Source organism: Demequina phytophila (assembly GCF_000971135.1).
GTDB classification, from domain to species: Bacteria; Actinomycetota; Actinomycetes; order Actinomycetales; family Demequinaceae; genus Demequina; species Demequina phytophila.
Genome location: NZ_BBLW01000002.1, coordinates 1 through 54,795 on the forward strand (window position 1 = coordinate 1; position 54,795 = coordinate 54,795).

The 54,795-nt window shown below is 71.5% G+C and carries 55 protein-coding genes and 2 tRNA genes; 32 read left to right on the plus strand and 25 right to left on the minus strand.

All coding sequences use genetic code 11. The features are described 5' to 3' along the window. The first annotated feature begins 179 nt into the window (after window positions 1-179). From AOM01_RS02695 to AOM01_RS02710, 4 genes are all read left to right on the plus strand, one after another. A complete protein-coding gene (locus tag AOM01_RS02695; RefSeq protein WP_169746500.1) occupies window positions 180-1,877 on the plus strand; it encodes an AfsR/SARP family transcriptional regulator in 1,698 nt (565 codons plus the stop codon). A 129-nt stretch (window positions 1,878-2,006) separates the two neighbouring features. Beyond that, complete coding sequence (locus tag AOM01_RS02700; RefSeq protein WP_062288658.1) at window positions 2,007-2,249, plus strand: hypothetical protein; 243 nt, start codon at window positions 2,007-2,009, stop codon at window positions 2,247-2,249. 59 nt (window positions 2,250-2,308) lie between these two features. Next, window positions 2,309-2,548 carry a hypothetical protein gene (locus tag AOM01_RS02705; RefSeq protein WP_062288661.1) on the plus strand — a complete coding sequence of 80 codons (240 nt, stop codon included), beginning with the start codon at window positions 2,309-2,311 and terminating at the stop codon, window positions 2,546-2,548. A 50-nt stretch (window positions 2,549-2,598) separates the two neighbouring features. Further along, complete coding sequence (locus tag AOM01_RS02710) at window positions 2,599-2,838, plus strand: hypothetical protein (protein WP_082109931.1); 240 nt, start codon at window positions 2,599-2,601, stop codon at window positions 2,836-2,838. A 169-nt stretch (window positions 2,839-3,007) separates the two neighbouring features. Here the strand turns inward: AOM01_RS02710 and AOM01_RS02715 are convergent, their stop codons facing one another. Then, the gene (locus AOM01_RS02715; protein ID WP_062288666.1) at window positions 3,008-3,925 is read right to left on the minus strand and encodes a dioxygenase family protein; all 918 of its coding nucleotides are present in this window, start codon (window positions 3,923-3,925) and stop codon (window positions 3,008-3,010) included. 188 nt (window positions 3,926-4,113) lie between these two features. Here AOM01_RS02715 and cimA point away from each other — a divergent pair, with 188 nt between their 5' ends. Then, window positions 4,114-5,715, plus strand: a complete 1,602-nt coding sequence (cimA, locus tag AOM01_RS02720) for a citramalate synthase (RefSeq protein WP_062288669.1) — start codon at window positions 4,114-4,116, stop codon at window positions 5,713-5,715. A gap of 59 nt (window positions 5,716-5,774) precedes the next feature. Further along, entirely contained in the window at window positions 5,775-6,827 is a 1,053-nt protein-coding gene (lplAB, locus tag AOM01_RS02725) for a lipoate-protein ligase LplAB (RefSeq protein WP_062288671.1), read from the plus strand. A gap of 15 nt (window positions 6,828-6,842) precedes the next feature. On the opposite strand, the gene AOM01_RS02730 is transcribed toward lplAB, so the two are convergent. From AOM01_RS02730 to ybaK, 4 genes are all read right to left on the minus strand, one after another. Next, on the minus strand, window positions 6,843-7,562 hold the full coding sequence (locus tag AOM01_RS02730; protein ID WP_062288674.1) for a VIT1/CCC1 transporter family protein: 720 nt from the start codon (window positions 7,560-7,562) through the stop codon (window positions 6,843-6,845). Between the two features lie 105 nt (window positions 7,563-7,667). After that, on the minus strand, window positions 7,668-8,009 hold the full coding sequence (locus AOM01_RS02735) for a YciI family protein (protein WP_062288676.1): 342 nt from the start codon (window positions 8,007-8,009) through the stop codon (window positions 7,668-7,670). 107 nt (window positions 8,010-8,116) lie between these two features. Beyond that, complete coding sequence (locus tag AOM01_RS02740; RefSeq protein WP_062288679.1) at window positions 8,117-8,863, minus strand: YggS family pyridoxal phosphate-dependent enzyme; 747 nt, start codon at window positions 8,861-8,863, stop codon at window positions 8,117-8,119. After that, on the minus strand, window positions 8,863-9,363 hold the full coding sequence (gene ybaK / locus AOM01_RS02745) for a Cys-tRNA(Pro) deacylase (RefSeq protein WP_062288681.1): 501 nt from the start codon (window positions 9,361-9,363) through the stop codon (window positions 8,863-8,865). Before ybaK ends, AOM01_RS02740 begins: the two co-directional genes overlap by 1 nt. 64 nt (window positions 9,364-9,427) lie before the next feature. Between ybaK and rnhA the strand changes: the two genes are divergently transcribed. The 5 genes from rnhA (at window position 9,428) to AOM01_RS02770 (ending at window position 13,613) form a co-directional block, all read left to right on the plus strand. Continuing rightward, a complete protein-coding gene (gene rnhA / locus AOM01_RS02750) occupies window positions 9,428-9,874 on the plus strand; it encodes a ribonuclease HI (protein ID WP_439645091.1) in 447 nt (148 codons plus the stop codon). 189 nt (window positions 9,875-10,063) lie between these two features. Next, the gene (gene sqr, locus AOM01_RS02755) at window positions 10,064-11,296 is read left to right on the plus strand and encodes a type III sulfide quinone reductase, selenoprotein subtype (protein WP_062288684.1); all 1,233 of its coding nucleotides are present in this window, start codon (window positions 10,064-10,066) and stop codon (window positions 11,294-11,296) included. An 8-nt stretch (window positions 11,297-11,304) separates the two neighbouring features. Further along, complete coding sequence (locus tag AOM01_RS02760) at window positions 11,305-11,619, plus strand: TusE/DsrC/DsvC family sulfur relay protein (RefSeq protein WP_062288687.1); 315 nt, start codon at window positions 11,305-11,307, stop codon at window positions 11,617-11,619. 10 nt (window positions 11,620-11,629) lie between these two features. Next, entirely contained in the window at window positions 11,630-12,157 is a 528-nt protein-coding gene (locus tag AOM01_RS02765; protein ID WP_062288691.1) for a DsrE/DsrF/DrsH-like family protein, read from the plus strand. A 55-nt stretch (window positions 12,158-12,212) separates the two neighbouring features. Further along, window positions 12,213-13,613 (plus strand): aldehyde dehydrogenase family protein, encoded by a 1,401-nt coding sequence (locus tag AOM01_RS02770; RefSeq protein ID WP_062288694.1) that lies wholly within the window; start codon window positions 12,213-12,215, stop codon window positions 13,611-13,613. On the opposite strand, the gene AOM01_RS02775 is transcribed toward AOM01_RS02770, so the two are convergent. Beyond that, the gene (locus AOM01_RS02775) at window positions 13,610-14,374 is read right to left on the minus strand and encodes a glycoside hydrolase family 16 protein (protein ID WP_062288696.1); all 765 of its coding nucleotides are present in this window, start codon (window positions 14,372-14,374) and stop codon (window positions 13,610-13,612) included. The two genes, AOM01_RS02770 and AOM01_RS02775, sit on opposite strands and share 4 nt — an antisense overlap. 134 nt (window positions 14,375-14,508) lie before the next feature. Between AOM01_RS02775 and AOM01_RS02780 the strand changes: the two genes are divergently transcribed. After that, the gene (locus AOM01_RS02780; RefSeq protein WP_062288698.1) at window positions 14,509-15,423 is read left to right on the plus strand and encodes a VOC family protein; all 915 of its coding nucleotides are present in this window, start codon (window positions 14,509-14,511) and stop codon (window positions 15,421-15,423) included. After that, the gene (locus tag AOM01_RS02785) at window positions 15,420-16,064 is read left to right on the plus strand and encodes an alpha/beta hydrolase (RefSeq protein WP_062288700.1); all 645 of its coding nucleotides are present in this window, start codon (window positions 15,420-15,422) and stop codon (window positions 16,062-16,064) included. Before AOM01_RS02780 ends, AOM01_RS02785 begins: the two co-directional genes overlap by 4 nt. A gap of 10 nt (window positions 16,065-16,074) precedes the next feature. Here the strand turns inward: AOM01_RS02785 and AOM01_RS02790 are convergent, their stop codons facing one another. The 3 genes from AOM01_RS02790 to AOM01_RS02800 all read right to left on the minus strand — a co-directional run bounded on the left by AOM01_RS02790 (window position 16,075) and on the right by AOM01_RS02800 (window position 18,209). Next, the gene (locus AOM01_RS02790; RefSeq protein WP_062288702.1) at window positions 16,075-16,953 is read right to left on the minus strand and encodes a hypothetical protein; all 879 of its coding nucleotides are present in this window, start codon (window positions 16,951-16,953) and stop codon (window positions 16,075-16,077) included. Between the two features lie 39 nt (window positions 16,954-16,992). Further along, window positions 16,993-17,718 (minus strand): NYN domain-containing protein, encoded by a 726-nt coding sequence (locus AOM01_RS02795; protein WP_062288704.1) that lies wholly within the window; start codon window positions 17,716-17,718, stop codon window positions 16,993-16,995. Between the two features lie 137 nt (window positions 17,719-17,855). Further along, window positions 17,856-18,209 carry a DUF4288 domain-containing protein gene (locus tag AOM01_RS02800; protein ID WP_062288707.1) on the minus strand — a complete coding sequence of 118 codons (354 nt, stop codon included), beginning with the start codon at window positions 18,207-18,209 and terminating at the stop codon, window positions 17,856-17,858. A 99-nt stretch (window positions 18,210-18,308) separates the two neighbouring features. Between AOM01_RS02800 and AOM01_RS02805 the strand changes: the two genes are divergently transcribed. After that, window positions 18,309-19,205, plus strand: coding sequence for an EamA family transporter (locus tag AOM01_RS02805; protein WP_062288710.1), 897 nt, complete (start codon window positions 18,309-18,311; stop codon window positions 19,203-19,205). A gap of 16 nt (window positions 19,206-19,221) precedes the next feature. Here the strand turns inward: AOM01_RS02805 and AOM01_RS02810 are convergent, their stop codons facing one another. From AOM01_RS02810 to AOM01_RS02820, 3 genes are read right to left on the minus strand one after another with little or no spacing between them, the layout of a single operon-like run. Then, window positions 19,222-20,163 (minus strand): prenyltransferase/squalene oxidase repeat-containing protein, encoded by a 942-nt coding sequence (locus AOM01_RS02810; protein ID WP_082109934.1) that lies wholly within the window; start codon window positions 20,161-20,163, stop codon window positions 19,222-19,224. Continuing rightward, window positions 20,160-21,200, minus strand: a complete 1,041-nt coding sequence (locus AOM01_RS02815; RefSeq protein ID WP_062288713.1) for a heparan-alpha-glucosaminide N-acetyltransferase domain-containing protein — start codon at window positions 21,198-21,200, stop codon at window positions 20,160-20,162. Before AOM01_RS02815 ends, AOM01_RS02810 begins: the two co-directional genes overlap by 4 nt. Further along, complete coding sequence (locus tag AOM01_RS02820) at window positions 21,197-21,682, minus strand: ClbS/DfsB family four-helix bundle protein (protein ID WP_062288716.1); 486 nt, start codon at window positions 21,680-21,682, stop codon at window positions 21,197-21,199. The genes AOM01_RS02815 and AOM01_RS02820 overlap by 4 nt, the downstream gene beginning before the upstream one ends. A 64-nt stretch (window positions 21,683-21,746) precedes the next feature. Here AOM01_RS02820 and AOM01_RS02825 point away from each other — a divergent pair, with 64 nt between their 5' ends. From AOM01_RS02825 to AOM01_RS02845, 5 genes are all read left to right on the plus strand, one after another. Continuing rightward, window positions 21,747-22,529, plus strand: a complete 783-nt coding sequence (locus AOM01_RS02825) for a fumarylacetoacetate hydrolase family protein (protein WP_062288719.1) — start codon at window positions 21,747-21,749, stop codon at window positions 22,527-22,529. Window positions 22,530-22,580: 51 nt separating this feature from the next. Then, a complete protein-coding gene (gene gltX / locus AOM01_RS02830; protein WP_062288723.1) occupies window positions 22,581-24,062 on the plus strand; it encodes a glutamate--tRNA ligase in 1,482 nt (493 codons plus the stop codon). A gap of 10 nt (window positions 24,063-24,072) precedes the next feature. After that, window positions 24,073-24,798, plus strand: a complete 726-nt coding sequence (locus AOM01_RS02835) for an HAD family hydrolase (protein WP_062288727.1) — start codon at window positions 24,073-24,075, stop codon at window positions 24,796-24,798. A 27-nt stretch (window positions 24,799-24,825) separates the two neighbouring features. Then, a complete protein-coding gene (locus AOM01_RS02840; protein WP_062288730.1) occupies window positions 24,826-25,260 on the plus strand; it encodes a hypothetical protein in 435 nt (144 codons plus the stop codon). A 64-nt stretch (window positions 25,261-25,324) separates the two neighbouring features. Further along, window positions 25,325-25,396 (plus strand) — tRNA-Gln (locus tag AOM01_RS02845). Between the two features lie 257 nt (window positions 25,397-25,653). On the opposite strand, the gene AOM01_RS02850 is transcribed toward AOM01_RS02845, so the two are convergent. Continuing rightward, entirely contained in the window at window positions 25,654-27,807 is a 2,154-nt protein-coding gene (locus AOM01_RS02850) for an ATP-dependent Clp protease ATP-binding subunit (RefSeq protein WP_062288733.1), read from the minus strand. A gap of 393 nt (window positions 27,808-28,200) precedes the next feature. Here AOM01_RS02850 and AOM01_RS02855 point away from each other — a divergent pair. Then, window positions 28,201-28,276: transfer RNA gene (locus AOM01_RS02855), tRNA-Glu, on the plus strand. Between the two features lie 56 nt (window positions 28,277-28,332). Here AOM01_RS02855 and AOM01_RS02860 read toward each other — a convergent pair. The 3 genes from AOM01_RS02860 to AOM01_RS02870 all read right to left on the minus strand — a co-directional run bounded on the left by AOM01_RS02860 (window position 28,333) and on the right by AOM01_RS02870 (window position 30,141). Then, complete coding sequence (locus tag AOM01_RS02860; RefSeq protein WP_062288737.1) at window positions 28,333-28,788, minus strand: thiol-disulfide oxidoreductase DCC family protein; 456 nt, start codon at window positions 28,786-28,788, stop codon at window positions 28,333-28,335. Between the two features lie 16 nt (window positions 28,789-28,804). Beyond that, entirely contained in the window at window positions 28,805-29,332 is a 528-nt protein-coding gene (locus AOM01_RS02865; protein WP_062288739.1) for a flavodoxin domain-containing protein, read from the minus strand. Between the two features lie 86 nt (window positions 29,333-29,418). Further along, complete coding sequence (locus AOM01_RS02870) at window positions 29,419-30,141, minus strand: IclR family transcriptional regulator (RefSeq protein WP_062288742.1); 723 nt, start codon at window positions 30,139-30,141, stop codon at window positions 29,419-29,421. 54 nt (window positions 30,142-30,195) lie between these two features. Between AOM01_RS02870 and leuC the strand changes: the two genes are divergently transcribed. The 4 genes from leuC (at window position 30,196) to AOM01_RS02890 (ending at window position 33,831) form a co-directional block, all read left to right on the plus strand. Then, window positions 30,196-31,620 carry a 3-isopropylmalate dehydratase large subunit gene (gene leuC / locus AOM01_RS02875; RefSeq protein ID WP_062288745.1) on the plus strand — a complete coding sequence of 475 codons (1,425 nt, stop codon included), beginning with the start codon at window positions 30,196-30,198 and terminating at the stop codon, window positions 31,618-31,620. A gap of 12 nt (window positions 31,621-31,632) precedes the next feature. Continuing rightward, on the plus strand, window positions 31,633-32,274 hold the full coding sequence (gene leuD / locus AOM01_RS02880) for a 3-isopropylmalate dehydratase small subunit (protein WP_062288748.1): 642 nt from the start codon (window positions 31,633-31,635) through the stop codon (window positions 32,272-32,274). 142 nt (window positions 32,275-32,416) lie between these two features. Then, complete coding sequence (locus AOM01_RS02885; RefSeq protein ID WP_062288752.1) at window positions 32,417-33,238, plus strand: type II CAAX endopeptidase family protein; 822 nt, start codon at window positions 32,417-32,419, stop codon at window positions 33,236-33,238. After that, entirely contained in the window at window positions 33,235-33,831 is a 597-nt protein-coding gene (locus tag AOM01_RS02890; RefSeq protein WP_062288755.1) for a nucleoside/nucleotide kinase family protein, read from the plus strand. Before AOM01_RS02885 ends, AOM01_RS02890 begins: the two co-directional genes overlap by 4 nt. A gap of 4 nt (window positions 33,832-33,835) precedes the next feature. Here AOM01_RS02890 and AOM01_RS02895 read toward each other — a convergent pair whose 3' ends face one another. Then, the gene (locus AOM01_RS02895) at window positions 33,836-34,708 is read right to left on the minus strand and encodes a PfkB family carbohydrate kinase (RefSeq protein ID WP_062289853.1); all 873 of its coding nucleotides are present in this window, start codon (window positions 34,706-34,708) and stop codon (window positions 33,836-33,838) included. 64 nt (window positions 34,709-34,772) lie between these two features. Here AOM01_RS02895 and murA point away from each other — a divergent pair, with 64 nt between their 5' ends. From murA to AOM01_RS02920, 5 genes are all read left to right on the plus strand, one after another. Then, window positions 34,773-36,083 carry a UDP-N-acetylglucosamine 1-carboxyvinyltransferase gene (murA, locus tag AOM01_RS02900; protein WP_062288759.1) on the plus strand — a complete coding sequence of 437 codons (1,311 nt, stop codon included), beginning with the start codon at window positions 34,773-34,775 and terminating at the stop codon, window positions 36,081-36,083. A gap of 2 nt (window positions 36,084-36,085) precedes the next feature. Next, window positions 36,086-36,811, plus strand: a complete 726-nt coding sequence (locus AOM01_RS02905; protein WP_228374196.1) for a lysophospholipid acyltransferase family protein — start codon at window positions 36,086-36,088, stop codon at window positions 36,809-36,811. Further along, complete coding sequence (locus AOM01_RS02910) at window positions 36,808-37,809, plus strand: NAD(P)H-dependent glycerol-3-phosphate dehydrogenase (protein ID WP_062288761.1); 1,002 nt, start codon at window positions 36,808-36,810, stop codon at window positions 37,807-37,809. The genes AOM01_RS02905 and AOM01_RS02910 overlap by 4 nt, the downstream gene beginning before the upstream one ends. After that, complete coding sequence (locus AOM01_RS02915; protein ID WP_062288763.1) at window positions 37,809-38,897, plus strand: D-alanine--D-alanine ligase family protein; 1,089 nt, start codon at window positions 37,809-37,811, stop codon at window positions 38,895-38,897. Before AOM01_RS02910 ends, AOM01_RS02915 begins: the two co-directional genes overlap by 1 nt. A gap of 197 nt (window positions 38,898-39,094) precedes the next feature. Then, window positions 39,095-40,285, plus strand: a complete 1,191-nt coding sequence (locus tag AOM01_RS02920; RefSeq protein ID WP_062288766.1) for an ROK family transcriptional regulator — start codon at window positions 39,095-39,097, stop codon at window positions 40,283-40,285. 50 nt (window positions 40,286-40,335) lie between these two features. Here the strand turns inward: AOM01_RS02920 and AOM01_RS02925 are convergent, their stop codons facing one another. The 3 genes from AOM01_RS02925 to AOM01_RS02935 form a co-directional block, all read right to left on the minus strand. After that, complete coding sequence (locus AOM01_RS02925; protein ID WP_062288769.1) at window positions 40,336-41,343, minus strand: sugar phosphate isomerase/epimerase family protein; 1,008 nt, start codon at window positions 41,341-41,343, stop codon at window positions 40,336-40,338. Between the two features lie 11 nt (window positions 41,344-41,354). Then, window positions 41,355-42,530: a Gfo/Idh/MocA family protein gene (locus AOM01_RS02930; RefSeq protein WP_156155803.1), complete on the minus strand. Its 1,176-nt coding sequence runs from the start codon at window positions 42,528-42,530 to the stop codon at window positions 41,355-41,357. Window positions 42,531-42,608: 78 nt separating this feature from the next. Next, entirely contained in the window at window positions 42,609-43,664 is a 1,056-nt protein-coding gene (locus tag AOM01_RS02935) for a substrate-binding domain-containing protein (protein ID WP_062288771.1), read from the minus strand. A gap of 325 nt (window positions 43,665-43,989) precedes the next feature. Between AOM01_RS02935 and AOM01_RS02940 the strand changes: the two genes are divergently transcribed. Together AOM01_RS02940 and AOM01_RS02945 are read left to right on the plus strand one after the other, a co-directional pair. Then, window positions 43,990-45,465 (plus strand): sugar ABC transporter ATP-binding protein, encoded by a 1,476-nt coding sequence (locus tag AOM01_RS02940; RefSeq protein ID WP_062289861.1) that lies wholly within the window; start codon window positions 43,990-43,992, stop codon window positions 45,463-45,465. Then, the gene (locus AOM01_RS02945; RefSeq protein WP_062288774.1) at window positions 45,462-46,520 is read left to right on the plus strand and encodes an ABC transporter permease; all 1,059 of its coding nucleotides are present in this window, start codon (window positions 45,462-45,464) and stop codon (window positions 46,518-46,520) included. The genes AOM01_RS02940 and AOM01_RS02945 overlap by 4 nt, the downstream gene beginning before the upstream one ends. Before the next feature lie 377 nt (window positions 46,521-46,897). Here the strand turns inward: AOM01_RS02945 and AOM01_RS02950 are convergent, their stop codons facing one another. From AOM01_RS02950 to AOM01_RS02960, 3 genes are all read right to left on the minus strand, one after another. Beyond that, the gene (locus AOM01_RS02950) at window positions 46,898-47,845 is read right to left on the minus strand and encodes a sugar phosphate isomerase/epimerase family protein (RefSeq protein WP_062288777.1); all 948 of its coding nucleotides are present in this window, start codon (window positions 47,843-47,845) and stop codon (window positions 46,898-46,900) included. Window positions 47,846-47,962: 117 nt separating this feature from the next. Continuing rightward, the gene (locus tag AOM01_RS02955; protein ID WP_062288779.1) at window positions 47,963-51,286 is read right to left on the minus strand and encodes a PQQ-dependent sugar dehydrogenase; all 3,324 of its coding nucleotides are present in this window, start codon (window positions 51,284-51,286) and stop codon (window positions 47,963-47,965) included. A gap of 565 nt (window positions 51,287-51,851) precedes the next feature. Then, entirely contained in the window at window positions 51,852-52,313 is a 462-nt protein-coding gene (locus AOM01_RS02960) for a DUF3515 family protein (RefSeq protein WP_062288781.1), read from the minus strand. Between the two features lie 92 nt (window positions 52,314-52,405). On the opposite strand from AOM01_RS02960, the gene AOM01_RS02965 reads away from it, so the two are divergent. Continuing rightward, complete coding sequence (locus AOM01_RS02965) at window positions 52,406-53,758, plus strand: MATE family efflux transporter (RefSeq protein WP_062288783.1); 1,353 nt, start codon at window positions 52,406-52,408, stop codon at window positions 53,756-53,758. Window positions 53,759-53,803: 45 nt separating this feature from the next. On the opposite strand, the gene AOM01_RS02970 is transcribed toward AOM01_RS02965, so the two are convergent. Together AOM01_RS02970 and AOM01_RS02975 are read right to left on the minus strand one after the other, a co-directional pair. Beyond that, entirely contained in the window at window positions 53,804-54,280 is a 477-nt protein-coding gene (locus tag AOM01_RS02970; RefSeq protein ID WP_062288784.1) for a hypothetical protein, read from the minus strand. A 164-nt stretch (window positions 54,281-54,444) separates the two neighbouring features. Continuing rightward, window positions 54,445-54,771: a TfoX/Sxy family protein gene (locus AOM01_RS02975; RefSeq protein WP_062288786.1), complete on the minus strand. Its 327-nt coding sequence runs from the start codon at window positions 54,769-54,771 to the stop codon at window positions 54,445-54,447. Window positions 54,772-54,795 lie beyond the last annotated feature (24 nt).

Here is a 54,795-nt window from a genome sequence, read left to right on the forward strand (position 1 = left end):
TTTCTCGACACCCTGACAGCAGCAGCGGACTGCGACGCGCCGCACCACAGGGACTCGATTCGTTGCCAGCGTCAGCGCGAACGAGCCTTCCGAATCGGACATTGCGGACGTACGCTGATTGCCGTGCGTGCATTGCGAGACCGATGCTCTCGATACGTCTGATCGGTCAACCCCGGTTCGTGCGCGACGGCCTTACCCTGCCCGGCCCGCGTGGCGCTAAGTGCTGGGCGCTTCTGGCCAGGATCGTGCGCTCGGCGGACCCTGTCTCGCGGCAGCAGCTGGTCAACGAGCTGTTCTCCGAGGCCGACGACCCCATGGGAGCGCTCCGCTGGTCCCTGGCCGAGCTGCGCCGTCGTATGAGCATGCCCGAGGCGCTGCTGGGGAACCCCGTGGTCGCCGGATTCGGCAGCGACGTGGAGATCGACGTCGACGTGGTGGGTGCCGGCATCCTTCCCGACCCGCCGCCGCGCGGTGAGCTCCTCGAAGGGATCGACGTCCAGGCGTCCCCCGCGTTCGACACGTGGCTCCTGGTCGAGCGGCAGCGCGTTGCCGGCGAGGTCGTCGGAGTGCTCCGCAAGGAGACGCTGCGTGCGATGTCCGCGCACGACTACCCCCGCGCGCTGAGCCTCGCCTCCGCGATGGTCGACACCGCACCCCTTGAGGAGGGGCCGCACGTCATGCTGATCAAGGCCTTCATGGCCTCCGGCGATCGCGTCTCGGCGCACCGCCACGTCGCGGCGACCGAGGCGGCCTTCGAGCGAGAGCTCGGCGTGCCACCCAGCCCCGCGCTGAGCGCGGCCGCCCGACCCGCCGTCACCCCCAACACCGCGGGCGTCTCCTCGATCGCCACCGCGGAGTCCCTGCTCACCGCAGGGCAGGCCGCGGTGGTCGCGGGTGCGAGCGGGAGCGGGATCGCCACCCTGCGGGGCGCCGTGGCTGCCGCGGAAGGCGCCGGCGACGGTCGGCTCGAGGCCGCATGCCTGTTCGAGCTGGGCAGCTCCCTGGTCCACGCCGCGCGCGGCTACGACGACGAGGGCGCGATCGTGCTGGACGCCGCACGTGAGGCGGCGACCCGCGCGGGGGAGCAGGAGATCGCCGCGAAGGCGCTCGCCGAGCTCGCATATGTCGACGTGCTCGCCGCCCGGCGGGAATGCGCGGTCGAGGGCTTGGCTCTCGCCTGGGAGGTCGCGGAGCCGTTCCCGCGTGTGCGTGCCGCGGTCGCGTCCTACGACGCTGTGCACCTGTCCGACTGGGGTCGCCTTGACGAGTCGCTGGAACGCTTCGACGAGGCGATCGACCTCTGCCGCGAGACCGGCAGCGTACGCCGCGGCATCTGGGCCATGTCCCATGCCTCGCGCACCGCCTACCTCGCCGGATGGCTCGCCGCAGCCGAACGCTGGGCCAAGGAGGCGCAGCGTCAGGCGCAGAGCGAACGATGGACCGCGATCCGCCCGTGGCCGGAGGCGTGGCATGCGCACGCGCGGCTCGCGAAGGGGGAGAGCCCTGCCGCCGTGCGCTCCGATCTCGAGTCGACCTACGCGCTGGCGCGTCAGCTCGAGGACCCCTGCTGGGAGGGTGTGGCCGCCAAGGCCATGGGCCTCACCTATGTCGCGGAGGGCGACCCGATGGCCGCGCTGCCGTGGCTCGATCACGCGCGCACCGCGTGCCGACGCATCAACGACTCGTACAAGTGGCTTGAGGCGGAGGTCCAGGTGACCGACGCCGAGGTGGCGCTCGGGGTGGGCGACCGCGACCGTGCGCACGCGCACGCGGCGCTCGCTCTTCAGGTGGCCGCTCGGGGCGACATGCCGCTCCTGCTGGTCCGCGCCGAGGGCGTGCTCGACCAGCTCCGTGGCGCCGTCGCCCAGCCCGCCTAGATGCGAAGTGGCTGGTAGACAGCCAATCGCGAAGAACTTCTGAGATGTGGCCCGCGTCACACGACCCTTCACACGCGCCCCGAGCACTCTGGCATCGACACCGAACGAACGCAGAGGAAGGAGGGTGTCATGTCCATCCAGATCACCGCAGACCTCGGCCCCACGCTTGTCGAGGAGGGCACCGTGGCGCGCCGGCAGGAGCTCGAGCAGATCGCCGAGGCCGTCCGCCAGCAGGCACCCGGGACCGCCGCCGCGCTCGTCGACTGGTCCGGCACCGAGATCTCACGCCTCCGGGCATGGGCCGTCGCCCGGTCGATCCTCGTGGAGCGCGTCTCCGCCGCCGACCGCGAGGCCTTCCGCCTGGTCGCCTAGCCGTCCCAGCCGTCGGCACCACCACCCGTTGAGAAGTTGAAGCAGAGAAGGAAACTCAGATGTCCGCCACCACCATCCGTCGCTACGGCGCCGACGGGGTCATCGCCCCGGCCCCGTCCGACCTGGTCGACCGCGCGAGCGACTCGCTGCGCGCCGTCTCCGACAGGTTCGCCGCCGCCGCGTCACGCCGACGTGCTCGTCGCGCCGAGCGCCGCGCCAGCCGCCTCCCTGCGGCCGACGCGGTCATGCAGACCATCGGCGACTCGTTCGCGCTCGGTGCCTTCGGTCGCCTCCAATGAGCGCGACCCTCACCCTCACCCTCGTTCCAGTCCCCGGAGAGGAGGACATCGTGACCACTGCCAGCCCCGGATTCGGGCTCGCCGCCCCGCGTGACGCGTCTCACCCGCACCTGCTGGACCGGCTCCTCCGGCACCGCGTCACCGACCGCCAGGAGCGCCACCGTGCGCGCGTCGAGCACCGCCGTCAACTGCACGACCTGCACGAGCGCGAGCTCCAGCATGACCCGAGGGCGTTGCGCGCGCTGCACGCCCTCGACGCGGGCGGCATGAGGCCGTTCATCGTCACCTGACCTGCTCCGCCGACCTCGCCGAGAGGCGACGTCCGCGCGGGAGCATCCGAGGTGGGGGCGCGAAGGCCAGATCTCGCCGGGAGGCGACATCGCCCCCTTCCGCCCCAGCGCCGTTCGAAGGGACGATGCGCCGGTCACCCGACCGGCGCATCGTCCCTTGCGCTGTCCGTCAGGACGGGCGGTCGCCGCCCGGACCCCCGGGGACGCCACCGGCGGTCGGTGCGGTGGCGGTGTCGATCGGCACCGTGAGCGTCGCCACGTACCCGTCCGTGCCCCCCTTGAAGGTGCCGATCTGGTGAACGCCGCCGTCGTCGCCGAACACGTTGTCGGTCGCGAGGGAGAGCTGGGCCAGGTTCGCCGCGGAGCCGTCGTAGTCGGCGAGCGCGTACGTCGCGTCGAGGACGTTCTGAGGGAACGCCATCTGCGACGTGGCGATCGCCTTGGACGAGTCCTCGACGTCGTCGACGGTGGGATAGACCTCGAAGTGGATGTGAGTCCAGCGCCCCGCGTAGCACCCGGGCATGACCGAGGTGAAGGTGACCGCGCCGTCGTCGTCGGTCACCTGGACGCCGCGGAGCCACGTCTCCTCCGTGACGCCGTCGGAGTACATCGAGTACAGGCCGGCCGCGCTGCAGTGCCACGCGTAGACCGCCGCGCCCACCATCGGCACCCCGCCGTTCGCCATGTCGAGCACGGTGAACGTGAAGTCGAGCGGGACACCCGGCACGGGGTCGCCACCCGCCACGGAGGCGCGGATGTCGCGTCGGACTATGCCGGACTCCTCGAGCACGTCGGGACCGTTCGAGCCGTCGCCCGGGTAGGGTCCCGCGGTCTCGTCGGGGATCTCGGTGAGGTTGCCCGATGCGGTGGCCGATGCGGTGGTCGTCTCGGTGCCCGGCGTGCAGGCCGCGAGCACGGCGGCTCCGGTGCCGAGACCCAGGAGCGACAGGGCGTTCCTCCTGCTGACCAGCGTGCGGAGGTCGAAGGCGATGCCCTGATCGACCACCTCCTCGTCGGGGCGGTCGAGGAGGCGGCCCTCGTAGGCGGGGCCGGCGGACGTGGACTCGGGAGCGGGGATGCGTGCCATGCCGCCAGTCTGGCCTCGGAACCTCCAGGTGCGCTGGGAGTTCGCGCTGTGCCACAATGGCCCCGATGCGTACCGCGATCATCATTCTGTAGCGCGTCGGGCCGAGCCCCGACGCGCAGCCTCCCGCACCCCTGGGAGGCTTTTTTGTTGGGGACGCGGGCCACGCCGAACTCGAGGAGCTGACCACGATGACGGATCTCACGGTCGAGATCTACGACACGACCCTGCGCGACGGCGCCCAGCAGGAGGGCATGAACCTGTCCGTCGCGGACAAGATGGCGATCGCGCCGCTGCTCGACGAGCTCGGCGTGGGCGTGATCGAGGGCGGCTGGCCCGGCGCGGTGCCCAAGGACACCGAGTTCTTCGGTCTGGTCGCGAAGGAGCTGAGCTTCACCAACGCCCAGTTCGCGGCCTTCGGCATGACGCGCCGCGCGGGCACCACGGCCGCGTCCGACCCCCAGGTGCGCGCGCTGCTCGACTCCGAGGCGCCCATCATCACGCTGGTGGCGAAGTCCGACATCCGCCACGCCGAACGCGCGCTGCGGGTCTCCGGCGACGAGAACCTCGCGATGATCGAGGAGACCGTCGCCTTCCTCGTGGACGAGGGCCGGCGTGTGGTGCTCGACGCCGAGCACTTCTTCGACGGCTACCGCCACGACCCCGACTATGCGATCAAGGCGCTTCTTGCGGCGGAGCGTGCCGGGGCATCGTCCCTGGTGCTGTGCGACACGAACGGCGGGATGCTGCCCGACGACGTGACCCGGATCGTCACCGAGGTGCGCGCCCGCACCGCCGCCCAGCTGGGCATGCACGCCCACAACGACTCCGGCTGCGCGGTCGCGAACTCGATGGCGGCGGTCGCGGCTGGCGCGACCCACGTGCAGGGCTGCGTCAATGGCTACGGCGAGCGCACCGGCAACGCGGATCTCATCGCGGTCGCCGCGAACCTCGAGCTCAAGCGCGGCGTGGTCGCGCTCAAGGGCGACGGGCTCGTGGAGTCGACACGCATCGCGCACACCATCTCCGAGATCACCAACATCGCGCCGTTCGCGCGGCAGCCCTACGTGGGCGCCTCCGCATTCGCGCACAAGGCGGGCCTGCATGCGTCGGCGATCAAGGTCGACCCCGACCTGTATCAGCACACGCAGCCCGAGTACCTCGGCAACGACATGCGCATGCTCGTGTCCGAGATGGCGGGCCGCGCGTCCGTCGAGCTCAAGGGCAAGGAGCTGGGCTTCGACCTCGCGGATAAGCCGGAGGTGCTCGGCCGGGTGACCGACCGCGTCAAGCACGCGGAGGCGATGGGCTACACGTTCGACGCCGCGGATGCGTCCTTCGAGCTGCTGCTCCGGTGGGAGCTGGGCGAGGCCCCCAAGTACTGGGAGACCGAGACGTGGCGCGTGCGCGTGTCCTCGGCGCCCGGCAACCCGCGGGACGCCGACGCGGAGGCGGTCATCAAGCTCCGGGCCGGTGGCGGGCAGCGGTTCGTCACCGTCGGCGAGGGCAACGGCCCCGTCAACGCGCTCGACCACGCGCTGCGCACCGCGCTCGCGGGCGCCTACCCCGACATCGAGCGCTTCGACCTCACCGACTTCAAGGTCCGCATCATGGACGCGGCGCACGGCACGGACGCCGTCACACGCGTGCTCATCACCACGGTCGACACGGAGACCGGCACCCAGTGGCGCACCGTGGGCGTGGGGCCGAACGTCATCGAGGCCTCGTGGGAGGCGCTCACCGACTCGCTGTTCTACGGCCTGCTCAAGGCCGGGGTCACGCCGAACCCGTAGGCGACCGCGGCATCGTCCCGCGTCCTGGGCATCCGCCCGGACGCGGGACAATGGATGCCATGCACGGCGAGTACAAGGTTCCTGGCGGCAAGCTCGTGGTCGCGGATGTCGAGCTCGACTCCGCGGGCGAGGTCATCGATCGGGTGGTCATCTCGGGGGACTTCTTCCTCGAGCCCGCCGAGGCGATCCTGGGCATCACACGCGCGCTGAACGGGCTGTCCGCCACCGCGACGGTGTCGCAGATGGCGGCCGCGGTCACGCGCGCCGCGGAGGGCGCGCAGTTCATCGGGTTCAGCCCGGAGTCCGTGGGCATCGCGGTGCGTCGCGCGCTCGGGCACGCGACCAGCTGGCACGACCACACGTTCGACGTCATCCACGACGTCCCCCGCGACCCCTACATGCAGATGTCGCTCGACGAGATCCTCTCCGAGGAGGTCGCGGCCGGGCGCCGCGGCCCCACGCTGCGCGTGTGGGAGTGGGGCTCGAACGCCGTGATCATCGGATCGTTCCAGTCGTGGCGCAACGAGATCGACGACGAGGGTGCGGCCAAGCACGGCATGACCGTGGTGCGACGCGTCTCGGGCGGCGGCGCGATGTTCGTCCAGCCGGGCAACACCATCACCTACTCGCTCCACGTCCCCACCTCGCTGGTCGAAGGGCTGAGCTTCGAGCAGTCCTACGCGTTCCTCGACGACTGGGTGCTGGGCGCCCTGCGCGGGCTCGGCATCGAGGCGACCTACGTGCCCATCAACGACATCGCGTCGCCGGCGGGCAAGATCGCGGGTGCCGCGCAGAAGCGCTACGCCGCGGGCGCGGTGCTGCACCACGTCACCATGGCGTACGACATCGACGCGGACGCCATGCTCGAGGTGCTGCGCATCGGCCGCGAGAAGCTCTCCGACAAGGGCACCAAGAGCGCCAACAAGCGCGTCGACCCGCTGCGCAGCCAGACCGGCATGGAGCGGACGGACGTCATCGACGCGTTCCTCGACCACTTCCGCTCGCGCTACGCGACCCGGCAGGGCGCGGTGACGCCCGAGGAGATCGCGCTCGCTCAGGAGCGCGTCGAGTCGAAGTTCGCGACGGAGGAGTGGCTCAAACTGGTGCCGTGAGGCACGGCCGCACCCCTACAGCGCGGTGCCCGCGAACGTGCCGATGCCGTAGGTGATCGCCATCGCGAGCGATCCGCCGAGCACGTTGCGCACGATCGCGCGCAGGCGCGGCGCATGCCCCAGCCGCGCCGAGACCGTGCCCGACACCGCGAGGGCGACGATCACCACGGCGAACGTGAGCGGCACCTTGAAGGCGTCGGGCGCCAGCACGGCCGTCAGCAGCGGGAAGATGCCGCCCAGCGTGAACGCTCCGAGCGACGCGAACGCCGCGTGCCAGGGGTTGACCAGCTCCTCCGGGTCGATGCCCAGGTGGGCCCGCGCGTGCGCAGCGAGGGGATCGAAGGCCGTCTGCTCGATGGCCGCCGCGCGCGCCGTCGCCTCCGACATGCCCGTCTCCATGTGGAGGCGCGCGAGCTGGTCGAGCTCCCACTCGGGACGGTGGTCGTGCCACATCTTCTCGCGCTCGAGCTGCGCCTTCTCCGCGTCGCGCTGGCTCGAGACGGACACGTACTCGCCCACGCCCATCGACAGCGCACCCGCCGCGATGCCGGCGAGCGCGGTGGTGAGGATGACGCCGGCGTCGTCGGTCGCGGCGACCACGCCGACGAGCAGCGCGGCGATCGACACGATGCCGTCGTTCGCGCCGAGCACCCCCGCGCGCAGGGCGTTGAGGCGTCCGGAGACGGCCTCCTCGTCGGGGAACGATGCGGTGGGGTGGGCTTCCGACTGAGTCACCCGACAAGCGTAGGAACGTCCGGCCTGGTTCCGCCAGCGAGTGAAACCTTCCCTAACTTTTGGGAACGGGCCGCAACCCGGGCATCGTCCCTGGTGGGCCGCCCGTCAGTCCTCGCGCACCTCGCGCACCTCGACCGGGATGCGCAGCGCGCGGCTCGCGCGCTCCGCCCACACGATCGCGTCGCCCATCGTGGGCGCGTCGATCAGCCAGAAGCCGCCCTGCTGCACCTCGCCGGACAGGTACGTGCCCACGGTCGTCTCCGCACCGTGATCGTCGGACGCCACCACGCGTGCCTCGGTCGCGGGGCCGAACCCCGCGGCCGTGACCCACGCCCCGTTGTCGCGCATCTCCTCGTTGAGCGTCTCGACCTCGGCCATGATCTGGGGGAGGTCGTCGGGCGGCGGTGCCGTGGTGTCGAAGAACATCGCGAGGTGGAAGCGGGGCATGGACCCTCCTTGAGCTCGCCCCCCTCGGCGGCACTCTGCCTGGCGTTCCCGCCAGTCTCACACCGTTCGCGGGCGGGCGCGACCCGGGTGCAGGGTCGCGCACCGCCTCAGCCTGCGGGCGCGGCGGCCGGGCGCGGCCCCATGATCGCGGTGCCCACCCTCACGATGGTGGCGCCCTCCGCGATCGCCCACTCGAGGTCCTGGGACATGCCCATCGAGAGGTGCCACGCGGACCCGAGCCCCACCGAGCCGCGCTCGGAGCGGATGAGCGCCTGATCGCGGAGCTCCCGCAGCCGCGCGTAGCCGGCGCGGACCTCGTCCTCGTCGCGGGAGTTGAGGCCGATGGTCATGAAGCCGGTGACGGTGAGCGCGGGTAGGGCCTGCACGGCGGACGCGATCGCAAGCGCCTCGTCGGGGTGGACGCCCGCCTTGGACTCCTCGCCCGAGACGTTGACCTGGATCATCACGTCCATCTCGCGCTCGGCCTCGAGGCACAGTCGGGACAGGCGCTCGGCGAGTCGCGCGTGGTCCACGGTCTGCACGCACTCCGCGAAGCGGACCGCGGTGGCGGCCTTGTTGCGCTGCAGCTGCCCGATGACGTGCACGTGCGCGCCCGCCGCTGCGAGCGCCTCGCCCTTCACGTCGAGCTCCTGCATGCGCGACTCGCCCACGAGGATCCCGCCGGCGCGCACCACCCCCGCCGCGGCATCGGCATCCCAGGTCTTGGTCGCGACCAGCACGCGCACGCCGGAGCCCGCACGCCCGGCGTGCGCCTCCGCGATGTGGACGCGGGCCTTGACCTGCTCGAGGGCGGCCGCGTAGTCCCAGCCGGCGGGGGTGGGGGAGAGGTCCATCAGGCGTCCTTCGCGATCGGGGCCGCAACCGCGCGGGTCACGGCGATGAGGTCCGCGGGCGCGAGGCCGATGTCGAGGCCCCTCCTCCCACCGGAGACGTAGACGGTGTCCCACAGCTCGACGGTCTCGTCGACCGCGGTGGGGTGGGTGCGGCGCTGCCCGAGGGGCGAGATGCCTCCCACCACGTAGCCGGTCGCGCGCTCGGCGTCCGCAGGCGGTGCCATCTCCGCCTTCTTGCCGCCCAGCGCGTGGGCCAGCGCCTTGAGGTCGAGCATGCCGCTCACCGGCACGATCCCCACGGACAGCCGCCCGTCGACGTACGCGCACAGCGTCTTGAACACCTGGTCGGCGTCGACGCCGAGCGCCGCAGCGGCCTCGAGACCGTAGCTGAGGTCGGAGGCCGGGTCGTGCTCGTACGGGTGCAGCGTGTGCGGCACTTGCGCCTCGATGAGGGCGTGCACGGCGGGCGTGGCGCCTCCGGCGGCGTGCTTGCGGGACATGGGTTCATTGTGGACGATGCGGCGGCTGGCGTCCGCGAGGGCCGCGCCCGGGTACGGTCTACGGGTGACCGAGACCCTCACCGATGTGCACATGTGGACCGACGGCGCCTGCAAGGGCAACCCTGGCCTGGGCGGCTGGGGCGTGTGGATGAAGGCCGGCGGCTACGAGCGCGAGCTCTTCGGCGGCGAGAAGGTCACCACCAACAACCGGATGGAGCTCACCGCCGTCATCGAGGGCCTCAAGGCGCTCAACCGGCCCTGCAAGGTCACGCTGCACGTCGACTCGCAGTACGTGAAGAACGGCGCCCAGACCTGGATGAAGGGCTGGAAGCGCAACGGCTGGAAGACGGCCGACAAGAAGCCGGTGAAGAACGTCGAGCTGTGGCAGGCGCTCGACGAGCAGCTGCAGCGTCACGACATCACCTGGGTGTGGGTCAAGGGCCACGCCGGCGACCCCGGCAACGAGAAGGCCGACGAGCTCGCCAACAAGGGCGCCGCGGCCGCGCGCTGACGTCGCTGGCTTCCCCGCAGGAGTCGCGGATCTCCGCGGACCGTCGCTGAGTTCCCCATAGCAGGCAGGGCGACGCGGGGGCGCGGCCGCGGGACGATGGTCCCTGTCGACGCCACCGGAGCGTGCCTAGCGTCGTGAGTATCGGGGTCGCCTCCCGGACGTCCCCGGACCCAATGGAGGGGGCGCGCGATGCGCAGGCTGCTCATCCTCGGAGCCGGCACGGCGGGCACCATCGCGGCCAACAAGCTGCGGCGGATGCTGGACGCGGACGACTGGCAGATCACCATCGTCGACCAGCGGGGCACGCACTTCTATCAGCCTGCCTTCCTCTTCATCCCGTTCGGCCGCTACCGGCCGGACAAGGCGCGGCGGAAGGCGTCGCGCCTCATCCCGAGCGGCGTCACGCGCGTCGAGGGCGAGATCGACCGCGTCGACCCCGACGCGCGGCGGGTGGCGCTCGCGGACGGCACGGTCCTCCCGTACGACTACCTCATCATCGCGACGGGCACCTCACCGCACCCTGAGGAGACGCCAGGCATGGAGGACGACTGGCACGGCGCCGTCCACTCCTTCTACACGTTCGACGATGCGGTGGCCCTGCGGGGCGCGCTCGCCGACTTCACCGGCGGTCGCCTGGTGGTGCACATCTCCGAGATGCCCATCAAGTGCCCGGTGGCGCCGCTCGAGTTCACGCTCCTGGCCGATGCCCACTTCCGTGAGCGGGGCATCCGCGACCAGGTCGACATCACGTTCGTCACCCCGCTGTCGGGGGCGTTCACCAAGCCCGTCGCGTCCGAGGCGTTCGGAGGGATGCTCGACGACCGCGGCATCGCCGTCGAGCCGGACTTCATGGTCGAGAGCATCGATGCCCAGGCGCACCGCCTGGTGTCCTACGACGAGCGCGAGGTGCCGTACGACCTGCTGGTCACGGTGCCGGTCAACAAGGGCGCCGCGTTCGTGGGCCGGTCGGGGCTGGGGGGCGAGCTCGACTTCGTCCCCGTCGACCCGCACACGCTCCGCCACGGCGCCCACCCGGAGATCTTCGCCGTGGGCGACGCCGCCGCGGTGCCCACCTCGAAGGCGGGCGCCGTCGCGCACTTCGAGCTCGACGTGTTCCCCGAGAACTTCGTCCGCATCGTCGCGGGCGAGGAGCCGGTCGAGAGCTTCGACGGCCACGCCACCTGCTTCATCGAGTCGGGGGCGGGCAAGGCCATGCTCATCGACTTCAACTACGACACCGAGCCGCTGCCCGGCATGTTCCCTGTGCCTGCGCTTGGCCCGCTGCCGCTGCTCAAGGAGTCCCGGTTCAACCACTGGGGCAAGCTCGCCTTCGAGCCCATCTACTGGTCGATGCTGCTACCCGGCCGGCCGCTTCCGCTCCCCGCGCACATGTCGATGCGGGGCAAGCGCGTTCCTTCGTAGGAGGAGTCATGAGCACCACCACCCTCGCGGGCCGCGAGATCCACGTCGACGCGGAGGGCTTCCTCACGGAGTACGACGAGTGGGACGAGGCCCTCGCCGCGCAGCTCGCGGATCAGATCGGCGTCGAGCTGACGCCCGAGCACTGGGACGTCATCCGGTTCCTCCGCGCCGACTTCGCGGAGACGGGGCAGACCGCCACCACGCGGCGTGTGCAGGCTGTCGGCGGGTTCCCGGTGAAGCAGCAGTTCGTGCTGTTCCCCAAGAAGCCGGGCAAGAAGATGTCCTACATCGCGGGCCTTCCCAAGCCCGCCGGATGCGTCTAGGAGGCGCGCCATGACCGAGACCCAGCCGCGCATCGTCCCCGACTTCGGCGACGACACGGACACGGACCGCAAGCTGGTCCTCATCTGCTCGAAGGGCAACCTCGACATGGCCTACCCGGGCCTGGTGCTCGCGAACGCGGCGCTGGGCGAGGGCATCGCGGTCGACATGTTCTTCACCTTCTGGGGATTCGACATGATCACCAAGGACCGCCAGCAGAGGCTGAGGTTCAGCCCGGTGGGCAACACCGCGATGCACCTGCCCGTGGGCGGTCGGATGCCGCAGTGGCTGTCGCCGTTCCCCGGGATGACCTGGGTGGCCACGAAGATGATGAAGAAGCAGATCGACGACCTCGGCGTGCCGCCGGTCGACGAGTTCCTCGATCAGATCGTCGCGTCGGGAGGCCGCCTGTGGGCGTGCAAGATGAGCGCCGACATGCAGGGTCTCACCATGGAGGACCTGCGCGACGACGTCGAGGGCATCATCACCGCCGCCGACTTCATGGACCTGTCCGAGGGCGCGCAGACGCTGTTCATCTGAGTCCCGCGGAGGCCGCCTCCCGATCGATGGGGAGCAGGGGCGATACATTGCGGGCGTGAGCCTCGACATCGTCAGTCCGGCCGACGGACGCCTCCTTGCCACCGTGCCCGTCCACGGCGCGGAGGACGTCGCGCGCCACACCGCGGACGCGCAGCGCGTGTTCGACTCCGGTGTCTGGTCCGGGCTCGCGCCCCGCGAGCGCGCCGCCGCCCTCCTGCGTCTCGCGGACCTCCTGGAGCGCGACGCCGAGACCCTCGCGTGGCTCGACATGGAGGATGCGGGCAAGCCCATCGCCGAATGCCGCGCGAACGATGTCCCGGGCGCGATCGAGTCGATCCGTTGGTTCGCCGAGGCGACGGACAAGCTCGCGGGCGCCGTGCCCGCGACCGCGCCGGACATCCTCGCCTTCACCGAGCGCGAGCCCTTCGGGGTGGTCGCGGCGATCCTGCCGTGGAACTACCCGCTCGCGATGGCGGCGTGGAAGGTGGGACCCGCGCTCGCGGCCGGCAACTGCCTCATCCTCAAGCCGGCGGATGCCACGCCACGGTCGGCGCTGCACCTGGCCGGGCTCGCGCTCGAGGCCGGGATCCCCGAGGGGGTGGTCCGGGTGCTCACGGGTGACGGCCCCACCACCGGCGCCGCGCTCGCGGCGGATCCCCGCATCGGCGCACTCTCCTTCACCGGGTCGACCGCCACCGGGCGTGCGATCCTCGAGACCGCCGCCCGCACCAACCTCAAGCGCGTGAGCCTCGAGATGGGCGGCAAGAGCCCCCAGATCCTGCTCGCCGACGCGCTCGACTTCGGCGACGCGCTCATCGACGGGTTGATCGAGGCGGCGTTCCTCACGGCGGGGCAGAACTGCACCGCCGGCTCACGGATCCTGGTCCACGAGTCCATCGCCGCCGAGGTGGTCGGGCGCCTCGCCGGCGCGGCGCGCGCCCTCGTGGTCGGTCGCCCCGACGATCCGGCCACGCAGATCGGGCCGGTGATCAACGCGGCCGCGGCGGACCGCATCCTCGCGGCGATCGACGGCGCCGTCGCGCGCGGGGCCACCGCGGTCGCCGGGGGCGGCGAGGTCGAGGTGCTCGCCGGCGGGCGCTACATCGCGCCCACGGTGCTCGTGGACGTCGACCCGGCGGATCCGATCCTCCGCACCGAGGTTTTCGGACCGGTGGTGACGGTGCAGGCCTTCGCCACCCGCGACGAGGCGATCGCGCTCGCCAACGACGTCGAGTACGGGCTCGCGGCGTCCGTGTGGACCAAGAGCCTCGACGACGCGATCGTCGTCGCGCGCGGCGTCCGGGCGGGCATCGTGTCGGTGGGCGCGTACAGCGAGGGGGACATGACGGTGCCCTTCGGTGGCTGGCAGCAGTCCGGCTTCGGCGGCGCGGAGAAGTCCCTTGCCGCCTTCCACCAGTGGACGCGCGAGAAGACCGTCTGGATCCAGCTGGGCTAGTCGTCGGTGCGCAGCCGCACCTCGTGGAGCGTCGCGCGCTTGGGGTACGCGGTCGCCTCCCGCGGCGCGTGGGGGAACTCCCACAGGTCGAGCATGAGCTGCAGCGGGTAGCCCATCACCTGGGTGGTCGCGTAGATCTCGACGCCGTCGACCTCGACGCGCATGCCCTCCGCGTCCCACGCCGCCCCGTAGGCGTGCGGCTCCGTCGCGTCGATCGCCAGGGCCACGTCGTGGACGTCCGTGGTGAGCCGGGGGTCATGGTGCGCCTTGATGCCCGTCCTGACGATGGACGATGCGACGGTCACCTTGTCACCGAAGAGCTCGGCCACGCAGATCTCGCCCGAGTCGTCAGGACCTGTCGATTCGTGGCCGACGAGCCAGATGCCGAGCATGCAGGTCGGGTCCGGGCTCGCGGACGCGACCACCTCCACCGCCCCGGACCTCGGCGGCGCCCAGAGGCGGCGCATCGTGCGCTCTGTCACGACGCGAAGGTCACGGCCGATCCGATGCTGGCCCTGTCGCGACCCGAGCGGGCCCGCGAACTCGCCGGTCTGCAGGTGCGAGACGCGGAAGTCGCCGTCGAGCGGTCGCCAGGCGTGCTGGTCCTGCTCGATGAGGAGCTCGAGACCGGCCGGCGTGAAGCGGTACCGCGCACCCGAGCGTTCGGGGGTGGTCCAGTGGGGGAGGTAGTCGGGGATCCACAGGGACGTGTCGAGCGGCTCGCCGTCGAACGTCTCGATGCGATCCCAGCGCGGCTCCATGGCGCCTCCCGTGTCATCTCGAGCCTACGCGCGGGCCCACCCGTCCAGAAACTTGTAGATACAACTAAACTGACGTAGGCTGGTGCTCAAGACGTCCGCACCGGGCGCCGTAGCGACCCGAAGGACGAGGACCCATGACCGTGCAGCCCGTCGACCAGATCTTGAGCGCCGACACCGCGATGGGTGCGGTCACGCTCCGCGTGGGCGACCTCGAGCAGATGTCCGGCTACTACTCGCAGGCCTTCGCGATGGAGCCGCTCGAGGAGGCGACGCGTGGCCGCGAGATCCATCGGGTGCTCGGGCGCGGCGAGACTCCGCTCGTGCGACTGATCCACACCCCGGACCTGCCCGGCGTCGACCCCCGGCAGGCGGGCCTGTTCCACACCGCCTTCCTGTTCGACACACCCGCGAGCCTCGCCGCGACCGTCTACCGCGCCGCCCAGGACCCTCGGAGCCGTTTCGCCGGGTCGAGCGACCACCTGGTGAGCGAGGCCTTCTACTTCACCGATCCCGAGGGCAACGGCGTCGAGCTCTACACGGATCGTCCGCGGAGCACCTGGCGCCGTCGCGGGAACGTCATCGAGATGGACACCATCTACCTCGACCCGAACCACTACCTGCAGACGCATCTCACCGAGGAGTCCGTGGCCGCGGGCCCGGCGCTCGCGGGCGCGGTGGGGCACGTCCACCTCCAGGTGGGCGACGTCGCGACCGCGCGCGAGTTCTACGTCGACGCGCTCGGCTTCGCGACCACGCAGGCCGACTACCCGGGCGCGCTGTTCGCCTCGGCGGGCGGATACCACCACCACATCGCCATGAACGTGTGGAACAGCAGGGGAGCGGGCCCGCGCGCCGCGAGCCTGGGGCTCGGCGACGTGTCGATCACGCTGCCCGGCCGCGAGGACCTCGACGCGCTGACGGCGCGCCTGCGTGGGCGCGGGATCCCGTTCGACGCCGACGGTCGCTCGGTCACCGTCACCGATCCGTGGGGCACCCAGGTCACTCTCGCGCTGCCCGACCTGTCCACCGACGAGCTCCTCGCACGATGACCGACATCACGCACGCGGTGCGTTCCGCGCCGGACCCGGCCGGCGCATCGTCCCCCGTGCTTCTCCTATTGCACGGCTTCGGCTCGCACGAACGGGACCTGGTGGGCCTGGTGCCGCACCTGGACGCGCGCCTGCCGTGGGCGTCGCTGCGCGCGCCCCTGCCCGCGGGGGCGGGAGCGGCGTGGTTCCCGATCGTGAAGCCCGGCAGCCCCGACGAGGCTCCCGTGGCGGAGGCGACGGACGCGATCTGGGCGTGGATCGACGCCGAGCTGGGCGCCGACGCGGAGGTGGTCCCGCTGGGCTTCTCCCAGGGCGGGCTCATGGCCAGCCAGCTGCTGCGGACGCGTCCCGCGCGCGTGCCCGCGGCGGTGGTGCTGGGCGGGTTCGTGTTGGGCGCTCCCCAGCCCGGCGACGCGACGCTGGGTGAGACTCGGCCGCCGGTGTTCTGGGGGCGCGGCGCCGAGGACCTGGTGATCGCGCCGCACGCGATCGAGCGGACCGCCGTGTTCCTGCCCGAGCATGCGGCGCTCGACGAGCGCGTGTACCCCGGGCTCGCACACGGGATCGATGCCGCCGAGCTCGCCGACGTCCGATCCTTCCTCGCTCGCACCGCGGTCGCCGCGCGGTCGGCGAGCGCCTGAGCGGGCCCCGTCAGGTCGCTGCGACCTGACGCACGCTCTCGATGGACGCGAGGAGCCGCGCGCGCAGAGCGGCGCCCCTGGCCGCGAAGTCGCGCTGACGGCTCGCGTACTCGCGCTTGCCCTCCGGCGTCTCGACCGCGATCGCGTCGAGGCCGAAGGCGCTGACGTCGTACGGCGAGGCCTGCATGTCGACGCGGCGCACGTCGAGCGCGAGCGCGAACGCCTCGAGCTGCAGGCTCGACGGGACCGCGGGCGCGAGCTTGGTCGCCCACTTGTAGAGGTCCATGGTCGCGTGGAGGCAGCCGGGCTGCTCGAGCGCCACCTGGGTCTCGCGGGTGGGCTGAAGCGCGTTGAGCGGGATCGCGGCGGGGGTGAAGAAGCGGAACGCGTCGAAGTGCGAGCAGGCGATGGGGTTCGCGTCGACCACGGCGTCCGTGCCCGCCTGGCCCAGGCGCAGCGGGAGCGGGTGACGGATGTCCTCGCCGGCGCGGTAGGCCATGGCCCACTCGTGCATCCCGAAGCAGCCGAAGCGCGCGGGGCGGTCCGCGGTGGCGCGCAGCAGACGCTCGATCTGGTCGAGCCCGGCGCCACGCTGGTCGAGGAAGGCCGCGACGTCCATCTGTGTGCGGCCGTCCGCGGTGCGGTAGAAGCGCCATCCGGCGTGCTCAGGAGCGTCCTCGAGGACCACGCCGGGGCCGGGGTGCCAGCGGCGCAGGTGCGCGGGGCGCGTCGTGTAGTACTCGAACAGGAAGTCCTCCACCGCGTGCTTCTCTCCGCGGTCGCGGCGCTCGCGATGCCCGGAGGTCAGCGCGTCCGCCGCGGCGGCGTGGGCGGCGGCGAGCGGCTCCCACTCGGCGCGCGCGAGCGTGGGGGAGCCGAGGATGGTCATGCGATCCATTGTGACCCCGCGATCGGGGTGGGTGGACCGCTACTTGTGGCGCACGTACGCGTTCGGGGTCTTGCCCTCGCCCATCTCACGCTGCTGCACCTCGTAGAGCCGGTGCGCCCGCATGAGGTCGGTGAGCTTGGCGAAGCCCCACGTGCGCGAGTCGAAGTCGGAGGCGAGGCGGGACAGGTTCTGGCCCACCGAGCCGAGGTTCGCCCAGCCGTCGTCGCCCGCCGCGGCGGCAACCGCCTCGGCCAAGAGGCGGTCGAGCTGCGGGTCCCGCGCGAGCGTCGGCGTGCTCGCCGGGGCCTGCTCCGCGTCGGAGGGCTTGAGGTTCTCGACATAGATGAACGTGTCGCAGGCGGCGACGAACGGCTTGGGCGTCTTGCGCGCGCCGAAGCCGTAGACCGTCAGTCCTTCCTCGCGGATGCGCGCGGCCAGGCGCGTGAAGTCGCTGTCGCTCGAGACCAGGCAGAAGCCGTCGAGGTTGCCGGCGTGGAGCAGGTCCATCGCGTCGATGATGAGCGCGCTGTCGGTCGCGTTCTTGCCCTTGGTGTACCCGAACTGCTGGATCGGCTGCACCGAGTGCTCGAGCAGCTGGTCCTTCCACGAGTTGAGCTGGTTCGAGGTCCAGTCGCCGTAGGCGCGCCTGACGCCGGCGGTGCCGTACTTCGCGATCTCGGCGAGCAGCCGCTCGAGGTCCTTGGCGCTCGCGTTGTCCGCGTCGATCAGGACCGCGAGACGCGCGCCGTCAGTCATCCGAGCCATGTCTCTCCCTTGATGGAACCTGCCGCCAGCCTGCCGCACCAGGGTGGCGACCGCTGAGAGCACATGCTGTCACCATCGTCGATAGTGGTGCCGCGAAGTGTGGTGACCATTGTCGTCCGCACGCCGCTCGAGCGAGATCAGTCGTCTGCTCCCGGGTCCAGGTCAGAGATGTCGAAAAGTCGCTCATCGCCCGTCGCGAGAAACCAGTCGATGTAGTCGCTGGGGTCAAGCGTGCTGTCGCGCATGATCGAGAACACCTCGGCGCCGTGGCCGACCTCGTCGGCGAGTCGATAGGACTGCGCAAGTCCGAGGTACTCGGGATGGCTGTCTTCGCTGTCCAGACGGTCGACGTAGTCGCGCGCCTCGTCGTCGGCGAGATCGATCGCCTGCTCCGCCGTCTCCGCCCTCCACAGCGTGATTCGCTCCTCGTAGATGTGCCTGCCCTCAATATCAGGGAAGCGAAAGACGCAGCGAACCGAGTACCACTCCATGCCGCGAGAATAGGCGTTCCGCGCCGCGCGCAGTGGGCGCGGATTGTCACCGCACCGCGCATGTCGTGACCGGCCCGATCCACCTGCCACTCTTGTCCCGTGGCCACCGACTCCCGCCTCGCGACCGCTGCGCCCTTCCTGGTCCTCGTGGGGCTCCTGTGCCAGGAGGCCGGCGCCGCCGTCGCGGTGATGGTGTTCCCGGAGGTGGGTCCCGTCGGCATGGTCGCGCTACGGCTGGTGTTCTCCGCGCTGGTGCTGGTCGCCGTCGCGCGCCGGGCACTGCGCGGCGCCGCACGCGGGCACTGGCGGCTGGTGCTCGGGTACGGGCTGTCGCTCGCGGCGATGAACGTCCTGTTCTACCTCGCGATCGCGCGCATCCCGCTCGGCATCGCGGTCACCATCGAGGTGCTGGGTCCGCTCACCCTGAGCGTGATCGCGAGCCGCAGCCTCCGCGGCCTGCTGTGGGCCGGCATGGCGGCTGCGGGCGTGTTACTGCTCGGCGGCACGGCGCACGACCTCGACCTCCTGGGCATGGCCTTCGCCGCCGGCGCCGCCGCGCTGTGGGCCGTCTACATCCTCATGGCGCGCGCCACCGGCGCGGCGATGCCCGGCCTGACCGGCATCGCGCTCGCGATGAGCGTCGGCGCCGCCGCCACGCTCCCCGCCGCTCTGGTGACCGTGGGCACCGCCTTGCTCGACCCCGCGATCCTGGCGCTGGGCCTCGCGGTCGCGATCCTGTCCTCCGCGATCCCGTACGGGATCGAGATCACGGCCCTGCGTCACATGCGCGCCGAGACGTTCGGCATCCTCATGGCGCTCGCGCCCGCGCTCGCGGCGCTCACCGGGCTGGTGCTGCTGAGCCAGGCGCTCACCGTGACCGTCGCGCTCGGCATCCTCCTGGTGACCGCGGCGGGAGTGGGCGCGGTGCGCACCGCGCCGGGTCCCGGCCGCATCGAGGACCCCGAGGACGCCTCGATGCCGCCGTCGCCCGCCTGAGTACCATGCCGAGGGCTCAGCCCCGCTCCTCCCACCACCGCAGCACCCTGAGGGCTCGCAGCGTGTTCCACCGCGACGGCCTGCCGTCACCGTCCTCCATGACGAACGGCACCTTGCCGCGGTGCGTGTTCTCCAGCGGCCACGTGCCCGACGAGGAGCGTCGCGCTCGCAGCATGTCGATCGCCTCGCCCGCACGCTCGTCGGGCTCCGCTCCCGACTCGCGCAGGTGCTCGAGCGCCCGCAGCACGTCGTAGTGCCAGTAGGTGGGGAAGGAGAAGCGCTGGTACGCGGGATCCACCACGTCGCCGGTGGTGCGCCGGCGCATGAGGCGCCGCTCGAGCAGGTACTCCTGCCCGTCCTCGAGCGACTCCGCGGCGGCCGGGCGTAGCGCCCCGAGGGCACGGCGGTGGGCCACCAGCGCCTCGAGCGCCCCGATGGTCGAGTGGAAGCTCGACCGGTTCGACCGCCACGAGGGCTCGCAGTTCCAGCCCCCGTCCCCGCGCCGGTCCGCCACCATCCGAGCGACGGGCTCGCTCATGTCCTGCCCGAAGTAGGCGCCGATGCTGATCGCGGTCGACAGCGAGCACGCCTCGCTCTCGCCCTCGAGGAACGGCTGGTCGCCGTCCTCCCACCTCACGGACGCGAACGCGCGTGCCGCCGCCTCGCGCACGTCGTGGGCGTCGGGGTCGACGCCCAGGTGGGTGAGGAGCAGCATCACGTGCGCGGTGGACGACCACGGCTGGCCGTCGGCGGCGTCGCGCCTGCCGGAGGGCCACCACGCGCCGTGGTCCCAGCTGCCGTCCTCGAGCTGCAGCGCGAGCAGACGCGCGCCCCAACCCTCGCGCGCGACGCGGGCGCGCTCGTCGACCACGTCGATCGGGTCCGCGTCGAGCAGGTCCCGCATGGTCTGCCAGCGGATCGCGGGGTCGCCCGCCATCAACCAGTCGGCGACGCTCACGCGACCGCCTCCTCGGGATCGCGCGGCCGCGGCAGGTCCCGCACCGCACGCGTGCCCGCCGCGTTCGACGCGACGGTGAGCACCCGCTCGAGCGGCCCCTGCCCAGACCATCTCCGCCAGACCCATGCGCTCACCAGCAGCACCGCCTCGAGCGCGACCAGCGCGACGTTGGACGGCTCGTAGACCATCTCCGGACCCACGAACGCGATGATGAGGATCTGCAGCACGTACGCGGACAGCGCCATCGAGCCCACCGCCTCCACGGGGCTCAGCACCGTGCGGGCGCGCGGTGCGACCCAGCAGCACGCACCTATCACCGCGACCGCGACGCCCGCGTTGTGGACCATCTCGACCGGCGTGTACGAGTGCGCGACCATCCCCGTGACCGGGCCGTCGCCCGCGACCAGCCGCACCAGCACCGCACCCGCGGCCGCCATCACGCCGAGCCCCACCAGCAGGCCCTGGACACGTGCGGACCTCAGCGTGAGCCGCCCGACCACGACCCCGAGCAGCACGTACCCGATCCACGCGAGCGCGGGGTAGTGGTAACTCCACAGCTTGCCGATCACGGGCGCGTGCTCCCACCAGCCGCCGGGCAGGATCGCCGCGACCACCGCGCGCCCGAAGGCGAACGCGAGCCCGGCGATGGACAGCAGCGCCCACGAGGGCAGCCGCAGCAGCGGGATCGCCATGAGCATCATCAGGCCCAGGTTCACCAGGATGATGTCCACGCCCGTCGACAGCTGGGCGAGGAACCCTCCGAGCAGCACCAGGAGCCCTGCCCTCGCGGCGACCCGACCGCGCGTGTGGCGCACGGCCCACGCGTCGCCGCGCCCGCCCGCGCCGGCGAGCATGAGCGAGATGGTCACCCCGGTGAGCACCGCGAACAGCGCGGACGGCCGCCCGTGGGAGGCCACGAGCCACGGCCACGGCTCGCCGTCGCCGCGCGAGCCGTCCGCTCCGACATGCGCCGCCACCATGCCGAGCACGGCCAGGCCGCGCGCGACGTCGAGCCCGACGATCCGCCCGCCCGTCACGCGGGCACCCCTGCCGCGTCGAGCACCCGCTCGCCCCACGCGTAGTGGGCGCCCAGGCATTCGTGCGCGACCGCGCCCAGGCTGTCGCCCCCGAGCCACGGGACGGCGTCGGGAGAGGCGAGCGCGGCATCGTCCACCGCCGCGACCAGGGTGAGGACCCGCCCGTGCGACGCGGCCAGCGCCTCGCGTGCCTGGCCGTAGGCGAGGGGACGATGCGCGGCGTACAGGGCGTCGTTGAGGTCACCGAGCGTGGCCCATGAGTAGCCGGCGGCGGGATAGGCGGGCACGCGTCCGGCCGCGTGCTCGGCCAGCCAGCCCTCGAGCAGCAGGTGCCAGGCGTGCAGGTGCGTGAGGACGTCCGCGACGCGTCGTCCCTTGTAGGCCTGGGAGAGGTCGGCGTCAGGGTGCGCGTCCGCGCGGGCCAGCAGGCGTGCGAGGCCCTCGTCCGCGGACGCGACGATGCGCTCGGCCACCTCTCCCATGGCGCCATCGTAGGCATGCGGTCCCCGCCCGGCGGGGCGGCGGCGAACGACTACGCTGGAGCCCATGCGTATCGCCCGTTTCACCACCGGAGCCGAGCCCCAGTACGCGATCGTCGACGGAGACCCGGGCGCGGAGGAGCTCGTGGTCCTGTCCGGCGACCCGATGTACACGCCGGGCGCCATGACCGGAGAGCGGATCAAGCTCACCGACGACGTCCGCCTGCTCGCGCCCGTGATCCCGCGTTCCAAGATCGTCTGCCTCGGCAAGAACTACGTCGAGCACGCCAAGGAGATGGGCGGCGACGTCCCCGAGATGCCGCTGCTGTTCCTCAAGCCCAACACCGCCGTGGTGGGCCCGGACGACCCGGTGGTGCTGCCGCACTACGCCGAGGACGTCCAGCTCGAGGCCGAGCTCGCGATCGTGATCTCGCGCGTGTGCAAGGACGTCAGCCCCGAGAACGCCGAGCAGTACATCTACGGTTTCACGTGCGCCAACGACGTCACCGCCCGCGACGTGCAGCGCCAGGAGAACCAGTGGTTCCGCGGCAAGGCGTTCGACACGTCGCTGCCGCTGGGCCCCTGGATCGAGACCGAGCTCGCGCACGACGACGTCCACATTTACGGCCGCATCAACGGCGAGACCGTCCAGCAGGGCCACACGGCCGACATGGTGACGGACGTCGCGACCGTGGTGTCGCTGGTGTCCGAGGTCACCACGCTGCTGCCCGGCGACGTCATCCTCACCGGCACGCCCGCCGGCGTCACCACCCTCCACCACGGCGACGTGGTCGAGGTCGAGATCGAGGACCTCGGCGTCCTGCGCAACCCGGTGATCCGCCGCAGCTGAACCCGCCTGACCCAGGCAACCCCCGCATCGTCCCGTCGCAAGGAAGTATCAATGAGCAAGGTCCGTGTCCGCTTCTCCCCGTCGCCCACCGGCCTGCCCCACGTGGGCATGGTCCGCACCGCGCTGTTCAACTGGGCGTACGCGCGCCACACCGGCGGCGACATGGTGTTCCGCATCGAGGACACCGACGCCGAGCGCGACTCGCAGGAGAGCTACGAGATGCTGCTCGACGCGATGAGCTGGATGGGCATCGACTACGACGAGGGGCCCGAGATCGGCGGCCCGTACGGCCCGTACCGCCAGTCCGAGCGCCACGACCTGCACGCGCAGGTGGTCGCGAAGCTGGTCGAGGGCGGCTACGCGTACGAGTCCTTCTCCACGCCCGAGGAGATCGAGGCGCGCCACGTCGCGGCCGGCCGCAACCCGAAGCTCGGCTACGACGGCTTCGACCGCGACCTCACCGAGGAGCAGAAGGCCGCCTTCCGCGCCGAGGGCCGTGAGCCCGTGCTGCGCATGCGGATGCCCGACGAGGACATCACCATCCAGGACCTCATCCGCGGCGAGGTGACCTTCCCCGCCGGGACGGTGCCGGACTACGCGATCGTGCGCGCGAACGGTGTCCCGCTCTACACGCTGGTCAACCCGGTCGACGACGCGCTCATGAAGATCACGCACGTGCTGCGCGGCGAGGACCTGCTGTCGTCCACGCCGCGCCAGGTGGTGCTGTGGCGCGCCATGGTGGAGCTCGGCATCGCCGACGCCGTACCGGCGTACGCGCACATGCCGATGGTGCTGGGCGAGGGCACCAAGAAGCTGTCCAAGCGCGACCCCGAGTCGAACCTGTTCCACCACCGCGAGCGCGGCTTCCTGCCCGAGGGGCTCTTGAACTACCTCGCGCTCCTGGGCTGGTCGATCGCCCCCGACCGCGACGTGTTCACGGTGCAGGAGCTGATCGAGGCGTTCGACATCGCGGACGTCAACCCCAACCCCGCGCGCTTCGACCTCAAGAAGGCCGAGGCGATCAACGCCGAGCACATGCGCATGCTGCCGACCGGCGAGTTCGCGGCGCGCGTGGTGCCCTACCTGCACGCGGCCGGACTGCTGTCCACCGCCGATGTGCAGAACCTCACGCCGCATGAGGAGCAGACCCTCGCCGAGGCGATCCCGCTGGTCCAGACCCGCATGACGCTGCTAGGCGAGGCGCCGGGGATGCTCGGCTTCCTGCTCATCGGGGACGACGAGGTCGTGGTCGAGGACGCCGCGCGTGCCAAGCTGCCGGAGAACGCCGCGGAGATCCTGGATGCGTCCATCTCCGTGCTCGAGGCGCTGGAGGACTTCTCGCCGGAGGCGCAGCAGGACGCCCTGCGTGAGAAGCTGGTCGACGAGATGGGCATCAAGCCGCGCTTCGCGTTCGGCCCGCTGCGCGTCGCCGTCACCGGTCGCCTCGTGTCGCCGCCGCTGTTCGAGTCCATGGAGATCCTGGGCAAGGACCACTCGCTCACGCGCCTGCGCAACCTCCGCGCGTCGCTCTGAGGTCGAGCGCATGATCCGGGGCGTCCTGTTCGACGTCGACGACACGCTCGTCGACACGCGCGGGGCGTTCCGCCATGCGCTCGCGGCCGTCGCGTCCGAGTACCTGGGCGACGTCTCTCACGAGGACCTGCTGCGCGTGTGGCGCGAGGACGCGGGCGGCTTCTACCGGGCTCACACCAGGGGAGAGATCTCCTACCGTGAGCAGCGCCACCGCCGTGCGAACGGCCTCCACGCGGAGTTCGGCGGCCCCGAGCTCGACGACGAGGGCTATGACGCCTGGAACGCGGGCTTCGAGCGCGCGTTCCGCGCGGGCTGGGCCGCGCACGACGATGCGGCGGCTGCCCTGGACGCGTTGGACGCCGCGGGACTGCCGTTCGGCGCGCTGTCGAACGCCGCGCACGCCTATCAGGTGGAGAAGCTCGCCGCCGCGGGGCTGTCGCGCGTGCCCATGCTCGTCGGGGTGGACACCCTCGGCTTCGGCAAGCCCGATCCTCGCGTGTACGCGCTCGCCTGCGAGCGGTTGGGGCTCGCGCCGTCCGAGGTCGCGTACGTGGGCGACGAGTTCGACGTGGACGCTCAGGCTGCCGTGGCCGCGGGTCTCGCGGTCGGGGTGTGGATCGAGCGGCCTGGCGCTCACTCGCGCGACGTCGAGGGGTTGTGCGGAGACGGCACCCCGCGCGACGGCCTGGTCCGCATCGACTCGCTCGCCCACCTCCCGGCGGCGCTCGGGCTCTAGCGGCGCCGCCCGGCGTACCGTGAGCCCATGGTGAGGCTCGTCGCGGCGGTGGCATGCGCATCGTCCCTGCTCGCGGGCTGCACGGGCGCCTCCGAGGAGCCTGTGGTCGCCCCGCTCGCGGTGCAAGAGGCCGCGGGGGACCTGCCCGGCGCGCGGCTCGAGCTCGCCGGCGCCATCCGCTACCGGGCGGGGTGCCTGGTGCTCGAGCGCGCGGACGGCGAGGAGCCGTGGATCGTGTGGCCGCCCGGCGCTGAGGACTCGGGCGACGGGGGAGTGCGCGTCGACGGCGAGCGGTACGGCGCCTCCGACGAGGTGCGTGCGGTGGGCACCATCGCGGTGCTCGCGGACCTCCCGGGCGGCGCCCACGACGACACGTACTACGGTGAGCCGGGCGACCTGTGCGACGCCGACTCCGCGGGCGTCGCGGTGCTCGACTCCATCGCGCACCGCCCCGCCGGGTGAAGCAGGCGATTTGGGATCTGGCCCGGCGTCGGGTAGAGTTGTTCACCGTTCCGCTGGAACGCATTGGGCTATGGTGTAACTGGCAGCACGACGGTTTCTGGTTCCGTTAGTTGAGGTTCGAATCCTTGTAGCCCAGCTTTCATGACAGAGGGCCCGCCTTGATGGCGGGCCTTCTGTCGTTCCGGGGGACGATGCGCGGGCCGGGTGCGCGCGTCGCGCGCCCTTGACCGCGTTCCACACCGTGTGCCGCGTGAATCGTGTCAATGGCGCATGTCGCGTCGTGAACCCCGACCAACGGCGATGCAGTTGCAGATCCTGTGTGGAACGCGGCCGCGGGCCGGAGGTGCGCGACGGGTCCGGCGGCCGTGAGACCGCCGGACCCGCGCATCGTCCCTACCGGACCGTCAGCGTCACTCGCTCGCCGTCCCAGCCGGCCGTCACGTGGTCGCCCTCACGGACGCGCCCGTCGACGATCTCCTTGGCGAGCTCGTTGAGCAGCCGCGACTGGATCAGCCGCTTGAGGGGCCGGGCGCCGAACTGCGGGTCGAAGCCGTCCTGCGCAAGGCAGGCGCGCAGCGCGTCGTCGACAGTGAGCGCGATGTCCTTGGCCTCCGCGAGCCGTGCGACGGTCTTGGCCAGCTCGGTCGCGACGATCCCCTCCATGGCGGCGGGGTCGATGCGGTCGAACACCACCACGTCGTCCAGCCGGTTGAGGAACTCCGGCCGGAACGCGCGCCGCAGCACCTGCAGCAGATCGGCCTCGAGCGCCTCGCGGTCGGCGCCGTCCCACGCGAGCACCAGGTCGGAGCCCAGGTTGGACGTCATCACGATGATGGTGTTCGTGAAGTTGACGGTGCGGCCGCGGCCGTCGGTGAGGCGGCCGTCGTCGAGCACCTGGAGCAGCACGTTCCACACGTCCGGGTGCGCCTTCTCGACCTCGTCGAACAGGACGATGCTGTACGGACGCCGGCGCACGGCCTCCGTGAGCTGCCCGCCCTGGTCGTAACCCACGTAGCCCGGGGGAGAGCCGATGAGGCGGCTGACCGCGTGCGACTCCATGTACTCGGACATGTCGATGCGGATCATGGCACGCTCGTCGTCGAACAGTTGCTCCGCGAGCGCGCGCGCGAGCTCCGTCTTGCCCACGCCCGTGGGGCCCAGGAACAGGAACGAGCCGATGGGTCGGTTCGCGTCCGAGATGCCCGCGCGGGCGCGCCGGATGGCGTCCGCGACCGAGGCGATCGCACGGTGCTGGCCCACCACGCGCTCGTGGAGGCGGTCCTCGAGGTGGGCGAGCTTGCCCGACTCGTCCGTGAGGAGCTTCTCCACGGGCACGCCGGTCCAGCGCGCGACCACCGCGGCGATGTCCTCGCCCGTGACCTCCTCGCGCAGCATGCGCTCGTCCGCGGGGATCGCGTCGAGCTCGGCGCGGGCCTTCGCGATGTCCGCCTCGGCGGCCGGCATCTCGCCGTAGCGGATGCGACCGGCGCGCTCGAGCTCGCCGTAGCGCTCGGCCCGCTCGAGGTCGCCGCGGAGTCCCTCGAGGCGCTCGGTGGCGTGCGAGACGCGCACGATGAGGTCCTTCTCGCGCGCCCACCGCATGTTGAGCACGTCGGAGTCCTCACGCAGGCGGGCGATGTCGCGGTCGATCTCCTCGCGCCGCTGCTTGGCGTGCTCGGACTTGTCCTTGGCGACCTGGGTGCGCTCGATCTCGAGCTGCATGATGCGGCGGCGCGCGCGGTCGAGCTCGATCGGCATGGAGTCGAGCTGCATCTTGAGCGCCGAGGTGGCCTCGTCGATGAGGTCGACGGCCTTGTCCGGCAGGAAGCGCTCGGTGATGTAGCGGTCCGACAGGCGCGCGGACTGCACGATCGCCTCGTCGGTGATCTTCACGCCGTGGTGGACCTCGTACTTCTCCTGGAGGCCGCGCAGGATCGCGACGGTGTCCTCGATGCTGGGCTCGCCCACGTACACGGGCTGGAAGCGGCGCTCGAGGGCGGAGTCGGTCTCGACATGCTCGCGGTACTCGTTGAGCGTGGTGGCGCCGATCATGCGCAGCTTGCCGCGCGCGAGCATCGGCTTGAGGATGTTGCCGGCGTCCACGGAGCCCTCGGCCCGGCCGGCACCCACGATGGTGTGGAGCTCGTCGACGAAGAGGATGATCCGGCCTTCCGACTCCTCGACCTCCTTGAGGACGGCCTTGAGCCGCTCCTCGAACTGGCCGCGGTACGCGGCGCCGGCCACGATCGAGCTCATCGCGATCTCGATCACACGGCGGTCCTTGAGGGAGGAGGGGACGTCGCCGGCGACGATGCGCTGTGCCAGCCCCTCGACGATGGCGGTCTTGCCGACGCCGGGCTCGCCGATGAGGACGGCGTTGTTCTTGGTGCGGCGCGTGAGCACCTGCATGACGCGACGGATCTCCTCGTCGCGTCCGATCACGGGGTCGAGCGCCCCCTGCTCGGCCAGGGCGGTGAAGTCCTGCCCGAACTGCTCCAGGGCGCTCTGCTGCTCCTCGGAGCCGGGAGCCATGTGCTGAGCGGTCATGCGAACCTCCTGCTGTCGCGTGGTGGTGCCGCGAAGTTGAGCGGCATGCACTCAACTTTACATAATGCGTCCGGGTAGAGCAAGGGGTGCGCGGGGGAGGGGTGGGTCGGGCGCTGGGGTGCGCCGTGCATCGTCCCGCGGGACCCGAGCTCGGGCGTGCGCCGCATGCCCGTGATCCACGGGTGCGGATCCCAGCGAGTCGTTCTGCGCGATCCGATCACCGGGCCCGTGGTCGGGCTTGACCAGTGCCGTGAGCGTTGTGAAATCCCTGGTCATGGGATCATGAGGGGCGCACGACGAGCGGCGCGCGGTGCCGATTTGGAATCTGCGCGAACCATGCTGTAAAGTCTTATCTCGCGCCAGCCGCCCGGTCAGGGTGGCGACAGCAGCTAGGGCCCCGTTGTGTAGCGGCCTAGCACGCCGCCCTCTCAAGGCGGTAGCGCGGGTTCGAATCCCGTCGGGGCTACCAGCGAAACCCCTCGCCCAGCAGGGCGGGGGGTTTCTTGCTTGCGGGGCCCAGGATCGTCACGTCGACGGTGTGCGGGACGCGGCGAGCGCCGCGATCACCTCGACTGTCGCCAGGCGGGATCGCCACAGATCCAGAAGATCGCGCGGCGGCATCCCGCACGCGGGATCGTCGGCGGGCCTGCGCGGGCGTCGGCGCGCGACCTGGTCGTACGCGGCATCGCGAAGCGCGTGCGGGACCACGCGCATCGCCGCGGCCGCGCGCCACGGCCAGGGGAGGCCGCGCGCGATCCTGGCCAGCGCATCGGTCCGCACCAGCGCCTCCCGCCCGTCCCACACCACGATGGTGGACGCCGCGATCTCCGGCCCCAGCCCGGCGGCCTCGAGCGCCGCACGGCCCGGCTCGCCCGCGCTGCCCGCGATGAGGAAGCACCTATGCGGGTCGTGCGTGATGAGCCAGGCGACGAACCCGTTGCACAACCCGCAGTCTCCGTCGAAGATCACGAGCGCGCGCATCGTCCCAGGGTAGGGGCTAGACGAGGCTCGCCGCCCGTTCCTGCAGGTGCTCCCCCCACTCGCGCGCGAGGTCGAGCTGCCCGCGCGCGAGGAGCGCGCCCGGCGCGGAAGACGACGTGTGCATGTGGACCGTGAAGCCCCGCGGCGCGTCGAGCAGCGTGAAGCCGCAGGCCTCGAGGGTCTGCGCGATCGCTCTCGAGGATCCGTGGCCCAACGGTCCACGCACCCGGGTGTCGAACGCCGCGCCCAGGCGTGGCCCGCGGGGAAGCGCGGTGAGCCAGTCACGCATGGACAGGTGCCCGAGGTCGGCGAGCATGTGGTCCGCGCCCTGCGGCTTCGCGCGCGCCGACTCGCGCGTCGCGGCCGTGGGCAGGCTCATCGCGTGGACGGGTGCGCCGGCGACCACGATGCGCGCCTCCTCGATCAGCTCGCGCGTCGCCTCGGACGTGGTGAGCGCGCGGGCGTCCGCGCTGAGCCCCGCCGCGATGGCGGCGGCCACGGCGGCGGTGTTGCCGTACAGCGACTCGAAGACCACGATGTCCATGGCCCTCAGCGTGCTCCCGGTCGGGAGCCGATGCCAGGGACGAAGGTCACCGCCCGGGGGACGATGCGCGGGCCGGGTGTCGCGCGTCAGGCGATGACGGTGCGCTGCAGCACCTCGGTGAGCTGGCGTGCCGCGTCGGTGACGGCCGGGGCGTGGACCGCGCCGGGCGTCGAGGTGAGGCGCTCGACCGGGCCCGAGATGGAGACGGCGGCGATCACGGTGCCGGCCGCGCCCCACACGGGCGCGGACACCGACGCGACGCCGGCCTCGCGCTCGCTCGCGCTCTCCGCGAAGCCCTGCTGGCGCACGCGGTCGAGCTCGGCCGCGGTGTAGCGGGCCTCCGCGAGGCCGCGGTGCATGCGCTCGGGCTCGGCCCACGCGAGGAGCACCTTGGCGGCGGACCCGGCCTTCATGGTCATGGTGGTGCCCACCGGGATCGAGTCGCGCAGGCCGATCGGACGGTCGGCGGCCGCGATGCAGATCCGCTCGTCGCCGTGGGGGCGGTACAGCTGCGAGGACTCCCCGGTGCGGTCGCGCAGGACCGTGAGGACAGGCTGCGCGGCGGAGACCAGACGGTCCTCGTTGACGGACGCGGCGAGCTGCGCGAAGCGACGTCCCAGGGTGAACGCTCCGGACGCGTCCCGACCCACCAGGTGGTGGTGCTCGAGGGCCAGCGCGAGGCGGTGCACGGTGGGTCGCGCGAGGTGCGTGCTGGCGACCAGCTCGGCGAGGGTGGCAGGGCCCTGCTCCAAGGCGCCGAGGATCGCCGCCGCCTTGTCAATGACTCCAACACCGCTATGATTGTCCACGGAGCGATACTAACGTCTCAAATCATGAGATGTCGACCTGCGAAGGAGATCGCGATGGGAACCACCCTCGCCGAGAAGCTGTGGACCAGCCACCTGGTCCGGAAGGGTGAGGACGGCGCGCCCGACCTCATCTACATCGACCTGCACATGTGCCACGAGGTGACCTCGCCTCAGGCGTTCGAGGGCCTCCGCCTCGCGGGCCGCCCGGTCCGTCGCCCGGACCTCACCATCGCGACCGAGGACCACAACACCCCGACGCTCGACATCGACCTGCCGATCGCGGACGAGACCTCGCGCATCCAGATCAACACGCTGCGCAGCAACGCCGAGGAGTGCGGCGTGCGCATCCACTCGCTCGGCGACGCGGATCAGGGCGTGGTGCACGTGGTGGGCCCCCAGCTGGGCCTCACCATGCCGGGCATGACCGTGGTCTGCGGAGACTCGCACACCTCGACGCACGGCGCGTTCGGCTCGCTGGCCTTCGGCATCGGCACCTCCGAGGTCGAGCACGTGCTCGCGACCCAGACGCTGCCGCTCAAGCCGTTCAAGACCATGGCGATCAACGTCAACGGCGAGCTGCCCGAGGGCTCCACCGCGAAGGACATCATCCTCGCGATCATCGCGAAGATCGGCACCGGCGGCGGTCAGGGCTACGTGCTCGAGTACCGCGGCGACGCGATCCGCGCGCTCTCGATGGAGGCGCGCATGACGGTCTGCAACATGTCGATCGAGGCGGGCGCCCGCGCCGGCATCATCGCGCCCGACCAGACCACCTTCGACTACGTGCAGGGCCGCCCGCACGCCCCCGAGGGCGAGGACTGGGACGCCGCCGTCGAGTACTGGAAGACCCTCGTCACCGACGAGGACGCGGTGTTCGACACGCAGGTCGACCTCGACGCGAGCGACCTCGAGCCGTTCGTCACGTGGGGCACCAATCCGGGCCAGGGCCTGCCGCTGTCCGCGAACGTCCCGAACCCCGACGACATCGCCGACGAGGTCGACCGCGAGGCCGCCGCGAACGCGCTCGAGTACATGGGCCTGACCCCGGGCACGCCGCTGCGCGAGATCGCGATCGACACGGTCTTCCTGGGCTCGTGCACCAACGGCCGCATCGAGGACCTCCGTGCCGCCGCCGAGATCATCCAGGGCCGCACCAAGGCCGAGGGCGTCCGCTTCCTGGTGGTCCCCGGCTCGGCGCGCGTCCGCCTGCAGGCCGAGGCCGAGGGTCTCGACAAGGTCTTCATCGACTTCGGCGCGGAGTGGCGCAACGCGGGATGCTCGATGTGCCTGGGCATGAACCCCGACCAGCTGCGTCCGCAGGAGCGCTCGGCCTCGACGTCGAACCGCAACTTCGAGGGCCGTCAGGGCAAGGGTGGCCGCACCCACCTGGTGTCGCCCCTGGTCGCCGCCGCCACCGCGGTGCGCGGCACGCTGTCCAGCCCCGCCGACCTCGTCGACGCCCCCGCGGCGCTCGTCTAAGGAGACACCGACATGGAGAAGTTCACCACGCACACCGGTGTGGGCGTCCCGCTGCGGCGCTCGAACGTCGACACCGACCAGATCATCCCGGCCGTCTACCTCAAGCGCGTCACCAAGACCGGCTTCGACGACGCCCTGTTCGCCGCCTGGCGCGGCGACTCGGAGTTCATCCTCAACCAGGACGCCTACAAGAACGGCTCCGTCCTGGTGGCGGGCCCCGACTTCGGCACCGGCTCCTCGCGCGAGCACGCCGTGTGGGCGCTCAAGGACTACGGCTTCAAGGTGGTCATCGCCTCCCGCTTCGCGGACATCTTCCGCGGCAACTCCGGCAAGCAGGGCCTCCTCGCGGCGGTCGTGTCACAGGAGAACATCGAGCTGCTCTGGAAGCTCCTCGACGCCGAGCCTGGCAAGGAGATCACGGTCTCCCTCGAGGACCGCACCGTCACCTGCGGCGAGCTCACCGTGCCGTTCGAGATCGACGACTACGTGCGCTGGCGCCTGATGGAGGGCATCGATGACATCGGCCTGACCCTCCAGCACGAGGAGGACATCACCGCGTTCGAGGCCACCCGCGCCTCGTGGCGCCCGCAGACGCTGCCGGCGAAGCACCTGCCCTCGGTCCACATCGAGGCGGCGCGTCCGGTCGAGGCCTGAACCGAGCATCGTCCCGTCGAATCCCAATGGCGGATGTGACGCGAGTCGACCGCCGTGACGGATGGGGCCTCCCCATCCGTCACGCAGGAACACTCCAGTCACATTCGTCATTGGGATTCTTCGCGTCTGGCACAGTGGCGCCATGACGGCGGGCGTGCGCAGGGACGATGCGGCGGTCGCCCTGCGCGTCCTGGCGGCGGCGCTCGTGTGCGGGGCGGCCGTGCTGCTGTTCGCCGTGCACGTGAGGCCGCTCGGATTCGTCGTGCTGGCGGTCGGGGTGGTCGTCGGCGTCGTGGTGGACCGGCGGCTGGGCCGCGACCTCGGGCTCATCGCGCTCGGGCAGGTCATCATCTCGACCATCTCGCTCAAGGCCGACCTGTCCGACGCCGGCATGCTGCGCTTCACGCTCGCGCTCGGTGGCGCGGTGCTGGTGCCGACGCTGATCTCCCGGCTCGCGTTCAAGGACCGCACCATCACGTTCCCCATCGGCACGGGCCAGCGCTGGACCCGCACCATGTGGATCTATCTCGGCATCGTGGTGCTCGCCGGCTACCTCATCCTGCCGTTCTACTTCATCGGATCCGGCGCCTATCTCAACTGGCCCGACCTCGACGGCGACGGCGACATCGCGCGGCTGTTCGTGGGCGTCAACGCGGTGGGCCTGTGGGACGAGCTGTTCTTCATCTGCGTGGTGTTCGCCCTGCTACGCAGCCACTTCCCGATGTGGGCCGCCAACGTCCTGCAGGCCACCGTGTTCGTGAGCTTCCTCTGGGAGCTCGGGTACCGCGAGTGGGGTCCGCTGCTCACCGTCCCGTTCGCGCTGGTGCAGGGGTGGATATTCGCGCGCACCAAGTCGCTGCCCTACGTGGTGACGGTCCACCTGCTGTTCGACGCGGTGGTGTTCGCTGTCCTCGTGCATGCGCACCACCCGGAGCTGTTCGACGTGTTCGTGACGGCGCCGTGAGCGAGGACCTCGTGGAGCGGGCGGTCGCACTGGCCGGTGCCGGGCGGGCGGCGATCGGGGTCGCAGGGGGACCGGGCGCGGGGAAGTCGACCCTCGCGCGCGCCGTGGTGGCGGGGCTCGACGCGCGCGGGGTGCCCGCCGCGTACCTGCCGATGGACGGCTTCCACCTGACCGCCGCTGCGCTGGTCGCCTGTGGGCTCGCGGACCGCAAGGGTGCACCGGAGACGTTCGACGTCGAGGCCTTCGTCTCGCTGCTGACCCGCGTCGCGGCGGGGGAGGCGGTGCTCGCACCCGACTACGACCGCGCGCTGCACGACGTGGTGCCCGACAGGCTCGCCATCCCCTCCGAGGCGCGGGTGGTGGTCACCGAGGGCAACTACCTGGGGCTCTGGCCGACCGTGCGCCCGATTCTCACCGAGCTGTGGTTCCTCGACGTGCCCTGGGAGGTCGCGCGCGAGCGGCTGATCGCCCGGCGCATCGCGACGGGCCGCGATCCCGGTGCCGCGGCCGCGTGGGTCGACACGGTGGACGCGGCGAACGCGCGCCTGATCGCGCCCACGCGTGCCCACGCGGACCTGGTCCTCCCCGGCTAGCCGCTCAGCCGAGCCAGGCGCGCGTCCCGAAGCTTCCCAGCGACTCGGCGACCACCGCGGCCGCGAACGCGACGTCCTCGGCGAGCCGCGCATCGTCCCGGCCCAGGGAGGCCACGCGGTGGGTGAACGCGCCGTGGAAGAAGTCGCCCGCGCCCAGCGTGTCGACCACGGGGGAGACCGGAGGGACGGGGAACTCGCCGGACTGTGCGGCGGTCGCCCAGAGCACGGGGCCCGCCCCGCGCGTGATGACCGCGGCGGTGACGCCGCGCGCGAACAGGTAGGCGAGCACCGCGTCGGGCTCGCCGGAGGTGCCGGGCGGCGCGAAGTCGTCGGACACCACCGCGATGTCGCACGCGGCGACCACGGTGTCCGTGTGCGGCTTGTGCGAGCCGGCGTCGAGTATCACCGGGACCCCCGCGGCGCGGGCGCGCGCCGCGAGCGGGAGCGAGATCTCGGGGAAGTAGCCGTCGATCAGCACGGCACCCACGCCCTCCAGCGACGGCTCGACCGTCGGCGCCAGGCCGCCCGACGTCGCGACGCCCGACGGCGAGACCACCGCGCGGTCGCCCGTCGCGCGCGTCACCATGATCGACGCGGTCACCGGCGGGCCGTCGTAGATGGCGGCGCCGAGGACGCCCACCCCGCACCGCCCGAGATCGCGGATCACAAGCTCGGTGAGCTCATGGTCGGGCAGGGCCGTCACCAGCAGGGGCGATCCGCCGCATCGTCCGAACGCGACGGCGGCGTTGGCCGCCGGTCCTCCCGCGCACACCGAGAACTCCAGCGCCGCGACCTTCTCGTTGGGCGCCGGCAGGCGCTCGACCAGCTGGACGATGTCGAGCGTGGCGAGCCCGGCGAAGAGTGCGGCGGCGGTCACGCCGTCAGCGTAGCGACACGGCCGGATGCGGGCGCGAGCGCGCCGATGGGGGAAGATGGACGCCATGACCGACTCCATCCGGGTGACCGGCGGCCGCCCCCTCACGGGCGAGATCACCGTCCGCGGCGCGAAGAACTTCGTCTCCAAGGCGATGGTCGCGGCGCTGCTGGGCTCCACCCCGTCGACCCTGCGCAACGTTCCAGAGATCCGCGACGTCGCCGTCGTCTCCTCCCTGCTCAGCCTCCACGGCGTGGGTGTGGACTACGACGTCGAGTCCGGCGTCCTCGCGATGGACACGTCCGAGCTCACCCGTGCGGACGCGGCCCAGATCGCCGCCCACGCGGGCTCGAGCCGCATCCCGATCCTGCTGTGCGGCCCGCTGCTGCACCGCCTGGGCGAGGCCGTGATCCCCGACCTCGGCGGCTGCCGGATCGGCGACCGTCCCATCGACTTCCACCTCGAGATCCTCAAGAAGTTCGGGGCCGAGGTGCGCCAGATGGAGGACGGCCTCTACCTCACCGCGCCGCGCGGCCTCAAGGGCATCAAGCACAAGCTCTCGTACCCGTCCGTGGGCGCGACCGAGCAGCTGCTCCTCACCGCGGTCATGGCGGAGGGCATCACGCACCTCGAGGGCGCGGCCGTGGAGCCCGAGATCAAGGACCTCATCGACACGCTGCAGAAGATGGGCGCCATCATCTCCGTGTCGACGGACCGCTCCATCACCATCGAGGGCGTCGACCGTCTGCACGGCTACGACCACGTGGCGCTCACCGACCGCATCGAGGTCGGCTCGTGGGCCTCGGCCGCGCTGGCGACGAAGGGCGACATCTTCGTCCACGGCGCCCAGCAGCGCACCATGGGCATGTTCCTCAACGTGTTCCGCAAGGTCGGCGGCGAGTTCGAGGTGGTCCGTGACGGCATCCGCTTCTACCACCCTGGCGGCGACCTCAAGCCGATCGCCCTGCAGACCGACGTCCACCCCGGCTTCATGACCGACTGGCAGCAGCCGCTCGTGGTGGCGCTGACCCAGGCCAAGGGCCTCAGCATCGTCCACGAGACGGTGTACGAGAACCGGTTCGGTTTCACCGACGCACTGGGCCAGATGGGCGCCCACGTCCAGCTGTTCCGCGAATGCCTGGGCGACGTCGCCTGCCGCTTCGGGGCGATGAACTTCCAGCACTCCGCGGTCATCTCCGGCCCGACGCCCCTCATGGCGGCGGACATCGAGGTGCCCGACCTGCGCGGAGGCTTCTCCCACCTCATCGCGGCGCTCGCCGCCGAGGGCACGTCCACCGTGCGCGGCATCGGCATCATCGACCGGGGCTACGAGAACTTCCGTGGGAAGCTCGCCGCGCTCGGGGCCGAGGTCGAGTAGGCGTGCCCACTCCCGCATCCCGCTTCTACCGCAACGCGGCGAGGCCGCTCCAGGCGCTCATGACGTCCGTGACCAGGAAGGACTGGCACGGCGCGGAGAACCTGCCGAGCGACCGCGGCTTCATCGCGGTGTCCAACCACGTGTCCTACGCGGACCCGATCACGCTGGCGCACTTCCTGTACAACAACGGGCACCCGCCGCGCATCCTCGCGAAGGAGAGCCTGTTCCGTACGCCGTTCATCGGCTGGCTGCTGCGCGGCTTCGACCAGATCCCCGTCCACCGGGGCACGTCGCGCGCGGCCGAGGCCGTCGACGCCGCGGTCGACGTGCTCGAGCGCGGCGACATGATCGCGATGTTCCCCGAGGGCACGCTCACGCGCGACCCCGACCTGTGGCCCATGATCGGCCGTACCGGTGTCGCGCGCATGGCGCTGTCCACCGGCGTACCCGTCATCCCGGTCGCGCAGTGGGGCGCCCACACCCTGCTCCCGCGCTACGGCAAGATGGTCCACCCCATCCCGCGCAAGACCATCACCGTGGTCGCCGGCCCCGAGGTCGACCTCGACGATCTCCGCGGCGGCGACCTCGACACCGCGACGCTCCGCGAGGCGACGGACCGCATCATGGCTACGCTGACAGGCATGGTCGCCGAGATCCGCGGGGAGACGCCGCCGGAGAAGCCGTACGACATCCGCAAGCAGGGCGACGGCGGGAGGCCCACCCGATGACGCGTGCCGCGATCCTCGGCGCGGGGGCGTGGGGCACCACGTTCGCCGCCGTGATGAAGGACGCCGGCACCGACGTCACGCTCTGGGGCAGGGACGATGCGGTGGTCCGGTCGATCCGTGACGACCGCAGGCACGAGGCCGCCATCCCCGGCGTGGAGCTGCCCGAGGGCATCCACGCGACCACGGACATCGAGGAGGCGCTCGCGGGCGCCGACGTGGTCGCGGTCGCCGTGCCCGCGCAGCGCGCGCGGCAGATCATCGCGCCGTTCGCTTCGCTGGTCCCGTCCGGCGCCGTCGCCGTGTCGCTCATGAAGGGCATCGAGCTGGGCAGCCACGCGCGCATGTCCGAGGTTCTTGCGGAGGCGTGGGGGCTGGGGGAGGAGCGGGTGGCCGCGGTGTCCGGCCCCAACCTCGCCAAGGAGATCGCGCAGCGCCAGCCGACCGCGACCGTGGTCGCGTCCGCCGACGCGGAGGCGGCCGAGCTGGTCGCCGCGGCCACCGCATCGTCCTACTTCCGTCCCTACACGAACGACGACCTCGTGGGCGTCGAGCTGTGCGGGGCGTACAAGAACGTCATCGCCGTGGGCGTGGGCATCACCGACGGGCTCGGATTCGGCCACAACACCACCGCGACGGTCATCACGCGCGGCCTCGCGGAGATCACGCGGCTGGGCCTCGCGCTCGGCTCGCGCCCCGAGACGTTCTCCGGCCTCGCCGGGATGGGCGACCTCATCGCGACGTGCGCGTCGCCGCTGTCGCGCAACCACACGCTCGGCGCGCACCTGGGCCGCGGCCGTTCGTTGGACGAGGCGATCGCGCTCACGGTCGGAACCGCCGAAGGCGTGAAGACTGCGCGCGCGGTGCAGGAGCTCGCGACCGCGGCCGTGGTCGACGTGCCCATCTGCGACGGCGTGGTGACCATGCTCGCGGGCGAGGCGCCGGTCGAGTCCGTGATCGGCGCGCTGCTGTCGCGTCCCAGGAAGGCGGAGGTCGACTGATGGCGAAGCCCACCGTGGCGGTCGTGTTCGGCGGCCGTTCCACCGAGCACGGCGTGTCCTGCGTGACCGCGGGCGGCGTGCTCGGCGCCATCGACCGCGAGCGCTGGGACGTGGTGGCGATCGGCATCACCCGGGAGGGCCGCTGGACCCTGGCGTCGTCCGACCCGGGGGACTGGCGCATCGTCTCCGGGGAGATGCCCACGGTGCCCGCCTCCGAGGACGTGGTGCTGCCGCCCGTCGAGGCCGGGTCGCGGATGTGGCGGATCGCCGGGCCCGCGGGGCTGCGGGATCTGGGTGAGATCGATGTGGTGTTCCCCCTGCTCCACGGCCCGTGGGGCGAGGACGGCACGTTGCAGGGCGCGCTCGAGCTGGTCGACGTCCGCTACGTCGGGTCCGGGGTGCTCGCGTCCGCGATGGGCATGGACAAGCAGTACATGAAGACCGCGTTCCGCGAGGCCGGGCTGCCTGTCGCCCGCGACGTGGTGGTGTCGCCGCACCGTGGCGTCGAGGAGCAGAGGCTCGAGATCGAGGCGCTGGGGCTGCCGGTGTTCGTCAAGCCCGCGCGCGCCGGGTCCTCGATGGGGATCTCGAAGGTGTCCTCCTGGGCGGCCCTGGACGCGGCCGTCGCGGGGGCTCAGAAGCACGACCCGAAGGTGCTGATCGAGGCCGCCGTGGTGGGCCGCGAGGTCGAGACGGCGGTGCTCGCGACCGCGGGCGGACTGCTCACGTCGCCGGCCGGCGAGATCATCACCGGCGGAGACCACGAGTTCTACGACTTCGAGGCGAAGTACCTCGACGAGGCCGCCGTGACGCTGCTGTGCCCCACGTCGCTCGAGGGCGCGGTCGCCGCGACGGTCGCGGACTACGCCAAGCGTGCGTTCCGCGCGGTCGGGGCGGAGTCGCTCGCGCGCGTCGATGTGTTCGTGAAGGCCGACGGCGGCGTGGTGGTCAACGAGATCAACACCATGCCCGGCTTCACGCCGACGTCGATGTACCCCCGCATGGCCGCGGCCGCCGGGATCACGTACGTGGAGCTGGTGGAGACGCTGCTGACCGTGGCGCTCGAGAGGCCCGTCGGGCTGCGCTGACCGGTCTCGGGGTGGCCGCCGTGCGCGTCTCCACACACGTGAGGCACTGATCCACACGGAACCCGGATGGTGAACGGGAACATGGTCGGATCGCGTCAATCTCCAGGGGCGCGGTGTGGAGAGGTGCTCAGGTGGCGCTCTCGGTAAACGTCGAAAGCCTGCGGGACTTTCGATTGTTGGCGCGATAAGATCGCGCCATGGCCGACGTAACGCGCGACGATGCGGTGAGCGAGCAGGCGGGCAAGGACCTGTTCCAGATCCTGAGGGACGGGTCCCCCCGGACCCGCTCCGAGCTGGCGGGGCTCACGGGTCTCGCGCGGTCGACGGTCGCCGCGCGCGTGGACTCGCTGGTGCGGCTCGGTCTGGTCAAGCCGGTGGGGGCCGCGGTCTCCACGGGTGGCCGGCCGTCGTCCCAGTTCGCGCTCAACTCGTCGGGTCGGGTGGTGCTCGGCGTCGACGTGGGAGCGTCCCACGCGCGCATCGCGCTCGCCGACCTCAGCGGGCGGATCCTCGAGCAGCGCTCGGTGTCGCTGGCGGTGGCCGAAGGGCCCGCTGCGGTGCTCGGCTGGGTCGCGGAGGAGGGGCGCGCGCTGGTCGCCGAGCGCGGCTCGAGCGACGACCTGCTGGCGGTCGGTGTGGGGCTCCCGGGTCCCGTCGAGCACAGCTCGGGCAAGCCGATCGACCCCCCGATCATGCCGGGGTGGGACCGCTACGACGTCCCCGCGCACCTGGGAACCGAGCTCGGGGTCCCGGTGCTGGTCGACAACGACGTCAACATCATGGCCCTGGGCGAGCGCGAGATCGCCTGGCCCGATGTCGACCACCTCATCTTCGTCAAGGTCGCGACGGGCATCGGCGCGGGCGTGATCTCCGGAGGTCGCCTGCAGCGCGGCGCGCAGGGCATCGCGGGCGACATCGGTCACGTATTCGTGCACAGCGGGCGCGACGCCGTCTGCCGGTGCGGCAATCGTGGCTGCCTCGAGGCGATCGCCGCGGGACCGGCCGTGGCCGCCGGCCTGCGCGAGGCCGGCCTCGCGGTCGAGACCAGCCAGGACGTCGTCGAGCTGGTGCGTGCGGGCAACATCCCCGCGATCCAGGCGGTGCGTGAGGCCGGACGACTCATCGGCGAGGTCCTCACCACCTGCGTGAGCCTCATCAACCCCGAGGTGATCGTGCTGGGCGGATCGCTCGCGCACGCCGGGGACCACCTGCTCGCCGGAGCGCGCGAGGTGGTCTACGCGCGCTCCATGCCGCTCGCGACGTCGAATCTGCAGATCACCCAGTCGCGGTCGGGCGCGAACGCCGCGATCGAGGGGGCGAGCATGCTCGCGATCCACCACGCGCTGTCGCCCGCGCGGATCGAGGCGATGCTGGGGGAGGAGCGCTGACGCGTCCCGCCCCCAGCGTGCCCCTCAGCGTCCCGCCCCCAGCGTGCCCCTCAGTCCGTGGACGAGCTGAAGGCGGCGTCGAACGCCGCGTCGGGCGCGTCGAACGCGAGCCGGCGGACGAACCCGAGCGCCTCGGGGGCGCCCAGCAGCCGGTCCATTCCGGCGTCCTCCCACTCGATCGAGATGGGTCCGGAGTAGCCGATCTGGTTGAGGGCGCGGAACGCGTCCTCCCACGGCACGTCACCGTGCCCGGTGGAGATGAAGTCCCAGCCGCGCCGCGCATCGGCCCACGCGAGGTGCGATCCCAGCCTCCCGTTGCGGCCGTTGACCATGCGCTTGCGGGTGTCCTTGCAATCGACGTGGTAGATCCGGTCGGCGAAGTCGATGAGGAAGCCCACCGGGTCGAGGTCCTGCCACACCATGTGGCTGGGGTCCCAGTTGAGCCCGAACGCGGGCCTGTGCCCGATCGCCTCGAGCGTGCGGACGGTGGTCCAGTAGTCGTACGCGATCTCGCTCGGGTGGACCTCGTGCGCGAACCGCACGCCCTCCTCGTCGAACACGTCGAGGATGGGGTTCCAGCGGTCCGCGAAGTCCTGGTAGCCCGCGTCGATGACCTCCTGCGAGACGGGAGGGAACATCGCGACGTACTTCCAGATCGCGGAGCCCGTGAAGCCCACCACGGTGTCGACACCGAGGCGTCGGGCGAGACGGGCGGTGTGCTTCATCTCCTCGGCGGCGCGCTGGCGCACGCCCTCGGGGTCGCCGTCGCCCCACACGCGCGGGCCCACGATGTCACGGTGACGGTGGTCGATCGGGTCGTCGCAGACGGCCTGACCCTTGAGGTGGTTGGAGATCGCGTAGACCTTGAGGCCGTGGCACTCGAGAAGGTCGAGGCGGCCCTGGACGTAGGCGTCGTCGTCCCATCGCCACGGGTCGAGGTGGTCGCCCCAGCAGGCGAGCTCCAGGCCGTCGTAGCCCCAATCCGACGCGAGGCGGGCCACCTCCTCGAGGGGGAGGTCGGCCCACTGCCCCGTGAACAGCGTGATCGGTCGGGTCATGGTGTCGCTCCTCATCCCGCGTGGGTGGAGACCCACGCGCTGCCGCCGGCCGCCGAGCGCTCGACCGCGTCGAGGACCCGCTGCACCTGATATCCATCCGCGAACGACGGGCTCGGCTGCGTCGCCGAGATCACCGCCTCCACCAGGTCCTTCGCCTGGTGCACGAAGCCGTGCTCGTATCCGAGCGTATGTCCCGCTGGCCACCACGCGGAGATGTAGGGGTGTTCGGGCTCGGTGGCGAGGATCCGCGTGAATCCCTGGCGGTCCGCCGGCGCCGTCGCGTCGTACCACTGCACCGCGTTCATGTCCTCGAGGTCGAACACCACGGTCCCACGGTCGCCGTAGACCTCCACCCGGAGCGCGTTCTTGCGTCCGGTCGCGAAGCGGCTCGCCTCGAACGATCCCAGCGCGCCTCCGTCGAACCGGCCCATGAACGCCGCGTAGTCGTCGACGGTCACATGCCCGCGCGGCGCGTCCGCGGTGGCGGTGCCGCCCAGGCCGCGGCCCGCGTCCATCAGCGGGCGTTCGCTGACGAACGTCTCGACCGTGCCGGACACCGACGCGACGCGCTGACCGGTGAGGTGCTGGGCGAGGTCGATCGCGTGGGCGCCGATGTCGCCCAGCGCGCCGGAGCCCGCCTTGGTCTTGTCCAGTCGCCACGTCATGGGCGCGTCGGGGTCGGCGAGCCAGTCCTGCATGTACTGCGCACGGACCTGGCGCACGGTGCCCACGGCGCCGGCGGCGATCATCTGCCGCGCGAGCTCCGCCGCGGGCACGCGGCGGTAGGTGAAGCCGACCATGGCGAGCACCCCTCGCTGCGCGGCCCGCTCCGCGGCCTCGGCCATGCGGCGCGCCTCGTCGACGGTGTTCGCGAGCGGCTTCTCGCACAGCACGTGCTTGCCGGCCTCGAGCGCGGCGATCGCGAGCTCGCAATGGGTGTCGCCGGGCGTGACGATGTCGACGATGTCGATGTCGTCACGGGCGATCACCCCAGCGGCGTCCACCGAGGCCTCGGCCCAGCCCCACTTCTCCGCCAGCCGCACGTTCTTGTCGGGATCCCGCCCGACCATCACCGCCATCTCGACCGGCGGGATGCGGAAGAAGCGCGGCGCGACGCGCCACCCTTGCGAGTGCGCGGCTCCCATGAAGCCGTTGCCGATCATCGCGATGCGCACTGGCGCGTCCATGTTGCTCTCACTCTCTCGTCTGGTGCGCGGGGGAGAAGCGGCGGCCGCCCCGCGTCGCGAGGCGGCCGCCCTCCCGGATCAGGACTCGAAGCCCAGGTGGAGGTAGTCGTCCACGTTCTCCGCGGTCACCACGGGTGCGTCGAGCACGATGCGGTGCGGCACACCCGCCGAGGCGAGGTCGGACATGCTGCCGCCCTGCGCGATGAGACGGGCGAGCGCGATGCCGTCCGCGGCCTGGGTCGACGGGTAGATGACAGTCGCCTCGAGCACGGTGTCTCCGGCCTTGATCGCGTTCATCGCGTTGAGCGAGCCGGCGCCGCCGACCATGAAGAACTCGTCACGCCCGGCCTCGTCGATCGCGGCGAGGACGCCGATGCCCTGGTCGTCATCGTGGTTCCACAGCGCGTCGATCTGCGGGTTGGCCGAGAGCAGCTGGGCCGTCACCTCCTGGCCGCCCGCGATCGTGAAGTCCGCGGCGACGCGCGCGTCGACGTCGAGTCCGCACTCCGCGAGCGCGTCGGCGAAGCCCTGGCTGCGGTCCTGGGTCAGGGGCAGCGAGTCGATGCCCGCGACCTCGGCGACCACCGCATCGGTCTGGCCCTCGAGCTTCCCGCAGATGTACTCGCCCGCGCTCACGCCCATGCCGTAGTTGTCGCCCAGGATGGTGCTGCGCGCCGCGTCGACGGAGGAGAACTCGCGGTCGACGTTGATGACCGGGATGCCGGCCGCCATCGCCGCGATCGCAGCCTCGGTGAGCGCCGCGCCGTCGGTCGGGAGCAGCACGATCGCGTCGACGCCCTCGTTGACGAAGGTCTCGACCTGGCTGATCTGCAGGTTGGCGTCGTTGGTGCCCTCGGCGACGCGCAGCTCGACATCGTCGAACTCCTCCGCCTTGGCGATCGCGGCCGAGTTGATCGCGCCCAGCCATCCGTGGTCGGCCGCGGGACCCGAGAAGCCGATCACCACGGTCTCGCCGCTGGTGGTCGTGCCGGTGTCGCCGCCGCCGCCGTTGGCGCTCGCCGACGCGTTGGTGTCCGAGTCGTTCGAGGTGCAGCCGGCGACCAGCAGGGCCCCGGCGATCGCCGCCGCCCCGTACGTCACCCACCGCGAGTGCTTGCCTCGTGTTCCAGTCATGATGTCCTCCCCTGAATGATCACTGTCGTCGTTGCCAGCGATGAGGGTCACACGGTGCCGCGGCTCGCGAACGAGGCGGTCGATGTCCACACTGACAAGGTCAACGTAACAGAAGCGGCCGAGAATGCAACAACTTCTGTATGTTGCTCGACATAACGGTTGTGCAACGAAATTCGCGCGTATCGGGCCGCGCGCACGCGTAGGACGGGCGTGATCGCGCGGCGACACGCACCGATTCGGGCCCTTTTCGCGCCGCGGCTCGACGTGTTATGTTCGTCGCGTGATCGAAGACGACCACTCCACGTCATTACTGGAGATCCGTGGCCTGACCAAGGCCTTCGGCTCGGCACGGGCGCTCAAGGGCGTGGACCTCGACGTCCGCGCCGGCGAGGTGCACTGCGTGCTCGGGCAGAACGGCGCGGGCAAGTCCACCCTCATCAAGACGCTTTCGGGCGCCCATCAACCCGACGAGGGCGAGATCCGCTGGAACGGCGAGGTCGTGACCATCGCCAACCCGGTGGCGGGCCTCGAGCTCGGGATCGCCACCATGTATCAGGAGCTCGACGTGGTCGACGGCCTGAGCGTGGCGGAGAACATCTTCCTGGGCCACGAGCTCGCCAGGGGAGGGGTGCTGAACCGCCGCTCCGCCGCCAAGCGGACGCGCGAGCTCATGGCGCGGCTCGGCCACCCCAGCATCACCCCCTCCACCGAGGTGGGAACGCTGTCGCCCGCGTCGAAGCAGATCGTCGCCATGGCGCGCGCCTTGTCGCATGACATCCGGCTGATGATCATGGACGAGCCCAGCTCGGTGCTCGACTCCGAGGAGGTCGACAACCTCTTCCGGGTGGTCGGGGAGCTGACCCGCCAGGGGATCGCCGTCATCTACATCTCGCACCGGCTCGAGGAGATCGAGCGCATCGGCGACCGCATCACCGTGCTCAAGGACGGCCGCAGCGAGGCGTCGAACCTGCCGGTCGCCGACACTCCCACCCGCCAGCTCATCGCCCTGATGACCGGCACCGACATCGAGCACGTCTTCCCTCCCGCCACCCCCGTACCGGCGGACGCCCCGACTGTGCTCGAGGTCGAGGGGTTGTCGCTGCCCGGCCGGTTCCAGGACGTGAGCTTCTCGGTGCGCGCCGGGGAGATCGTGGGTCTCGCGGGCCTCGTCGGCTCGGGACGGTCCGAGGTGCTCGAGACCATCTTCGGGCACCGCCGTGCGTCCGCCGGCGTGGTCCGCGTCTCCGGAAGGACCCTGCGGTCGGGAGCGGTGGACGATGCCGTGGTCGCCGGGGTGGGCTTCACCCCGGAGGAGCGCAAGAGCCAGGGTCTCCTGCTCGAGGAGCCGATCTTCAAGAACGCCACGCTGTCGACCTTCGCGCGCTTCGCGAAGGGCGGGCTGCTCGACGAGGCCGCCGAGCGCAAGGCGACCGCCGAACAGATCGCCGCGCTCGACCTGCGCCCGGCCGACCCGGACCGCATCACCCGGACGCTGTCCGGCGGCAACCAGCAGAAGATCATGCTCGCGCGCTGGCTGATCCACGGCACCACCGTGCTGCTCCTCGATGAGCCGACGCGTGGCGTCGATGTCGGAGCCCGCATGGAGATCTACCGGCTGATCCGCGAGCTCGCGGCCGCCGGCACGGCGCTCGTGATCGTGTCGAGCGAGATCGAAGAGGTCATCGGGCTCGCGGATCGCGTGCTCGTCATCGCGGACGGCCGCATCCTCGCGGACCGCGCCGCCGAGTCCATCGACGAGCACGGCGTGCTCGACCTTGTCATGAAGGGAAGTGCCGCGTGAGCACCGGGTCCCCCACCCCCGAATCCAGCGAGGTCGCCGCCGCGGCCGAGTCCCCGCGCCCCGAGCCGGAGCGTCGCTCCGTCGCGTCGCGCCTGCTCTCCGGGCCGGCCGGCCGCAGCATCGGCCTCATCATCGCGCTCCTGATCCTCATCCTCGTCGGCGCGGTGACGGCGGGCTCCGACTTCATGAACCTCGACAACATGCTCGTCATCCTGCGTCTCGCGTCGGTGATCGGCGTGGTCGCGATCGGCGTGACGTTCGTGATCACCGCCGGCGGCATCGACCTCTCGGTCGGGTCGGTGCTGGGCCTCGCGTCCGTGGTGGCGAGCCTGGGCGCGATCCAGACCGCCGCCTCCGGGTTCTGGCCGCTCATGGTGTTCGTCTCGATCGCGGTCGGCGTGGTCGCCGGGCTCACGAACGGCCTCATCATCGCGTACGGCAAGGTGGTCGCCTTCATGGCGACGCTCGCCATGCTGGTCGCCGCCCGCGGCCTCGCGGAGCTCATCTCCCAGCGGCAGACCCAGGTGGTGTCGAACCAGGGATTCCTCAGCTTCTTCCGAGGCGACCTGCTGGGCATCTCCTGGGTGGTGTGGATCTTCGCGCTCGTCTCGGTCGCCGGCTGGTTCCTGCTCAACCGCACCACGTTCGGCCGCCGCACGGTCGCGATCGGCGGCAACGCGACCGCCGCGCGGCTCGCGGGCGTCAACGTGCGCCGCCACCTCACGTACCTCTACATGCTGTCGGGTGCGACCGCGGGCATCGCGGCGACCATGCTCCTCTCGCGAACAACCGCCGGCACGTCCACGCACGGCCAGCTGTACGAGCTCGACGCCATCGCCGCCGTCGTGGTCGGTGGCACGCTGCTCATCGGCGGTCGCGGCACCATCGGCGGCACCGTGCTGGGCGTGCTTCTGTTCGCGACGCTCACCAACGTGTTCACCCAGAACAACCTGTCGACGTCCGTCCAGCTGGTCGCGAAGGGCGTCATCATCGTGGTCGCCGTGCTGCTCCAGCAGCGCTTCGCCAACCGCGACAGCTCGGCCCCGACCGGCTGACGCCAGGAGAGCACGCCGGTCCGACGAGGCCCTGCTCGCACGATCCCCGCAGCTCCCTGCTCTCAGGGGGCTGCGGGGATCGTGTCGTGTGCGCCGGGTCGGCGGATGCTCCTTCGAGGCAGGGGAGCGGCGCGACGGGGCATCGGGCACGCGGATCGGGCGGCCGGCGTGCTGTCGCGGCTCAGGTCGTCGGTGAGGACCGCCGTGGAGGACTGGTGCGGGGCCTCGCCCGCGCGACCCGCGCATCGTCCGCATGCCCGCTGACGCCCCGCCTCAGCGGGACGATGCGGCGGCCGGCGACCGCGCGCAGGTCGCCGGCGCGGAGGGTCGCCGGGCATGACGAAGGCCCCGCCGAAGCGGGGCCTTCGCGGTGGTGCCTAGAACGACAGGCAGGAGAGGTACTCGAAGGAGTCCTTCGCGAACTCGATGTCGTTCGGGGCGCCGTCGCGCTCCAGGACGTAGTACCGCACCTTGCCCTGGGCGGCCTCCAGGATCGGAGCCCAGTCGATGTCGCCCTCGCCCACGTCCGTGATGTTGCTGCGGCCGTACGGCGCGTTGCCGTCCTTGATGTGCAGAAGGTCGATCCGGTCGCCGTACTCGTCGAGCAGCGCCGGCACGTCGACGCCCGCGGTCACCGCCCAGTAGACGTCGACCTCGAATGCGACGTAGCGCGGGTCGGTGTTCTCCGCGAGGATCTGCCAGGCGCTCTTCATCTCGCCGGTCTCCGGATCGGCGTACATGGTCTCGAACTCCTGGTTGTGGTTGTGGCCGAAGAACTTGCCCGTGCCGTTCTTCACCGACGCCTCGCCCAGGCGGTTCATGGTCTCCGCCGTCGCAAGGACGTTCTCGTACGAGGTGATGCCCGGCGCCGCGAAGCCTCCCGACCCGACCCACTTCTGGCCGAGGTCCTTCGCCAGCTCGAGAGTGGTGGGGAACGTCGCCTCCGTGGTGCTGCCATGCGAGGACGGCGCCTTGATGCCGTACTCCTTGAGCAGCTCGCGGAACTCGGCAGCCGTCCGGTTGCCGTACGAGCTGAACGTGCTGCCTGGCGTGCCGAACGGCTCGACGTTCTTGATGCCGACCTCCTGGAGCTCGGCGAGGATCGGCTCGATGTCGCCCAGCTGGAACTGCCATCCGAGATAGCTGAACAGCTGGATCGAGATCTTGCTCGCCGGGACGCTGCGGCCGGAGCACTGCGCCGCGTCGTTGGCGTGGGGGCTCGGCGGCGCCGCGGTCGCGGGTGCGGCGAGCGCGATCCCACCCGCCACGGCGGCGGCGGCCGCCGCGGCGAGAGCCTTGTTCCTGGTGCTGAACTTCGCCTTCATGGGGTTTCCTCCCTTGTGTTCGACGGCATCCTTGCCGCCCGTCTGTGGGGTGGCCGTGGCGCGGGTGTCCACGGTCCGGAGGGGAGGGGGCGAGGGACGGTCCCTCGCCCCCTCCCGTCACGACAGCGAGTCGATGACCGCCTCGATGTCGCGTGCGAGGAGCGCGTCGTCGACCGTGCCTGCCAGTCGCGTCAGCGCGGCGACCGCCTGGGCTGTGCGGCCCGCGTCGAGATGCCGCTCCGCCTGAGCGAGACGTGCCTCGATCTGTGCCGTCTGCGCGGCCGTCAGGTCGCCCGAGTCGAGAAGCCGCGCCACGTGCGCCGCGACATCCTCGAACGTGGCCTCCACCGTGAACGTGACCGAGCTCTGGCCGACGTTCCCCGCAGTGTCCGTGGCGGACGCGGTGAGGTTGTGCTCGCCCAGGTCGAGGGTCGACACGTCGAGCGTGCCGGCCTCGATGGCCTCGCCGTCCAGGGTGATCGTGGTCGAGGCGACGCCGGACGTCACGTCCTCCGCCTCGACACCCAGGTCGAGCATGACGGTGGACCCGAGGGTCGCGCCGTCGTCGACGCCGGTGATCGCCGCGTCGGGCGCGGTGCCATCGATCGACACCGTCACCGAGCCGACCTCCGAGACGTTGCCGCCCGTGTCGGTGGTCCGGTAGAGGACCTCGTGGACGCCGTCCCCGGTCAGCTGGTACGGGTCGAACCGGTGGAGGAACGCCCAGAAGGCCCACCGGAGGCTCGTCCACGTCTCGCCACCGTCGACGGAGACCTCGGCATCGTCGATCTCGCCGTTGTCGGTGCCCGAGACCGTGATCGAGACGCCGCCCGTGTACCAGCCGTTGTCGCCCGTCGGCTCGGCGGGGGAGACCGTCGCGCTCGCCTCCGGCGGGGTGACGTCGGTGACGCCGGGTCCCTGGAAGGTGAGCGTGTCGAGCTCGACGCCGCCCGTGGACGTGACGAACAGCTCGCCGGTGCCCGTCGGGAACGACGTGACGTTCGCCGCGACACCGGTCCAGCCGCTCCCGTCGAACTCGGCGGTGGCGAAGGGCTCGGCGTCGGCCGCGCCCCAGCGGAGCTCGATCGTGCCCGTGCCGGCACCGCGGACCTCGACACCCTCGATGCCGATGAAGTTCACCGGGTCCCAGGAGAGCGAGTCGCCCGGATCGAGCGACGTGACCTTCGCCAGGCCGCCGGCCGTGTCGTCGGACCCCACCTCGACGCCCGTCAGCGTGTCGGCGTGCTCGGCCTCCTGGACGAACGGGTTGAGCACCAGCGAGGCCTCCGCCTGCGCGGCCGGGATGTCGCCATTGCCCTGGTCCGTGTAGGTCGCGACGACCACGCCGAAGAGCTTCTCCGTCGCGCCATGCTCGGGTGCATCGACGGGCGTGGCCCACGCGCCCGCGCAACCGCTGCCGAGCACCTCGGGGTGCGCGTGCGTGTCGTGCCCGAGCCCGAAGGTCCAGCTGAGGTGGGAGCACACCGTGGTGTCCCCGTCCTCGGGATCCGAGGTGGAGAACGAGTACGGCACGGCGTCGCCCCAGCCGAAGAACCCGCCGTCCGCCGGCCAGTCGACCGTGAGGGTCGGCGCGACGTTGCCCACGGTGATCGCGCGGGACGTCAGCCCCGTGCGACCCTCGGGGTCCGTGACGCGCAGGCGGACCGTGTACTGGCCCAGCTCGTCGTAGGTGGCCGTGACGGACACGCCGGTGTCATCGAACGCGCCGTCGCCGTCGACGTCCCATTCGTAGGTGAGCGCCTCGCCCTCCGGGTCCGTCGAGCCGGAGCCGTCGAGCGTCACGGTGAGCGGGGCGTCGGAGGACGAGTCGGGATCGGCCGAGATCACCGCGGTCGGGCTCTTGTTGCCCGCCGCGTAGTCGACGCGGTACAGGCCGGCCTCGGGGTTCTGGCGGAAGAAGCCGTTGCCGTAGTCGAGGATGTAGAGCGAGCCGTCGGGACCGAACTCCATGTCGATGGGGCTGTCGGTGATGGCCTGCACGTTGTCGGTGAGCGCCGCGTTGGGCAGCACCTGCTGGACGTGCGTGACCGGACCGTCGGGGTCGGGGATGGTGAGAGCCGCGATGTAGTCCTGCGAGAACTCGTAGAAGAACGCCTTCCCGTCCCAGTACTCGGGCCACTGCGACGAGGGGCCGTCGGGGTCGTAGTGGAACGTGGGCCCGCCCATGGGTCCCTGGCCGCCCTGCGCGTCGAATGTCACGAACTCGTCGAACGGCTGGTCGCCCGGGTTGTCGCCGTAGTAGATCTGCGGCGCCGTCGCCGGCGGCAGGACGTCGAGGCCCGTGTTCCAGGTCGAGTTGTTCTCCGCGCCGGCGCCGCAGTCGAACCAAGGGCCCGGCGTCGCGGTGGCGTAGTCCCACTCGTTGTAGTTCGCGTTGGGGCCGTGGCAGTACGGCCAGCCGCCGTTGAGCGGAGCGGTGGTGCTCTGCCATTCGACGTATCCCATGGGTCCGCGGTCGGCGTTGGCGACTCCGGAGTCGGGGCCGTAGTCGCCCCAGCTCACCGCGCCCGTGGCGGCGTCCACCTCCATGCGGAACGGGTTGCGCAGGCCCATGACGAAGATCTCGGGCCGCGTACCCTCGGTGCCTGGCGCGAAGAGGTTGCCGTCGGGGATGGTGTACGAGCCGTCGGCCTCGGGGTGCACGCGCAGGATCGCTCCGCGCAGGTCGTTGGTGTTGCCGGCCCCGCGTCGCGAGTCGAAGCCGGGGTTCATACCGGGGGCGTTGTTGTTCGGGGCGAAGCCGTTCGCACCTGGCGTGCTCGCGGGCGTGTTGTCGCCCGTCGACAGGTAGACGTTGCCGTCGCCGTCGAAGTCGATGTCGCCGCCAACGTGGCAGCACTGTCCACGCTGTGTCTCGACGCGGAGGATCACCTGCTCGGAGGAGACGTCGAGGGTCTCGGCCTCCGCGTCCCATTGGAAGCGCGACAGCTGGTTGTACCCGGTCCAGATGTCCCAGTAGGACTCGTCCTCACCCGCGGGGAGGCTGTTCGGTGCCGAGCCCGTGGGTGTGGTCTCCGGGTACGGGTCCTCCATCACGCGGGGCGCGTAGTACGCGTAGACCCAGCCCGAGTCCTCGTAGTCGGGGGAGATCGCGACGGCCTGGAGGCCGTCCTCAGAATTGGCGTAGACATCGAGCGTGTTGACGATCCGTGTCACGCCCGTCGCCGGGTCCGTGTGGCGGATCGCGCCGTTGCGGGCGCTGTGCAGCACGCTCCCGTCGGGCAGGATCGTCATCCCGATCGGCTCGCCGACGTCCTTGGTGAGCAGGATCTTCTCGTAGTTGGACCAGTCGAGCGCGGCTTCTGAGCCTGGCTCGGCGTCGTGATCCACTCCGTCGTGCGCGGATGCGGCCGTTCCGGACGCGACCAGCGCGAGCGCCGCGACGACAAGGGTCGCCGAGGCCGGACGCGTAAGATGCATGTGGCATTCCTTCCAGGGTGGATGGTTGCCACGGAGTCCTGACAGGGGCTGTGGCGCCATCCGCAAGCGGGTGGGTGTGCTGGGGCCCGTCGCCTCCGCGTCGTTGTCGCGGACGGAGGCGGCGGGTCCGCCTCAAGAGCTCTGGAGCGGCCTGTGCCGCGGCGCCTCCCTTCGCGTCGGACGAGCCGCGACCGATGCGCGGGGGACTGCCATCGCGTGGCCCGCGATCGACGCGCGCACCCATGCGTGCGAGGAGGCGGGGACCTCAAGGGTGTGGCTCGCGATTCTGCGGCACCCTTTTTGCTGATCGTCGCTGATCATGCGTCGAACCTAGATCGGCTTTCTGCCGATCGTCAAGCAAAAGGCGTGATATTCCGTTCAAGTAGCGCATAACGGAACTCTTTAGTATCTTCCGGAGATTTCGGGGACCGCGGGGGACTTCCGAGCACCTCTCCACGCAAGCGAGCCACTGATCCACACATACCCCGGATGGTGAACGGGCACATGACCGGATCGGGCGCGTTCACCGGCGCGGCGTGTGGAGGGGCGTCCGCTGCGGGAAGGGTCAGCGGCACTCGAGGCCGTTGGACGGCGCCTTCGCGACCGCGAGCGACACCTCCGCGAGGACGTCGCCGATCGCGTCCTGCGCGCGCACCTTCGGCACGACCAGCTCGGCGGCGGGGGAGCGCCCGAACGCGACAGCCCGCCACGCCTCGTCCTCCTCGGTCACCAGCCAGTCGACTGTCGAGCCCGACGTCTCCACCGCGAGGCACTGCTCCGTGGTCGGCCCCGGGGGCTCGACGCCGCAGCGCATCACCAGCGGGTACTCGTCGCCCCACGCGGCCGTCGCCTGCGAGGTGGTCTCGCGGTAGTCGAGCCCGCCGAGCACGTCCGGCACCGCGAGCATCACGCGCGCGCAGTCGGGGTCCGCCGCGTAGGTCGCGGGGTCCACCGGGTACTGGCTCGCACATCCCGCCAGCGGCACCGCCAGCACCGCGAGCAGCAGCAGAGCGACGGGGCGGGCCATGCCGCAAGCCTACGGGCGGCCCGGGCGAACTCGGACCGCGGCCCCCGACCGCCGCATCGTCCACCGTCGGAGCCCTGCGATAGCGTCACCGTGTGAATCTCGCCGGCCTCCCGCACCGCCGGGCGTTCGCGCTCGCGTGGCCCGCGATCGTCGGCAACATCACCGTGCCGCTGGTGGGCCTGGTCGACACCGCGATGCTCGGCCACTTCTCGGACGCGACCAACATCGGCGCCGTCGCGCTCGGCTCGACGGTGCTGAGCGCGGTGATGTGGCTGGTGGGCTTCCTGCGCACGGGCACCACGTCGCTGGTGGGCCGGGCGCTGGGCGCCGGGAGGGACGATGCCGCGGTCACCCACGCGCAGCGCGCGGCCCTGCTGGCGCTCGCCCTGGGAGGCGGCGCTGTGCTCCTCCAGTGGGTGGCGGTGCCCGCGATCATGGCGGTCCTCGCGCCGGCGGGCGAGGTGCGCGAGCTGGCGATCCAGTACGCGTGGATCCGCTTCGCGTCCGTGCCCGCCGCGCTGCTCACGCTGGTGATCTCGGGATGGTTCGTCGGGGCCGGCGACACCAAGCGGCCCCTCGCGATCGTCGCGACAGTGAACGTGGTCAACCTGGTGCTCGACATCGCGTTCGTGGGCGGGCTCGGCTGGGGTGCCGCCGGCGCAGGCTGGGCGACCGTCGTCGCCGAGTGGCTGGGGCTCGCGCTCGCCCTCGCGCTGTGGTGGCGCGCCGCGCCGGCGCGCATCAGGGACGCCGCACGTCGGTGGCGCGGACGCGGCCTGCGGAGCGGCTGGCGACGCCTCGCCGCGATGAACACGGACCTGTTCATCCGCACCGCGATCCTCTACTCGGTGCTCACCTTCGTGACCGCGTACGGCGCCCGCCTCGGGCCGGAGATCCTCGCCGCGAACGCGATCCTCATGCAGCTCATGCTCCTCGCCAGCTACGGGCAGGACGGCTACGCGCACGCCGCGGAGTCGATGGTGTCGCGGGAGATCGGCCGCCGCGACGTGCCCGTCTTCCACCGCGCCGTGCTGGCGTCCGCGGTGCCGGCCGTCGCCATCGGCGCGGTCTTCACGTTGCTCTACCTGGTCGCGTCCGGGCCCTTCATCGCGGTGCTCACCTCGCTGCCCGAGGTCACCGCCGCCGCGGACACCTACATCGGCTGGGTGGTGTGGCTGCCCCTCGCGTCCTCGCTCGCCTACCTGTTCGACGGGGTGTTCCTCGGGTCCGGACGCACCCGCGCGATGGTGATCACCATGGCCGAGTCCGCGCTGCTCGTGTTCGTGCCCGTGCTGCTCATCGGGTTCGCGTGGCTCGACGACGCCCCCAACCACGACCTGTGGCGCGCGTTCCTCCTGTTCAACGTGGCCCGCGGGGTCTTCCTCGGGATCGCCTACGCCCGCATCACCCGGCGCGGCGCCTGGCTCGAGGGCGCTCACGCATAGAGGGCCGGCATCGCGACGATGCCGGCCCTCCTGCGCGCCCGGGAGTCAGGCCGCGAGCGGCGTGTGCGCGTAGGTCGCACGCACCTTCTCGCGGTTCGCGGTGGCCCAGGCCGCGCCCTTGGGCGCGATGGCGGCGATCGCCGCGATGACGACCACGATCGCGCCCTGCAGCGCGGGTGCGCCGAGCCCCTCGATCGCGCCCTTGAGGATGAGCGCCTGCCCGACCGCGAGGCCGACCAGCACCAGCGCGGCGAGGATCGCGAGCTCGTTGCGCCACACGATCGCCGCGATCGCGACCGCGACCGCTGCGACCGGCATCACGACGGAGCCGACGAACCAGTAGACGTCGAGGCCGTGCACCTCGACGAACGGCGCCGGGCCGTCCCACATGAGGTCACGGTCGAGCGTGCGGCCCGCGTCGGTCCAGGCGATGGCGCCGCCCATGAACCACGCCAGGGCGGCGACCTGCACGGCGGCGAGCCCGACGACGACGAGAGTGAGTGCGCGGTAGATGATGCGCATGATGACTTCCCCCCGCGGGCCGGCGCACGAGTGCGGGATCCGGGGCCCGCGTGACGCTCGAGTGCCTGCACCCGCTCGAGCCATGGTGCGCGTCTCCCGGGGCGGAGGCAATGACCGGATTGCCCCCATTTGTGGTGGGAGGCTGCCCCTACTTCTGGCGCCGCCTACTTGGGGGGCAGCGTCGCGACGTACGCGAGCGCCCGCTCCGCCAGACCCTCCAGGCCGGCCGCGGTGACCGGCAGGGAGACGTACTCGCGCATCGTCCTCCCGCCCGGCGCGAAGGGCTCCGCGTCGGCGCGCTCGCGCGCCGCCTCCAGGTCCACGGCGGCCAGCTTGAAGGTCACCCGGTCGCCGTACAGCGCCATGAACATGTTGCCGGTCACGAACCCCGCGAGCTGGCCGAACATGGGCCGCACCTCGACCCCGGGCGCGTCGGGCACCAGGGCGCGGAACGCAGCCTTGGCCTCCTCGGTCGGGCGCGGCATCTCCATGGCACGACTCTCGCGCACCCCGGG

What these genes read in the sequence shown, in the direction of transcription:
- AOM01_RS02700 (WP_062288658.1), top strand. Translation starts at nt 2,007, where the DNA reads ATGTCCATCCAGATCACCGCAGACCTCGGCCCCACGCTTGTCGAGGAG.
- AOM01_RS02705 (WP_062288661.1), top strand. Translation starts at nt 2,309, where the DNA reads ATGTCCGCCACCACCATCCGTCGCTACGGCGCCGACGGGGTCATCGCC.
- AOM01_RS02715 (WP_062288666.1), bottom strand. Translation starts at nt 3,925, where the DNA reads ATGGCACGCATCCCCGCTCCCGAGTCCACGTCCGCCGGCCCCGCCTAC.
- cimA (WP_062288669.1), top strand. Translation starts at nt 4,114, where the DNA reads ATGACGGATCTCACGGTCGAGATCTACGACACGACCCTGCGCGACGGC.
- lplAB (WP_062288671.1), top strand. Translation starts at nt 5,775, where the DNA reads ATGCACGGCGAGTACAAGGTTCCTGGCGGCAAGCTCGTGGTCGCGGAT.
- AOM01_RS02735 (WP_062288676.1), bottom strand. Translation starts at nt 8,009, where the DNA reads ATGCCCCGCTTCCACCTCGCGATGTTCTTCGACACCACGGCACCGCCG.
- AOM01_RS02740 (WP_062288679.1), bottom strand. Translation starts at nt 8,863, where the DNA reads ATGGACCTCTCCCCCACCCCCGCCGGCTGGGACTACGCGGCCGCCCTC.
- ybaK (WP_062288681.1), bottom strand. Translation starts at nt 9,363, where the DNA reads ATGTCCCGCAAGCACGCCGCCGGAGGCGCCACGCCCGCCGTGCACGCC.
- sqr (WP_062288684.1), top strand. Translation starts at nt 10,064, where the DNA reads ATGCGCAGGCTGCTCATCCTCGGAGCCGGCACGGCGGGCACCATCGCG.
- AOM01_RS02760 (WP_062288687.1), top strand. Translation starts at nt 11,305, where the DNA reads ATGAGCACCACCACCCTCGCGGGCCGCGAGATCCACGTCGACGCGGAG.
- AOM01_RS02765 (WP_062288691.1), top strand. Translation starts at nt 11,630, where the DNA reads ATGACCGAGACCCAGCCGCGCATCGTCCCCGACTTCGGCGACGACACG.
- AOM01_RS02775 (WP_062288696.1), bottom strand. Translation starts at nt 14,374, where the DNA reads ATGGAGCCGCGCTGGGATCGCATCGAGACGTTCGACGGCGAGCCGCTC.
- AOM01_RS02780 (WP_062288698.1), top strand. Translation starts at nt 14,509, where the DNA reads ATGACCGTGCAGCCCGTCGACCAGATCTTGAGCGCCGACACCGCGATG.
- AOM01_RS02785 (WP_062288700.1), top strand. Translation starts at nt 15,420, where the DNA reads ATGACCGACATCACGCACGCGGTGCGTTCCGCGCCGGACCCGGCCGGC.
- AOM01_RS02790 (WP_062288702.1), bottom strand. Translation starts at nt 16,953, where the DNA reads ATGACCATCCTCGGCTCCCCCACGCTCGCGCGCGCCGAGTGGGAGCCG.
- AOM01_RS02795 (WP_062288704.1), bottom strand. Translation starts at nt 17,718, where the DNA reads ATGGCTCGGATGACTGACGGCGCGCGTCTCGCGGTCCTGATCGACGCG.
- AOM01_RS02800 (WP_062288707.1), bottom strand. Translation starts at nt 18,209, where the DNA reads ATGGAGTGGTACTCGGTTCGCTGCGTCTTTCGCTTCCCTGATATTGAG.
- AOM01_RS02820 (WP_062288716.1), bottom strand. Translation starts at nt 21,682, where the DNA reads ATGGGAGAGGTGGCCGAGCGCATCGTCGCGTCCGCGGACGAGGGCCTC.
- AOM01_RS02825 (WP_062288719.1), top strand. Translation starts at nt 21,747, where the DNA reads ATGCGTATCGCCCGTTTCACCACCGGAGCCGAGCCCCAGTACGCGATC.
- gltX (WP_062288723.1), top strand. Translation starts at nt 22,581, where the DNA reads ATGAGCAAGGTCCGTGTCCGCTTCTCCCCGTCGCCCACCGGCCTGCCC.
- AOM01_RS02835 (WP_062288727.1), top strand. Translation starts at nt 24,073, where the DNA reads ATGATCCGGGGCGTCCTGTTCGACGTCGACGACACGCTCGTCGACACG.
- AOM01_RS02840 (WP_062288730.1), top strand. Translation starts at nt 24,826, where the DNA reads ATGGTGAGGCTCGTCGCGGCGGTGGCATGCGCATCGTCCCTGCTCGCG.
- AOM01_RS02850 (WP_062288733.1), bottom strand. Translation starts at nt 27,807, where the DNA reads ATGACCGCTCAGCACATGGCTCCCGGCTCCGAGGAGCAGCAGAGCGCC.
- AOM01_RS02860 (WP_062288737.1), bottom strand. Translation starts at nt 28,788, where the DNA reads ATGCGCGCGCTCGTGATCTTCGACGGAGACTGCGGGTTGTGCAACGGG.
- AOM01_RS02865 (WP_062288739.1), bottom strand. Translation starts at nt 29,332, where the DNA reads ATGGACATCGTGGTCTTCGAGTCGCTGTACGGCAACACCGCCGCCGTG.
- leuC (WP_062288745.1), top strand. Translation starts at nt 30,196, where the DNA reads ATGGGAACCACCCTCGCCGAGAAGCTGTGGACCAGCCACCTGGTCCGG.
- leuD (WP_062288748.1), top strand. Translation starts at nt 31,633, where the DNA reads ATGGAGAAGTTCACCACGCACACCGGTGTGGGCGTCCCGCTGCGGCGC.
- AOM01_RS02885 (WP_062288752.1), top strand. Translation starts at nt 32,417, where the DNA reads ATGACGGCGGGCGTGCGCAGGGACGATGCGGCGGTCGCCCTGCGCGTC.
- murA (WP_062288759.1), top strand. Translation starts at nt 34,773, where the DNA reads ATGACCGACTCCATCCGGGTGACCGGCGGCCGCCCCCTCACGGGCGAG.
- AOM01_RS02910 (WP_062288761.1), top strand. Translation starts at nt 36,808, where the DNA reads ATGACGCGTGCCGCGATCCTCGGCGCGGGGGCGTGGGGCACCACGTTC.
- AOM01_RS02915 (WP_062288763.1), top strand. Translation starts at nt 37,809, where the DNA reads ATGGCGAAGCCCACCGTGGCGGTCGTGTTCGGCGGCCGTTCCACCGAG.
- AOM01_RS02920 (WP_062288766.1), top strand. Translation starts at nt 39,095, where the DNA reads ATGGCCGACGTAACGCGCGACGATGCGGTGAGCGAGCAGGCGGGCAAG.
- AOM01_RS02925 (WP_062288769.1), bottom strand. Translation starts at nt 41,343, where the DNA reads ATGACCCGACCGATCACGCTGTTCACGGGGCAGTGGGCCGACCTCCCC.
- AOM01_RS02930 (WP_156155803.1), bottom strand. Translation starts at nt 42,530, where the DNA reads ATGGACGCGCCAGTGCGCATCGCGATGATCGGCAACGGCTTCATGGGA.
- AOM01_RS02935 (WP_062288771.1), bottom strand. Translation starts at nt 43,664, where the DNA reads ATGACTGGAACACGAGGCAAGCACTCGCGGTGGGTGACGTACGGGGCG.
- AOM01_RS02950 (WP_062288777.1), bottom strand. Translation starts at nt 47,845, where the DNA reads ATGAAGGCGAAGTTCAGCACCAGGAACAAGGCTCTCGCCGCGGCGGCC.
- AOM01_RS02955 (WP_062288779.1), bottom strand. Translation starts at nt 51,286, where the DNA reads ATGCATCTTACGCGTCCGGCCTCGGCGACCCTTGTCGTCGCGGCGCTC.
- AOM01_RS02960 (WP_062288781.1), bottom strand. Translation starts at nt 52,313, where the DNA reads ATGGCCCGCCCCGTCGCTCTGCTGCTGCTCGCGGTGCTGGCGGTGCCG.
- AOM01_RS02970 (WP_062288784.1), bottom strand. Translation starts at nt 54,280, where the DNA reads ATGCGCATCATCTACCGCGCACTCACTCTCGTCGTCGTCGGGCTCGCC.
- AOM01_RS02975 (WP_062288786.1), bottom strand. Translation starts at nt 54,771, where the DNA reads ATGGAGATGCCGCGCCCGACCGAGGAGGCCAAGGCTGCGTTCCGCGCC.